Source organism: Variovorax sp. HW608 (assembly GCF_900090195.1).
In the GTDB taxonomy this organism is placed as follows: domain Bacteria; phylum Pseudomonadota; class Gammaproteobacteria; order Burkholderiales; family Burkholderiaceae_C; genus Variovorax.
In genome coordinates this window covers 4,064,086-4,119,263 of the sequence record NZ_LT607803.1, presented here as the reverse complement: position 1 = coordinate 4,119,263, position 55,178 = coordinate 4,064,086, and the positions used below count along the sequence as shown (strand labels likewise).

Genomic DNA, 55,178 nt, shown 5'->3' with positions numbered 1-55,178 from the left:
CCGTTCTGCTCGGCATTTTGTATGGCCTGGCTGCGGATCTCGTCCTCGTTGACCAGCTTGGCCGCTTCCTCCTCGATCAGGAGGCGCATCGCCTCGGAGATCTTGAGCTTGCGCGTCTTGCGCTTGCCGCCGCCGAGCTGGCCGAACATGCCGCGAAGCTGCTCGGTCATTTCCTCCATGCCGGCCGGGCCCATGATCTCGAGCGGCATCTTGGTGTCGGCCAGCTCGATCTCGATTTCCTTGTCGTCCAGCTCGTGCTGGCGCAGCTTCTTGCGAAAGGCCTGGCGCGTGGCGTTGCCGGTGTCGGAGGTGCTGCTGCCGTCCGCCAGGCGTGCCGGCGGCAGCAGCACGTCGAGGATGCGCTCTTCCGCGCCGTCTTCCGCGCGCATGCGGACCTTGGCGCTCTCGGTCTCGCGCGTCTGCTTGACCGCGATCTCGGCCAGGTCGCGAACGATCGAGTCGACGTCCTTGCCGACGTAGCCCACCTCGGTGAACTTGGTCGCCTCGACCTTGATGAAGGGCGCATCGGCCAGCCGCGCGAGGCGGCGCGCGATCTCGGTCTTGCCGACGCCCGTCGGGCCGATCATGAGGATGTTCTTGGGCGTGATCTCGGCACGCAGCTTCTCCTCGACCTGTTGCCGGCGCCAGCGGTTGCGCAGGGCGATCGCCACGGCGCGCTTGGCCTCGGGCTGCCCGACGATGTGGTTGTCGAGCTCGGAGACGATTTCCTGGGGAGTCATGGACATGGGAGGTCTCACAGGCTCTCGATGGTGTGGTGCATGTTGGTGTAGATGCAGAGCTCGCCCGCGATCTCGAGCGACTTGCGGACGATCTGCTCGGCGGTCAGATCGGTGCTGTCGACCAGCGCCTTGGCCGCGGCCTGCGCGTACGCGCCGCCGGAGCCGATCGCGATGATGCCGTTCTCGGGCTCCAGCACGTCACCGTTGCCGGTGATGATCAAAGAGGTGGTCGCGTCGGCCACCGCCAGCATCGCCTCCAGCCGGCGCAGCACGCGGTCGGTGCGCCAGTCCTTGGTGAGCTCGATGGCGGCGCGCGCCAGATGGCCCTGGTGTTTCTCTAGCTTGGCCTCGAAACGCTCGAACAGGGTGAATGCGTCGGCGGTCGCGCCGGCGAATCCGGCCAGTACCTTGCCGTGGTAGAGGCGCCGGACCTTGCGCGCGCTGCCCTTGATGACGATGTTGCCGAGGGTGACCTGGCCGTCACCGCCGATGGCCACCTGGTCGCCACCAGCGGTCTTGCGGCGGACGCTGATGATCGTGGTTCCGTGAAATTGTTCCATGCGACATTATCTTTGGTCGCCCCCACGCCCGCCGCGCCGCGAGTGGACGCCCACCCCCGCCAGCGGTCAATCCCGGGTCTTGACAGTCGCGTGGTCGGCGATGCCGATCACGGCGAAGAACGCCGCGACGAGGCGATGCGCCTCGGTGAACTGGACGCTCTGCCCGCGCACGTGCCGCGCCGTCACCCAGTTGAGCAGCGTCCCCGCGGCCGTGAAGTCCATGCGGACGAGGGCCGCGCAGGAAATGGCCGGCGTTGCCGTTTCGCCGAGTTCGCCGTCGAGCCGCTGCCAGGTGGAAAGGGACTCGCCGGCCAGATCGCCGCAGAGCGCCGCACTGCCCCCCTCCGGCGTGCCGTCGGCAGCGGCAGGGAAGCCGCCGGGCCGGGTGGCTCTCGGGACATCGAAGGGCAGGTAGGCGCCCTTGGGATCCTCCCAGGGCGGCGGCGACACCTCGTAGGTGATGCAGTAGTTGAGCGCGAGGAGTTCGAATTCGTCGGCCCGGTGCATCACGCGCAGTGCCGCCATGTGGAGCTGCCACCAGACCGCGTCGACGTTGCGTTCGTTGGCCGGCGTCGCCTCGGCCAGCACCAGCAGCAACTGGTCCGCCCCCGCAAAGCGCAGTTGGACCGCCGAATCCGACCAGTGATTGAACAAGGCGCGCAAGGGCGCGGCGGCGTCGACCTCGATGGTGTCGAGCGCGGTCCAGTCGAGCTTCCAGGAAGGTCCGGCGGCGCCGAGGGCGCGCGTGAGGCCGATCAGCGCCTCGCGCGTGAGGCGCGGCGGGCTCGACCAATCCGCACCGCCCGCCTGGGGAGTATCCGGCGGCAACAGCGCCACCGCTGCCGCACGCGCGGAATTCGCGAGCGCGCGCAGCGAAATCCAGTCGGGCGGCGTGCGCTTCATGCGCTGTGCATAGCGGGTGCCCGTGGCAACGAATTTCTCGGCGTCACCGGTGGCGCGATAGAAGTCGAGGAGCGTGCGCCAGGTGTCGTCGTGCTCCCCCGAGGGGCTGTCGGGCGCCAGCGCCTGCAGAAGGATCGCCTCGGCACCGTCATCGTCGCCGTGGGCGAAGCGGATGGCTGCCTCTTCGATGCTGCCGTCGTGCGTGGGGACATCGGCAGGCGCCTGCTGCGCGCCGGCGCCGCCCTGCGGCACGCCGGGCACGGTATCGGCGTAGGCGCGCGAATGCTGCACGGCCATCGGCCCGGCGGGCGCCCCCTCGGCCTTTTCCTCGGCGCGGGCGTTGCGGGCCTTCCACCACTGCTGCGACATCTGCTCTTCGATCTCGTCGATCTTCTTGAGCGTGAGCGCCCTGCCGTCGGACTTGCCCGAGGTGCTGCTGACATTGAAGGAGGACGGCGTCGCCGCCGCATCGCGGCCGCCGGCGGCCTCGCGCTGCCGCAGCTTGCGCAGCATGTCGAACTCGCGGCGGCGCACGAAATCGTTGCGCTGCCGCCGCTCGATCATCTCCTTGAGCATTTCACGGCTGTAGCTGTTCTCGAGCGACGCCGAATCGTCGGCGTCGAGCTCCGACCAGTCCTTCAGCGGATTGCGAACGAACTTCGCGACCTTCGACAGCAGGCGGCCGGTTTCTTCCTTGCCCATGCGCTTCGTCTCCGTCCGGCTCCCGCGCGGTCAGTCCCCGAACATCTTCTGCTTGAGCTCGCGGCGCTGCTGCGCCTCGAGGGACAGCGTCGCGGTCGGGCGGGCCAGCAGGCGGCCGACGCCGATGGGCTCGCCGGTCTCGTCGCAGTAGCCGTAGTCGCCGGCGTCGATGCGCTGGATCGACTGCTCGATCTTCTTGAGCAGCTTGCGCTCGCGGTCGCGGGTGCGCAGTTCGAGCGCGTGCTCTTCCTCGATGGTCGCGCGATCGGCCGGGTCGGGCACGACCACGGTGTCCTCACGCAGGTGCTCGGTCGTCTCGCCGGCGTTCTCGAGGATGCCGCGCTTGAGTTCCTGCAGCTTCAGGCGGAAGAACGCCATCTGCTTCTCGTTCATGTATTCGGAATCCGGCATCGCAATGACTTCGGCGTCGGTCAGCTCCTCGGCGGACTTGGCCTTCCAGTTGTTCGCGAGCTTGGGGTCCTTCTTGATCGCGACCGGCGGCGGCGGGACCAGCGCGTTGGACGAGGTCTGCACGAAGCTGGATTTGGCGGCGGTCGACGCGACCGCCTGCGGCATGGAGGGCACGGTCACCTGCGACAGCCGGGACGACGGGCGCGCACTGCGGGCGGGCACGGAGGCGGCGGTTCCGGCGGGAGTCACCGTGGCGGTAGAGGATTCGGAGGCAGCAGCCGTTTTTTTCATGGGAGTCGGTGGTGCAGATGGCGCGGGGTGGGAACCGGCCGGTTTGGAGGACGAGGCGCCGGCAGTCGCCGCCTTGACCTTGCTCGTGGCGGAGGCCGTGGAGGCGGCGGCGGGCTGGGCGGGCTTTGCAGCTGAAACCTTCTTCGCCGCGGACACAGCCTGCCTGGCAACCGCCGTCTTCTTGACGGCCGGCTTCGAGGCTGGCTTGGCTTTGGCGACAGGCTTCTTCACAGTGACTGGCTCCTTCGACGAACTCGAAACGCACATTCAATGGATGTCTCCCCCGTGGATTTCACGGGTGCTCGCCAACGGCGAACCCAAGGGTTATACCCCTGAAAACGACCCAAGAACGCACGCAGTCTTATGCCGGAAGTCACACACCGCCCTAAAAGAAGGGCGGGGTGGCTCCCGGAACAGGCGCGCGATTGTATAGAGAAGTCGAAGCGGCCGGTGGGATCACCCCCGACGCTCCTGCACTGTGTGTTCTCGCTACCCCCAAGCGGGGGCGCAGGCCGGCCTGGGGCGGCCCGGCGCCGGCCTCAGACCAGACACTGATCCAGGCCTTGCTCCAGGATCTCGCGCGGCAGGTCGATGCCGATGAAGACCATCCGGCTGTCGCGCTTTTCGCCCTGCCCCCAGGCGGGGCCGAGATCGCTGCCCATGAGCTGGTGCACGCCCTGGAAGATCACCTTGCGCTCGGTGCCCTGCATGTGGAGCACGCCCTTGTAGCGCAGCATGCGCGGGCCGTAGATATTGACCACCGCGCCGAGGAAGTCCTCCAGCCGCGCCGGGTCGAACGGCCGGTCGGCACGGTAGACGAAGCTCTTCACGTCGTCGTCGTGGTGATGGTGGTGGCCCTGCCCGTCGTGCTGGTGCGAGGGGTGGTCGCAGTGCTCGCCGTGCACATGGTCGTGGTCGTGCTCGTCCTCCTCCTTGAGGAAGTCCGGATCGATATCCAGCTTGGCATTGAGGTTGAAGCCGCGCAGGTCGAACACATCCTTGAGCGGCACCTCGCCGAAGTGCACCTTCTGCTGCGGCGCGCGCGGGTTCATGTGCTTGAGCCGATGGATCAGCGCATCGGTTTCCTCGGCGGCGACGAGGTCGGTCTTGCTGATGAAGATCTGGTCGGCAAAGCCCACCTGCCGGCGCGCCTCCTGGCGGTCGTCGAGCTGCTGGGGCGCGTGCTTGGCGTCCACCAGCGTCAGGATCGAGTCCAGCAGATAGCTCTCGGCGATCTCGTCGTCCATGAAGAAGGTCTGTGCGACCGGGCCCGGGTCGGCCAGGCCGGTGGTCTCGATCACCACGCGGTCGAAGTCGAGCAGGCCCTTGCGCTTCTTGGCGGCCAGCAACTGCAGAGCTTCCCGCAGGTCCTCGCGGATCGTGCAACAGATGCAACCGTTGCTCATCTGCACGATCTGCTCCTTGGACTCGGTCACCAGGATGTCGTTGTCGATGTTCTCCTCGCCGAATTCGTTCTCGATGACGGCGATCTTCTGGCCGTGCGCCTCGGTCAGGACGCGCTTGAGCAGCGTGGTCTTGCCGGAGCCGAGAAAGCCGGTGAGGATGGTCGCGGGGATGAGGGCCATAAGTATGAAATCTCCCCCAGCCTCGCCCACTTCGTGTGGCTCTGCACCCCCTCTCCGGGGGCGCACCCGGCGGCCCGGCAAAGCCGGTTCCGCGGGTGCCCTGGCCCGGGTCGGGCCAGTTTCAGAAGTTGTGGCGAAGCTGGTGGTTGTGAAAAACGGAAAGTTTAGCGACGGCCGCCCGGCCCCGCTGCGCCAGGGTCAAACGCCATTTGCTATTTGCGCACCACCACCAGGCCTTTCAAGTATTCGCCTTCCGGGAACTCGATGGTCATGGGGTGGTCGGGCGCGGCGCCGAGGCGCTCGGTGATGTAGCCGTCCACCCCGGCATCGATGCCCGCCGAGGCCACGATCTTGTGGAACAGATCGGCACCGATGCCGCCGGAGCACGAGAAAGTCAGCAGGTGCCCGCCCGGCGCGAGCAGCTTGAAGGCCTGCCGGTTGAGGTCCTTGTAGGCGCGCGCGGCCCGCTCGGCATGGGCGACGGTCGGCGCGAACTTGGGCGGGTCGAGCACGATGGCATCGAAGGTCCGGCCCTCGTCCACGAAGCGGCGCAGCGAGGCATTGACGTCGGCGTCCTGGAATTCGGCCCGGGCAGCGTCGAAACCGTTGAGCGCCAGGTGCGCCCGCGCCCGTTCGAGCGCCGGCAGCGACGAATCGATGGAAATGAGCTCGGCCCCTTCGACCGCCCCGGCCGCCTTCAGCCCCGCCAGCGCGGCGACCGTGAACCCGCCCGTGTAGCAGAAGCAGTTGAGCACGCGCCTGAACCGGCGCCGCGCCGCCAGTTCTGCAAAGCGCTTGCGGCTGTCGCGCTGGTCCAGGTAGAAGCCGGTCTTGTGGCCGGTTGCGATGTCGAGGCTAAGGCGCCATTCGTGCTCGCGGATCGTGAGCTCGGTCTCGCCGCTGCCGCGCAGCCAGCCGGTGACCGGCGGCAGCCCTTCGCGCTCGCGGCCGCTGGCGTCGGAGCGCTCGTAGAGCTTCGCCAAGCCGGTGGCCGCGAGCAAGGCATCCGCCAGGATGCTCTTCCAGCGCTCCACGCCGGCCGAGAGAAACTGCGCCACCAGCGTGTCGCCGTAGCGGTCGACGATCAGCCCCGGCAACCCGTCGGCCTCGCCATGGACGAGGCGCACGCCGTCGCTTGGCAGATCGAAGAGGCTCCGGGCCCGGGCCGCGCTCGCGACCCGCGCGGCAAGGAACGCGGCATCGATGCGCTGCCTTTCATCGAAGCTCCAGGCCCGCGCGCGGATCTTGGAGTTCGGACTGAACGCCGCCCAGGCGAGGAACTTGCCCTCGGCCGATTCGATGCGCACGGTCTCGCCCGCGTCGCCACCGCCCTTGGCGATGGCGGATTCGAAGACCCAGGGATGGCGCCGCTGCAGCGAGCGCTCCTTGCCGGGCCGAAGACGGAGGACTTTCATGGTTTGCTGCTCTTGATCTTTCTTTCGTCCGCGGGCTTCTGCTCATCGCGGGCGCGCGCCCTGGGATGGGCGGCGTCATAGGCCCGCGCGAGATGCTGGAAATCCAGCCGCGTGTAGACCTGCGTGGTCGAGATGTTCGCGTGCCCGAGCAGTTCCTGCACCGCGCGCAGGTCGCTGCTCGACTGCAGCACGTGGCTTGCGAAGGAATGCCGCAGCATGTGGGGGTGCACCGGCACCGCGAGGCCGGCTTTCAGGCTGCGCTGGCGCAGTTGCTTCCAGACCGACTGCGCCGAGAAGCGCAGGCCGTTGCGGCCGATGAAGAGGGCGGCCGCGCTTTCGGGATTGCAGAGCCGCGCCGCTTCGATGGCCGGACAGTCGTCCCGCACCGCGAGCCATGCGCGCAGGGCTTCGGCGGCCTTGCTGCCGACCGGCACGAGGCGGCGCTTGCCGCCCTTGCCGAGCACGTTGGCTTCGGCCGATTCGAGATCGACCCAGCCGCGCGCCGCGGGACTCGGCCGCGCGTCCAGGCCGGTCAGCTCGCCGACCCGCAGGCCGCAGCCGTAGAGAAGCTCGACGATGGCGCGGTCGCGCGCCTCGGCCCAAGGGTCGGCTTCCGCGTCGTGGAGTTCCGCGAGCCGGACGGCGTCGTCGACCGCGAGCGCCTTCGGCAGCGGCCGCTCCGCCTTCGGCGCGTGGACGTCCTGCACCGGATTCGAACCCACCAGCCCCTCATTGCCGAGCCAGCGATAGAAGCTGCGCCAGCACGACAGCACCAGCGCAATGCCGCGCGACTCGCGCCCGGCGCTGTGGAGCTGGGCCATCCAGCGCCGCACGTGCGCGGTCTGCACCGTGTCGAGCGCAAGCCCGGCCGCCTCCGCCTTCTCGGCGAGCGCCTTCAGATGGATGGCGTAGAGATCCACCGTACGCGCGGCGAGGCGGCGCTCGACGCGCACGTATTCGAGGTACTTTTCAATCAGCACGCAGATCTCCGCGCTAGAAATGCACGGAATTCTTGACGATCGCGAAGGGCTCGCGCAACGCACCCTTGAACACCATGCCCCAGCGCTGCCAGCAGGAAGTCCGCGCGGCGGCATATTGCACGTCGAAGATCCGGTCGAAGCCGGATCCTCTGACCAGGCGCTCGGCACGCCACAGGTGATAGGGCTCGGTGACGATGATCACGCTCTGCACCCCCGCCGCCTGCATCAGCGGGCCGGACATCGACAGGTTTTCGAGCGTGGTCTGCGAGCGCGGCTCCAGCAAGAGCGGACCGGCGTAGCCGGCCGAGCGCGCATGCCGCTCCATGACTTCGGCTTCGATGCGCCCGTCTTCACTGTCCATGCCGCCACTGAGGACCAGCTTCTGCACGAGCCCCGCCTTCGCGAGCGCAATGCCGGCATCGACGCGGCCGGTCAGGCAGGGATTGGGTTTGCCGTCGCGATAGGCCCGGTTGCCGAGCACCAGCGCCGCATCGGCCGCGCGCTGCGGCGGATGCGCGAGCACCTCGCGCGCATGCCGCCAGACCATGACCGAGATCGAGAGATAGCCGACGAGGAAGACCAGCAGCGCGCCCCACAGGCCGCGCCGAAGCGCAGGACTCAAGACCGCAGCCGCGACAGCGCGCTCGAGGCGAGCTCGGCGATGCGCTCCAGGAAGTCGGTGCCCATCTCGGCGTTGTAGCGCTGCGCATCCGGCGAGGCGAGCACCAGCAGGCCGAAAGCCGGCGACTCGGGCGCGTCGCGCAGCGGGATCAGCGCGATCGACACCGCGGCCTGCGGCTCGGCCAGCCAGTTGGCCGCCTCGAAGCCGGAGTTCAGGCCGCAATACGGCGCAGTCAGCGAAGTCACGAGCGTCTTCACGTCGTCGCTCACCGATTGCGTGTAGGCCTCGTTGAAGTAGGCGCTGTCGCAATCCCAGACCTTGATGGCGGCTTGCGGCACCAGGAAGAGACTCTGCAGTTGCGAGGCGATCTCCACGGGAAGGTGGCGCGGATCGCGCGTGGTCAGCAGCGCGCGCGTCCAGCGCTGGAGCCGGTCGGCCGTCACGCCGTTCTCGGTGCCGTGGCGCACCATGTCCATGATGCGGTGCTCCAGCGCCTTGATCTTCTCGCGCAGCATCTCGGCCTGCCGCTCCTGCAGGCTGACCGCGCGATTGCCGTGCGGGCTGGTGAGCTGCACCTGGCCCAGCAGCTGCGCGTGGCGCTCGAAGAAGTCCGGGGTGTTCGACAGGTAGTTGGCGATGTCGTCTTCGGTGATCGGGTTCATGACGTCTTGGTTGAAATTCTTCATGGCAGGTCCGGGACTTCGATGTCGCCTTCGAACACGGTGATCGCGGGGCCGGTCATCAGCACCGGCGCGCCGTCGCCGGCCCATTCGATGGTCAGCAGGCCGCCGCGCGTCTCGACATCCACGCGCGATTCGAGCAGGCCGAGCCGGATGCCGGCCACCACCGCCGCGCAGGCGCCGGTGCCGCAGGCCAGCGTTTCGCCCGCGCCGCGCTCGAAGACGCGCAGCCGCACCTGCGAGCGGTCGACCACCTGCATGAAGCCGGCATTGACCCGCTGCGGAAAGCGCGGATGGTGCTCGATCAGCGGCCCCTGCTTGGCCACCGGCGCGGTGTCGACGTTGTCGACCAGCTGCACCGCATGCGGATTGCCCATCGACAGCACCGCGACCGAGACGATCGCGCTGTCGGCATGCGTGCCGAGCGCCAGATGCCACTTGTGCCAGCCGTTTTCGTGCAGCGGGGTGAGCCCGGCGGTGTCGAAGGGAACGCGCGCGGGCTCGAAGATCGGCGCGCCCATGTCCACGGTCACGCGGCCGTCGGCGCCCATGCGCGGCTCGATGACGCCGGAAAGCGTCTGCACGCGCACCGTCTGCTTGGGCGTGAGGCCGTGCTCGTGCACGAAGCGCATGAAGCAGCGCGCACCGTTGCCGCACTGCTCGACCTCGCCGCCGTCGGCGTTGTGGATCACGTACTGGAAGTCGACGCCTTCGCCCGGCGACGGCCGTACCGACAGGATCTGGTCGGCGCCGACGCCGAAATGGCGGTCGGCCAGGAAGCGGTATTGCGCCGGCCCCAGGCCGAGCGGACCGCGGGTCTCGTCCAGCACGACGAAGTCGTTGCCGGCGCCCTGCATCTTGGTGAAGCGGATTCGCATCGGGGAATTATCTGCTGGCGCCTGCGACTATGCGCCGCGCGGGGCGCGGAGCCGGTCGAGCGCGCGATCGAGGAACACCAGCCGGTCCTGCCCCCAGAAGCGCTCGCCGCCCAGGATGTAGATCGGCGCGCCGAAAACGCCCCGGTCCGCCGCCTCGGCGGTGTACGCGCGGTAGGCGGCCTGGGTCTGCGCCGTCCGTTCCTGCGCCTGCAGTGCCGTGCCGTCATAGCCGTTCTCGTCGGCGACCGCGATGCGGACCGCGGCGTCCGAGGTGTCGCGCTCTTCCGCCCACAAGGCGCGCAGCAGCGCATGGGACAAGGGCTGGGCATCGAGGCCCTGGAGCTGGGCGGCGATCACCATCCAGCCGGCGTACTTGTTCCAGTCGGGATCGGCCGGCGCGCCCTTCGGATAGTGCGCCGGTTCGAGCGTGAGCGGCATGCCCAGGTGCTCGCGCCAGCGCGCGAGCTCGAGCGCGTGATAGCTCCGGCGCGCTTCGGGTCGGGTCTTGAGCGGAATGCCGCCGGTCTGCGGCACCACCGCCTGGAAGTCGTAGGGCTTGAGCGTGAGCTTCACATGGTGGCGACGCACGATGTCCTGGAGCTGGGGGCCGCCGAGGTAGGCCCAGGGAGAGGACAAGCTGTAGTAGCAGTCGAGCGCGATCATGATCTGGATTATCTTCACGCGATGGCTTCCCAAGACCCCGCTTTCATCCCGAACGCCGAAGCGCTGCCCGCGGTCCCGCTGCAATTCGCCGCCAGCCCGCGCCACACCGAGGCGCTCGACCGCCTGGCCGCGCAGGCGCGCGCCGATCTCGAGCGCATCAACGTGCCGCCGCCCGCCTGGGTCCTGCCGGCCGAATCGGCCACGGCGCAGTCGCCGGTGCTCGACGTGCTGGTGGCCGGCGCCGGCATGTGCGGACAGACCGCCGCCTACGCGCTGCGCCGCGAAGGCGTCACGAACATCCGCGTGATCGACCGCGCCGCGCGCGGCGAGGAAGGCCCGTGGGGCACCTACGCGCGCATGCTCACGCTGCGCAGCCCCAAGCACATCGGCGGGCCCGAGCTGGGCCTGCCGTCGCTCAGCTTTCGCGCCTGGTACGAGGCACAGCACGGCGAAGGCGCGGCGACCTCCGGACTGGGGGCACCCGGCTGGCAGGCGCTGCACAAGATCGGCCGCGTCGACTGGCGCGACTATCTGCTGTGGGTGCGCGACACGGTCGGGCTTCCGGTCGAGAACGGCGTGTCGCTGAATTCGGTCTCGCATTCGGACGACGGCCGGCTGCTCCACATCGAACTGGAACATGCCGATGGCCGGCGCGAAACGGTCCGCACGCGCCAACTCGTGCTGGCGCTGGGGCGCGACGGCAGCGGCGCGCCGCGCTGGCCCGACTTTCCCTCGCTCAGGCCGGGCGATCCGCTGGCGGCCGGGCGCGTCTTCCATTCCGCCGATGCGATCGACTTCGCGAGCTGGGAAGGCTGCCGCATCGGCGTGCTCGGCGCCGGCGCCTCGGCCTTCGACAACGCGGCCTGCGCGCTCGAAGCGGGCGCCGCCAACGTCACGCTGTTCGCGCGCCGCGCGCACCTGCCGCAGGTCAACAAGAGCAAGGCCGCATCGACGCACGGCTTCCTGCGCGGCTTCGAGGGGCTCGACGATCCGCGCAAGTGGCGGGTCTACACCTACATCTTCGACGAGCAGGTTCCGCCGCCCTGGGAAACCGTGCGGCGCTGCGACGCGCACGACGCCTTCCTGCTGCGGCTCGGCACGCCGTGGGTCGACGTCGCGCCGGACGAGGACGGCGTGACCGTCACCCTGCCCAACGGCGGCATGGAGCGCTTCGACGCGGTGATCTTCGGCACCGGCTTCGACGTCGACCTGATCGATCGGCCGGAGATCGCGGCCTACATGGCGCAGATCGACACCTGGGCCAACCACATCTCGGCCGACGAGGCCGAGCGCCACCCCGAGCCCGCGCGCTTTCCGTACCTGGGCGCGGGCTTCGAACTGCGCGGCGCCGATCCGGCGCATCCGCAGGCCTCGGCGCTGGCGCGCATGCGCCTCTTCAACTGGGGCGCGACCATGAGCCACGGCGCGCTGGCCGGCGACATCCCGGGCCTCGCGATCGGCGCCACGCGGCTCGCGCAAGGGATCGCGCGCGATCTCTTCGTCGAGGACGCGGACCGCCACTGGGACCGCCTGCAGGCGCACGACGAGCCCGAACTCATCGCCACGCGCTGGTACGTGCCGCCGTCCTCCGAGGAATGAAGCCGCCGGCGCTCAGGCGGGCCTCGCCTGGCGCGCCTCGATCAGCTTGACGAGCGCGAACAGCGTGCGGTTGACCGGCGTCGCCACGCCGAGTGATTCGCCCCTGCGCATCACGTAGCCGTTGAGATGGTCGATCTCGGTGCGCTTGCCGCGCGCGAGGTCCTGCGCGGTGGACGAGTACTGCGTCGGCATCGTCTGCACGAGGCCGGCGACCGCCTGCCATGCATCGCCGGGCAGCCTGACGCCGCCGGCCTGCGCGACCGCGAGGCATTCCTGCACCACGTCGCGCATCACGCCTTCCACGCCCTCGCCGGGCACCACGCGGCCGTAGGGCAGCTGCGAGATCGCCGACAGCGCGTTGTAGGCGCAGTTCAGGATCAGCTTCATCCACAGCGCGCCGATCACGTTGTCGGACACCTGCGTCGGAATGCCCGCCTCTGCGAAGGTCTTCGCGATGTCATCGCTCTGAGCGGTCGGCGCGATGACCAGCTCGCCGCGCCCGTGGTGCCTGAGGTGGCCCGGGCCGGCCATCTCGGTGGCCACGTACACCACGGTGGGCGCGACCACCTGCGACAGACGCGCCTGCAAGCGCTCGGCGTTGTCGACGCCGTTCTGCAGCGTGAGCACCACCGCGCCGGGCTCCAGGTGCGGCTTCATCTCATCGGCGGCGATTTCGGTGTCGGTGGACTTGACGCAGAAGAGGACCAGATCCGCCCCCTGCACCGCGCCGACCTCGGTGCTGGCGTCGAGCCGGACACGCTCCTTGAAGCCGAGCGTATCGAGCAGAAGCCCGTCGCGGCGGATCGCCTCGACATGCTGCGGCCTGCCGATCAGCGTCACCGGATGGCCGGCGCGCGCCAGCATGCCGCCGTAGTAGCAGCCGACCGCGCCGGCGCCCATCACTGCAATCTTCATTGAGTTTCCCTTGTCGGTTCGCGAATCTTCTCACCACGAGGTGTAGAGTTCGCAACCGCTGAGATCCACGGCCTTCAGACTGCGGCAGCACGCATCGCGGATCTCCTCCTCCATGAACCCGGATTGAGGAGACATCTTGAAGGCCGGGCGTCGCGTCCGGGCGTTGTTGCGAAAAAGCCTTCGGCAGGCGTTAATCCGATGCATCACAACAACAGTTGCACTGCATGAACGCCGCCCCGATCAGCGTCGCCGTCTCCGCCGCCTTCCTGCTCTACGCATTCTGGCGCACGCTTCCCGCGCGCACCGGTGAGCGCACGCCGCGAGCCGCCCAGCCGGCGCCGATGCGCGCCGCCCGCCGCCCACAGCATCACGCCGACATCCGCCAACTGCTGGGCCAGATGTCGGAATCGCTGCGGGCCCGACTCCAGTCCGCCGGCATGGCGCTGGAGATGATGCTCCCGAGCGACCCGCTGCCCGTGCTGCTCGACCACTCGGGCATGCAGGAGGTCTTCGCGCACATCGTCGATCTCGCGTGCCGCGCCATGCAGGCCGGCAGCACCTTGCGCGTGCTTGGCCGCGTCGAAGGCACGCATGCGGTCGTCAACTTCATGGACGCCGCGCCCGGCGCCGGCGAGCCGCGTCTGGCGCGCTGCTTCGACGCCGCGGCCAGCGCGACCGCAGCGCGGAATGACGACGGCGATGCGGCGGCGAGCGTCGCCCTGTGCACGCAGATCGTGTCCGAGCACCGGGGCCGCATCTACTCGGCGCCGTCGCCGCTGGGCAGCCTGGGCATCACCCTGCGGCTTCCGCTGCAGGACGCGATCGGGAGTGTCCATTGACCTCCGCTTTTTCTCCCACTTCGCCGTGCACAGTCGCCGTTTCGCCTCTTGCGCTCCCCGTCGCCACGAACATGGTCCCCTCGTCGATCCGCAGCCCTGGCCTGGGCCATGCCCTCGGTGCGATCGGCGCGCTCGGCCTGTTCGTCGCCACCGGCTTCGCCTGCGGCAGCGGCGCGAGCCTGACCCCTCCTTCGACCTTGGCGCCGATCATGGCCACCGGCCCTGCGAACGCCTCGACCAGCACGGCCAGCACCGAAAAGACCTGCCCCGCCAAATGACGCCTCGTGGCTGCGGGCGCGCCGTTGCGGGCCGGCTCCTCGCGGCCTGAGCTCGATCCGCCCGCCGCGCATGCCGCACAATGCGGCGCCCCCCGCATCCGCCGCCATGCCCCGCCTGACCCTCTTTAGGAAGATCTTTCTCGCTCTGGTGCTGCTGCTCGCGGCGCTGCTGGCGATCTTCACCGCCTTCTCGTGGCTCGGCCTGCAGCGCGGGCTCGGCGCCTATGTGGCGGAGATCGAGATCCGGCGCATGGACTGGTTCGCCGAACTGCTGCGCAAGCACCACGCCACGAACGGCAACTGGGACGACCTGCGCAGCAACGAGGCCGCTTGGCTGCGGCTGCCGATGAACGCTTTCGGGGTGGAGGAGCGCGATTCCGCCATCGCCGGCCCGCCCGGCGCGCCGCCAGGCCGCATCCCGCCGTGGCCGCCGCACGATTTCCGCCCGCCGTCGTGGGAGATCGGCCCGTCGGGCGGCGATCCGCCTCCGCCCCCAGGCGGGCCACCCGAACTCCTGCCGCCCCGACCCTCGTGGCCCCCGCCGCGGCACGGCATGCTGGGCGAGCTGCTGCGCAATCCCGATTCGGTCTACCGGCGGCTGGGCCTGCTCGACGCGAACGACGTCTGGGTGGTCGGCGCGAAGGTCGATCCATCGACCGCCGCGCGCCTGCCGCTGCGCGAGGGCGACCGCCTGATCGGCACGCTGGTGCTCGCGCCGCTGGAGGGGATGGAAACCGACGCCGACCGCGCCTTCGTCGCGCGCCAGTCCGGCTTCGTCATCTGGACCGGCGTGGCGGGCCTCGCGATGGCGCTGCTGCTCGCATGGCTGCTCGCGCGCCGCTGGTTCGCGCCGATCGACGCGCTGACGCAGGGCGCGCAGCGCATTGCCCAGGGCCGGCTGGACACGCGCGTGCCCGTGCGCGGGAGCGACGAGCTCGCACTGCTGGGCCGCACCTTCAACGACATGGCCGAGCGGCTCGACCACATCGAAGCATCGCGCCGCGAATGGCTGGCCGACGTCGCGCACGAGCTGCGCACGCCGCTGGCCGCGATGCGCGCCGAGATCGAGGCGCTGCAGGACGGCGTCCGCAGCTTCGACCAGAAGACCGCGCTGCGGCTGCACCGGCAGGTCATGCGGCTCGGGCAGCTGGTGGACGACCTGCGCAGCAGCATGCGCGAGCAGAGCGAGAGCTCGCCGCTCTTCGTCACGGTCTATCCGCTCTCGATCCTGAAGGAGGCGCTCGCGCTGACCCGCGAACGTTTCGCCCAGCGCATGATCTCGCTGGACGCCGCCGCGCTCGACGCGCTTGCCGGCCGGCATCCGCCGTCCGCGCGCGGCGACGCGCGCCGGCTGCACCAGGCGTTCATGAACCTGCTCGAGAACACGCTGGCCTACACCGACACCGGCGGCCGCATGCGCATCGATGCGCAAGTCGAGAGCGACGAAGGCAGGGACCGTCTCGTGCTTCGCTTCGACGACAGCCCGCCCGGCGTGCCGCCCGAGGAAATGCCGCGCCTGTTCGAGCGGCTGTTCCGCGGCGAGGCCTCGCGCAGCCGCGCGCTCGGCGGCTCGGGGCTCGGGCTCGCGATCTGCCGCGCCACCGTCGAGGCGCACGGCGGATCGATCGAAGCCGCGCCCTCGCCGCTCGGCGGATTGCGCCTCACGGTCATCCTGCCGCTGGAGAATGCGGCATGACGCGCATCCTCGTGGTCGAAGATGAAGACGACATCGCCTCGGTGCTGGTGGACTACCTGCGCCACGCAGGCTACGAGCCGGAGCGCGTCGCCGACGGCGAGGCCGCGCTCGAACGCATGGTGGCCGACCCACCCGCGCTCACGCTGCTCGACGTGATGCTGCCGCGCCTGGACGGCATGGCGGTGCTGCGCGAGGTGCGCCGGCACAACGCCAATCCGGTCATCATGCTCACCGCCCGCATCGAGGAGGTCGACCGCCTGGTCGGCCTCGAACTCGGCGCGGACGACTACGTGTGCAAGCCCTTCTCTCCGCGCGAGGTCGTGGCGCGGGTGCGCGCCGTGCTTCGCCGCAGCGCGGCGCAGGATGCGCCGGCCGCTCCCGCGGTGCGCCGCCTGGAGCTCGACGACTCGCTGTGGCGCGCCTCGCTGGATGGCGTGCCGCTCACCCTGACGCGCCTCGAGTTCCGGCTGCTGCAGGCACTCTCGCGTCAGCCGGGGCGGATCTTCTCGCGCTCCCAGTTGCTGGACCTCGCCTATGACGACGCCGCCGAAGTGACCGAGCGCGCCGTCGACAGCCACGTCAAGAACCTCAGGCGCAAGCTGGCCGCGACCGGGTCCGGGCACGACTGGATCCGCTCGGTCTACGGCGTCGGCTTCGCCTTCGAAGAACCTGCCGACTGAGCGGCGCGCGCTCGCCACTCCCAGATTCCTCCGAAGTTGCGGGCGAGCATCGGCGCCGCAACAAGAAGGAAGACCCCGTGACTCGTACCTATGGATGGAGCCTGCTCGGCCTCGCCGCCGTGCTGCAAGGATGCGTGATGCCGCCCCCGCCGCCTCCGCCACCCCCACCGCCCCATCATCACGAACACCGCCCGCCGCCGCCCGAATTCGTGCGCGCCTGCGAAGGCCAGCAGGAAGGCGCTGCGGTCCAGCTCACCGGGCGCAACGGCGAGCCGCTCACGGGCACCTGCCAGCGCGCACCGGACGGGCGGCTGGTCTTCATGCCGCCGCCACCGCCGCAACGCTGAGCGCGGCGCGCCGGCTCAGACCCAGCCGGCGCGCCTGAAGCGGTAGTAGAGAAAGCCGCAGAGCGAGACGATGAGCAGCAGCGCGACGACATAGCCGTAGCGCCATTCCAGCTCCGGCATGTTCTTGAAGTTCATGCCCCAGATGCCCGCGAACGAGGAGCACACCGCGAAGATCGCGGCCCAGGCGGCGAAGCGCTTCGCGACCTCGTTGTCCTCGATGGTCACCATCGAGAGATTCACACTGATCGCGGTGCCGATGGTGTCGCGGATCGTGTCGGTGGACGCATTGATGCGCCCGAGGTGGTCCACCACGTCACGGAAGTAGGCCTGCGAGCCCATGCAGATCTGCGGCACGCGGCCGCCGTAGAGCTTGCCCGCGCCCTCCAGCAGCGGCGCGACCGCATGCTTGAGCACGGTGAGCCGCTGCTTCAGCTCGTAGAGCCGCTTGACGTTCTCGCGCGCCTCGCCCTTGGCGAAGATGCGCTGCTCGATCGTCTCCAGCTCGACCTCGAACGCATCAATGATCGGGAAGTAGCGGTCGACCACCGCGTCCATCAGCGCATAGAAGACGAAGCCCGGGCCGTTCTTCAGCAGTTCCGGCTCGCGCTCGCAGCGTTCGCGGACCTCGGTGAAGCCATGCTCGCTGCGGTTGCGCACCGACACCACGTAGTTCTTGCCGACGAAGACGTCGATCTCGCCGATGCCGAGTGTGGGTTGCCCATCGCCTTCGGGCTCCAGCAGGTGCATCACCACGAACAGCGAATCGCCGTATGCCTCCACCTTCGGCCGCTGGTGGCCGTGCCGCGCGTCCTCGACCGCGAGCGCGTGCAGCCCGAACTCCTGCTGCACCTCGGCCAGCTCCCCGGGCGTCGCATCGTGCAGCGCCACCCACACGAAGCAGCCCGGGAGCCTGAGGTATTGACCGATGCTCGAGACCGGAATGTCGGCGAGCTTGTTGCCGTTTTCATAGACCGCGCAGTTGACGAGCATGCGATTCACCCTCGGTGGGACAAGGACGACCCATCTTGCCACGGGCCGCCTTCGGCGGCGGGCGCTCAGAGCTGGCTCATGCCGCCGTCCACGATGATTTCGCTGCCGACGATGAAGGCCGACTCCGGCGCCGCGAGGTGCAGCACGGTCGATGCGAGCTCTTCCGGCGTGCCGAAGCGGCCGAGCGGGACCTGCGCCTGGATCTGCGCGGCGGTGGCTTCCAGCGCGCCCGCGTCCAGCCCCAGCTTGCCGTAGAGCGGCGTGCGGATCGGCCCGGGGCTCACGACGTTGACCCGCGCGCCGCGTGGCAGCAACTCGGCCGACAGCGTCTTCGCCAGCGAGACGACCGCCGCCTTGCTCGCCGCATAGACCGCGCTGCTCGGCATGCCGATGTGGGCGTTGATCGAGCCGTTGATCACGATCGACGCGCCCTGCGCCAGCAGCGGCGCGAGGGCCTGGATCTGGAAGAACACGCCCTTGACGTTGATGTCGAAGGTGTCGTCCCAGAGGGCCTCGGTCACGTCCGACAGGCCCGCGAACTTCGCGATGCCGGCATTGAGGAATGCCGCGTCGAGCACGAGGCCGCGGCTCGAAATCGCGGCGGCGAGCTCCTTCGCGGCGCCGGCCGCGGCGGCATCGTTGCGCACTGCGATGGCGCGCGGGCCGAGTTCGGCTTGCGCCTTGTCGAGCGCCGCGGCGTCGCGTCCGGTGACGACGACGCGCGCGCCTTCCGCGATGAAGGCCTTGGCCGCCGCGAGCCCGATGCCGCTCGTGCCGCCGGTGACCAGGACGGTCTTGTCTTGAAAGCGTTCCATGATGTTTCTCCGTTTGGGTTGCGGTGCAATCACCGTGGAATGAATGGTCGGCTTCCGGGCGGCTTTTGACGTACCGGCTTGGCGACGGACATGTTCGAAAACATCGAACGTTCCGGCCGGACATGCCATCATCCGGCCGAACTGGCCCGAGGGACCCGAACATGCTGTCCAACGACGAACTGGCGCTGCTGGAGGCGATCCGCGAAAGCGGGAGCCTGTCGCGCGCGGCCGCCCGGCTGGGCAAGGCGCCGTCGACGGTGTCGCACGCAGCCCGCCAGCTCGAGGAGAAGTTCGATGCGCTCTTGTTCGACCGCCGGCGCTACCGTCTGCAGCTCACGCCCGCGGGACAGCTTCTCGCGCAGGAGGCCGCCCGGCTGGCGCTCGACGTCTCGCGGCTGTCGCAGCGCGTGCGGCAGGTCGCCAGCGGCTGGGAAGACCGGCTCTGGATCGTGACCGACGAGGTCATCGAATTCGAGACGCTGCTGCCGGTCATCGCCGCCTTCGATGCGCTCGACTCCGGCGTGCCGCTGCGCGTGACGCACGAAGTGCTGCGCGGCACCTGGGAAGCCCTGCGCGACGGCCGCGCCGACATGGTGGTCGGCGCCACCAACGAGCCACCGTCGCACCAGGGGCTGCGCTGGTTCGAGCTCGGCGTCATGGAATGGGTCTTCGCGGTATCGCCGCGTCATCCGCTCGCCGAGGCGAAGGAGCCGCTTCGCCGCGACACGATCGCGAGCCATCGCGCGGTCGTCGTCGCCGACACCTCGCGCGGCACCGCCGGCAGCGCGTACGGCGTCCAGGGCGGGCAGGCCACGCTGGCGGTACCGACGATGCACGCGAAGATGCTGGCCCAGCGCGAGGGGCTCGGCGTCGGCTGGCTGCCGCGGCAACGCGCCGCTTCGCTGATCGCGCGCGGCGAGCTGGTGGAGAAGAAGACCGCCAATCCGCGCGAGCCGAACACGCTCTACGTGGCGTGGCGCGGCGAGCAGGAAGGCCAGGAAGGCCGCGCGCTCCAGTGGTGGCTCGACCAGCTCAGGCAGCCCCGGCTCGCGAAGCGGCTGGTGCAGGGGCTGGACCTGTTCGCCCGCTGACGCGCGCCCTCAGGGCTTCGATGCGTCCTGCTTGCGCTGCATGGTCTGCAGCCAGGGGCCGATGACGTCCACCGGCAGCGGGAACACGATGGTCGAGTTCTTGTCGGCCGCGATCACGGTGAGCGTCTCGAGATAGCGCAGCTGCAGCGCCTGCGGATGCCGCCCCAGGATCTCGGCCGCCTCCGCGAGCTTGACGGAGGCCTGCAACTCGCCTTCGGCATGGATCACCTTGGCGCGCCGCTCGCGCTCGGCTTCCGCCTGCCGCGCGATCGCGCGCACCATGGTCTCGTTGAGGTCCACGTGCTTGATCTCGACGTTGGTGACCTTGATGCCCCACTGGAAGGTCTGGGCTTCCAATGTCTTCTGGATGTCGAGGTTGAGCCGCTCGCGCTCCGCCAGCAGGCCGTCGAGGTCGTGCTTGCCGAGCACCGCACGCAGCGTGGTCTGCGCGAGCTGGCTGGTGGCCTCGAAGTACTTCTCGACCTGGATGATCGCCTTCTCGGGATCGACCACGCGGAAGTACAGCACCGCGTTCACCTTCACCGAGACGTTGTCGCGCGTGATGAGGTCCTGGCTCGGGATGTCGAGCACCATCACGCGCAGCCCCACGCGCACCATCTGCTGGATGCCGGGGATGAGGATCACGAGCCCCGGCCCCTTGACCTTCCAGAAGCGGCCGAGCTGGAACACCACCCCGCGCTCGTACTCGCGCAGGATGCGCAGCGCTGCGGCGGCGATCATCGCCAGCAGCACCACGAGGAAGGCGATGAGCACGAGGCTGAAGTTGATGAACATGATGAGCCTCGTTTCAGGCCCCGGCGGGGCTTTGCTGGCCTTCCTCGTCGGTCACCTGGAGCGCGAGGCCCTGGACCTGGGTGACGCGGATGCGCCGTCCGGGGCGCAGGGCTTCGGAGCCGCGCACCTTCCAGTAGTCGCCCTGGATCTGCGCCCAGCCTTCGCCATTGGCGAACTCGACCAGCTCGCCGGTCGCGCCGACCAGCGTCGAGACACCGACCGCCAGCGGCCGTCGTCGCGACTTCGCCGCGATGCCGCCGACGACGAGGATGAAAGCGGCCGAGCCCAGCGCCAGCAGCCCGATCAGCCACAGCGGCACGCCGAAGCCCGGCGCCTCGTTGTCGATCAAGAGCACCGCCCCGATGCAGAAGGCCACGACGCCGCCGACGCCGAGAACGCCGAAGGTCGGCAGGAAGGCCTCGGCGATCAGGAATGCCACGCCGAGGAAGATCAGCCCCAGCCCCGCGTAGTTGACCGGCAGCATCTGCAGCCCGAAGAGCGCCAGCATGAGGCTGATCGCACCCGCCACGCCGGGCAGCACGAAGCCGGGGTTGGAGAATTCGAACAAGAGGCCGTAGACGCCGATCATGAGCAGGATCAGCGCCAGGCTGGGCTCGGTGATCACCGACAGCAGCCGGGTGCGCCAGTCCGCATCGACGACCAGCAGCTCGGCACGCTGCGTGGCGAGCTTCACCTTGCCGTTGATGGTGCGCACCTCGCGTCCGTCGGCCTGCTGGAGCAGGTCGGACACATCGCGCGCGACGAAGTCGACGACGTTCTTCTCCTTGGCTTCCTGCGCCGACAGGCTCACCGATTCGCGCACCGCCTTTTCCCCCCACTCCGCATTGCGTTCGCGCAGCTGCGCCAGGCTGCGGATGTAGGCCGAGGCATCGGCGAGGCGCTTGGCCGTCATCGCGTCGCCTTCGGGCTCGCCCTTGGATGGAGACTCCGGCTTGGCGGTGGGCGCGGCCGGATTCGGCATGCCGATCGCCACCGGCGTCGCCGCACCGAGATTGGAGGCCGGCGCCATGGCCGCGATGTGGCTCGCGTAGAGGATGTAGGTGCCGGCACTCGCGGCGCGCGCGCCGTTGGGTGCGACGAAGCTCGCCACCGGCACCGGCGAGGCGAGGATGTCCTTGATGATGCTGCGCATGGAGGCGTCGAGCCCGCCCGGGGTGTCGATCTGGATCACCACGAGGCGCGCGTTTTCCTTTGCCGCCTGCTTGAGTCCGCGCCGGATGTAGTCGACCGACGCGGGGCCGATGGCGCCTTCGAGCTCCATCAGCACCACGGTTCCGGGCTTCGCGGCGGCGGGCGTCGCGGCAGGCGGCGGCTCGGGCGTGGCGGCGGGCGGCGCGTCGGGCACGGCTTGGGCATGGGCCGCTCCTGCCGCACAGGCGGAGAGGACCAGTCCTGTCAACCATGCTCTGGCGGACCTCATCGTTTCATTCTAGGGAGCGGCAGGCGCGCTGTCACATCGCGGCGCAGCAGAGCCTGCCGCCGGTAGGGGGTGCCCGAGCCACACGCAGTGGGCGAGGCTGGGGGCGAGCTCAGTCCATGCTGATGTTGGCGGTCCTGGCGACCTCGGCCCATTTCACGCGGTTGGCGTGGACCGTGTGCTTGAACTGGGCCGGCGACTCGATGCGGATCGTGTTGCCCTGGCTCTCGAACTTCTCGCGGATCTCCGGCTCCTCGAGCACGGACTGGATCGCCGCGTTGAGCTTGTCGACGATGCGCGCATCGGTGCCCTTGGGCGCGAACACGCCGAACCAGATCGAGCTGTCGAAGCCCTGGGTGCCCGGCAGGCCGCTCGACGCGATGGTCGGCACTTCCCTGACCGCCGCCACCGGCTTGGCGGTCGTCACGCCCAGCAGGCGCACCTTGCCCGCCTTGTACTGCGGCAGCACGGTCTGGACCTGGTTCATGATGCAGCAGGTCTCGCCGCGCACGACCGAGGTGATCGCCTCCGGGCCGCCCTTGTAGGGCACATGCACCATGTCGAGCCCGAGCCGCGAGTTGAACTCGGCGAAGGCCATGTGCGTGCCGGCACCGTTGCCGGTCGAGGCGTAGTTGTACTTGCCGGGGTTCGCCTTGACCACGTCGACGAATTCCCTGAGCGTCTTCACGTTGATCACGTCGGGGTTGATCGTGAGCACGTTCGAGACGTCGAGCACCGGCGCGACCGGCACGAAGTCGGCTTCGACGTCGAAGGGCAGCTTCTTGTAGAGCGCCGCATTGCTGCCGTGCGTGGCCGCGGTGCCGAAGGCGAAGGTGTAGCCGTCGGGCCTGGCGCGCGCGACATACTCGCTCGCGATGTTGCCGGCCGCGCCGGAGCGGTAGTCGATCACCACCGGCTGGCCGAGCTTGCGCTGCAGCGGCTCCTGGATCGTGCGCGCCACCACGTCGACGCCCGAGCCCGCCGGGAAGCCCATGATCAGCATGATCGGCTGGTGCGGCCAGTCGGGCTGGGCGAAGGCGGCGGGCGCCGCCGAGGAAAGCGCCAGCGCGGCGATCGCGAGGAAGCGGCGGGTGCGGCCGCAAGAGGTATCGGTCATGGACGGTCTTTCGATCGGGCGGTGGATCGGGCGGATGAACAGCCAGCGGGAGATTGTGGCGCCTCGCTCATCACCGGCCGGGCAGAAGCTTATGCCCCGAAACCCGCCCCGGGGCGCGGCGGCAGGCTTCTCCCGATAATCCTCGGGAATCATGGTCCGTCCCACCCAACTGCTCCATCCCCAGCGCGAACCGGCACGCCCGCATCCCGCTGCCACCGTGCTCCTGCTGCGCGACACGCCCGAGGGCGTCGAGGTGCTCATGACCCGCCGATCGGCGAGCGCCAGCTTCGCGCCCGGCGCCTACGTCTTCCCGGGCGGGCGCATCGACGAGGGTGACGCCACCGCGCGCCCGATCGCCACCCGACGCGACACGCAGAGTGACGCGCAGCTCACGCAGGCGATCGCCGCGATCCGCGAGAGCTTCGAGGAACTGGGCGTGCTGCTGGCCCGCCACCCGGACGGCCGGCCGGTCGGCGCCGACGAATTCGCCACCATGGACCGCAGCACCGCCGCCACCACCGTCGCGTTCGCGAAGCAGTGCGCGCAGCGCGGCCTGCTGCTTTGCACCGACCAGGTCTACACCCTCGCGCACTGGACCACCGACCGCGATCTTCCCAAGCGCTTCGACGTGCCCTTCCTCGTGGCGCGCATGCCCGAAGGGCAGACGCCGAGCGCCGACGAGGCCGAGCAGTTCGAGCCCTGCTGGGTGCGCCCCGCCGACGCGCTGGCGCGGCACAAGGCCGGCAGCTTCTTCATGATCTTCCCGACCCTGCGCACGCTGGAGCGGCTCGCCGCCTACGAGACGGTGGATGCGGTGCTCGATGCCTGCGCGACCCGCGAAAGCGGCGAGGGACCGCTGTGGACCAGTTGCCCGCGCGCCGGCCTGCTGCGCGGCGAGGAGGCGCGCTACATGGAGCACGAATCGGCCTTCGGCGAACTCGCACTGGTCAGCCCCGACGGCCAGCTCGTGCACACGCTCGACTGGCAAAGCGAGAAGCCGGTGCCGCTGCTGAAGAACGTGCAGCGCCTCACCGCGTCCAATCCCGGCCCGATGACCGGCCCCGGCACCAACAGCTACATCGTGGGCGATGCCTCCACCGGCTACCTCGTGATCGACCCGGGCCCGGACGACGCCGCGCACATCGAGCGCCTGTGGCGCGCGACGGGCGGCGACATCCGCGTGATCGTCTGCACCCATTCGCATGCCGATCATTCGCCGGCTGCCGCGCCGCTGCAGCAGCTGTGCAAGACGCCGCCGCCGATCCTCGGATTGGCATCCGCGTCCACCGCGCGATCGTCCGCGCGCTTCACGCCCGATCGCGAACTGGCGGACGGCGAGCGCATCGTGCTCGGCGCCGGCGCGCACACGCACACCCTGCGCGCGGTCCACACGCCGGGCCACGCGGCCAACCATCTGTGCCTCGTGCTGGAGGAAGACGGCCTGCTTTTCTCCGGCGACCATGTGCTCAACGGCAGCACCACCGTCATCGATCCGCCGGACGGCAACATGAACGCCTATCTCGGCTCGCTCGACAAGCTCGACGCAACTTGCGAGCAGGGCGGCGTCGACTTCATCCTGCCCGCGCACGGCTACGTGCTCGGCAATGCGCGCGCGGCGCTCGCCCACCTGAAGGCACACCGCCTGAAGCGCGAAGCCAAGATCGCCGCCGCGATGCGCAAGCTGCCTCAAGGGACACCGGAAGACTGGCTGCCGCTCGCCTACGACGACGTGCCGCAGCGCATGTGGCCGGTGGCCGCCCGCTCGCTGGCGGCGCATGTCGAGCGCATCCGGCAGAGCTCGAGAGGCATGAGGTCCACACAGTGACCGATGCGCAAGAAGGCATCCGCCTCGCCAAGCGCGTGGCCGCGCTCGCCGGCTGCTCGCGGCGAGAGGCCGAGCTCTTGATCGAGAACGGCGCGGTCCGGATCGACGGCGAGCCTGCCCTGCTGCCGCAGACGCGCGTGCTGCCGGAGCAGCGTGTCGAGATCGAACCCGGTGCGCGCCCCGAGCCGGTGGTGCCGGTCAGCCTGCTGCTGCACAAGCCGGCCGGCACGCCGACCGACAACGCACACCGGCTGCTGGTGCCCGCCAACCATCACGCCCCCGAGCGCGCCGGCCTGCGCTTCCTGCCGCGCCATGTCGCCGGGCAGCGCTGCATGACCGCGCTGGAAACCGGCGCCAGCGGCCTGGTCGTCTTCACGCAGGAATGGCGCGTCGAGCGCCGGCTGCACGAGGATGCCGCGATCCTCGAGCACGAATTCATGGTGGACGTGGAAGGCGCCGTCGGTCCCGAAACCCTGCTGCGCTTCGACCGCACGCCGGCGCGCGTGAGCGTCAGCCAGCGCGGCGAAGGCCACACCGGCCTGCGCTTCGCGATCAAGGGCCCGCAGCCCGGGCAGATCGCCAACCTGTGCACCCAGGCCGGCCTGCGCATCCAGTCGATGAAGCGCATCCGCATCGGCCGCATCCCGCTGGCGGGCCTGCTGGCGGGCCAGTGGCGCTACCTGCTGCCGAGCGAGAAATTCTGAGAGGCCGCAAGGCCACCTGACAGGATTGTCATTTTCCTGTCAGGCTGGCGTGCCGCAGCGCGGCCTAGAGTGGCCGCATGCGAATCCTCTGTCTGGCCCTGGCCGCATCACTGACGGCTTGCGCTGTCGGACCCGATTACCGGCGCCCCTCGTTGCCGGAGGGCGTCTCGGCGCCCGCATTCAAGGAAGGCGATGACTACTGGAAGGCGGCAGCGCCCGGCAGCGTCGATGCCGGCCAGCCGTGGTGGACGGCCTTCGGCGACAGCCGCCTCAATGACCTGGTGGATGAGGCCAATCGCGCCAACCAGGACGTCCGGGCGGCCGAGGCGCAGTATCGGGAAGCACAAGCGCTGGTGCAGAACGCACGCTCGGCGCTGTTCCCGACACTGCAGGCCAATGCCACGGTGAGTCGGGGGCAGAGCCAGACGGTGCTCGGCCCGAAGCTCGGCGACTCGCATGCGTGGTCGCTGCAGGCCGCCTGGGAGGCCGACCTCTGGGGTCGCGCGCGGCGCGGGATCGAAGGCGCGAGCGACAGCGCCCAGGCGAGCGAGGCCGATCTGGCCGCCGCGCGACTGGCGATCCAGGCGGAAGTCGTCAGCGACTACATCCTGCTGCGCGTGGCCGATACCCAGCAGCAGCTCTATGCGCGCACCGTCGAGGCCTACCAGAAGTCGCTGCAGATCACGCAGAGCCAGTACCGCGTCGGCGTCGCCACGCGCGCCGATGTGGAGCTCGCCAACACGACACTGCAATCGACGCAGGCGCAAGCGATCGATATCGAGATCGCGCGCCGGCAGGCCGAGCATGCGATCGCCGTGCTGATGGGGCGGACGCCGGCCGGCTTCTCGATTGCGCCGGACCGCTTCGCGCTCACGCTGCCGCAGGTGCCAGCCATGGTGCCGTCGGAGCTGCTGGAGCGCCGGCCCGACATTTCCGCGGCCGAGCGCCGTGTCGCCTCGGCCAATGCGGGCATCGGCGTTGCGCAGGCCGCGCGCTATCCGACGCTCGCGCTCACGGCGGCGGGCGGCTACGGCGGCTCGGGCTTCGGGCCCTGGTTCTCGACGCCCGACCGGGTCTGGGCGCTCGGCGCCGCGCTCGCGGCCACGATCTTCGACGGCGGCCTGCGCGCCTCGCAGGTCGAGCAGGCGCGCGCCGTCTTCGATGCCTCCGCCGCGACGTACCGCAAGACCGTGCTCGCCGGCTTCCAGGAAGTCGAGGACAACCTCGCCGCGCTGAGCCTGCTCGCGCAGGAGCGCGGCGTGCAGGAAGGCGCGGTGCGCTCCGCGCGCAATGCCGAGCGCGTCACGCTGAGCCAGTACCGCGCCGGCACCGCGCCCTATCTTGCGGTCATCACCGCGCAGGCGCTCGCGTTGAACAACGAACGCACGGCGCTCCAGTTGCAGGGCCGCCAATACGCCGCCAGCGTGGCGCTCACCAAGGCCGTCGGCGGCGGCTGGGACGCGAGCCAGCTCCAGGCCCGCTCCGGCGCGAGCCCGATGGCCACATCCGCCGCCGCTTCCGGACCGGTGGCTTCGACCAACGAATGAACGACATGGATACCCCCACACCCCAAGCTCACCCGCGCCGACGCTGGTGGATCGCCGGCGCGATCGCGCTGCTGGCCGTGCTGATCATCGCCACGGGCGCATGGCGCAAGTCGGCGCATACCGCGCCGACGGCGGGACCGCCGCCGGTGCCCGCGAGCACGGCCCGGGTCGCGAGCGAAACCGTGCCGATCGCGCGCACCGGCGTGGGTACGGTGATGACGGTCGCTTCGGTCACCGTGCGCACGCGCATCGACGGCCAGCTCGACGGCGTGGAATTCAAGGAAGGGCAGGACGTGAAGGCCGGCCAGGTGCTCGCGCGCATCGATCCGCGCAGCTTCCAGGCGCAGCTCGAGCAGAGCCTGGCGCAGAAGTCCAAGGACGAAGCCCAGCTCGCCAACGCCCGCGCCGACCTGCAGCGCTACGGCGAGCTGATCAAGGAAGACGCGACCACGCAGCAGACGCTGGACACGCAGCGCGCGCTGGTCAACCAGCTGCAGGCGGCGGTCAAGAGCGACGACGCGCAGATCCATCTGGCGCAGGTGCAGCTCGGCTACACCACCATCACCGCGCCGCTCAGCGGCCGCGTGGGCGCGCGGCTGGTCGATCCGGGCAACATCGTGCACGCGGCCGATGCCAACGGGCTCCTGGTCATCAACCAGATCGATCCGATCGCGGTGCAGTTCACCCTGCCCGAAAGCAGCTTCCAGGCCGTGAACCGTGCGCTCAACACCCAGCACGCGCCGCTGCCCGTCGAGGCCATCGACCGCGAAACGCACGAGGTGCTCGCGACCGGCAAGCTGGTGCTCTTGAACAACCAGATCGACACCGCGACCGGCACCATCTCGATGAAGGCGCAGTTCGCGAACGCCGAGCACAAGCTCTGGCCCGGCCAGTCGATCGATGCACGGCTGGTGCTGGGCGAGCGCGCCGATGCGCTCACCGTGCCTTCGGCCGTGGTGCAGCGCAGCCAGGACGGCTTCTTCGCCTACGTGGTCGGCCCCGACGACAAGGTGCGCGTGCAGCCGATCGAGGTGGCCGACACGGTCGGCGGGAAGTCGGTGATCGCCAAGGGTCTCGCCGTGGGTGACCGCGTCGTGACCGACGGCCAGTACCGCCTGACGCCGGGCGCACGCATCGTCGAACGGCAGCAGGGCGGCAGCATCGGCGGCGGGGCCGAGGTGGCCGAGGCCGGGGAAGTGAAGCGATGAGCATCTCCGCCGCCTTCATCAAGCGACCGATCGGCACTTCGCTGCTCGCGGCAGCGCTGCTGCTGATCGGCCTCGTCGCCTGGCCGCTGCTGCCGGTGGCGCCGCTGCCGCAGGTCGATTTCCCGACGATCCAGGTCACGGGCCGCTTGCCGGGCGCGAGTCCGGAGACCATGGCCGCCAGCGTCGCGCAACCGCTGGAGCGCCAGTTCTCGCTGATCCAGGGGCTTTCGCAGATGACCTCGACCAGCTCGCTCGGGCTCTCGCAGATCACCCTGCAGTTCGACCTCGACCGCAGCATCGACGCCGCCGCGCTCGACGTGCAGAGCGCCATCAACGCGGCCGGCGGCCAGCTGCCGCAGAACCTGCCGAGCCCGCCGAGCTTCCGCAAGATCAACCCGGCCGACACCTCGGTGCTGGTGCTCGGCGTGCAGTCCAGGGTGCTGCCGCTGATCCAGGTCAACGACTATGCGGACAACGTGCTGGCGCAGCAGATCTCGCGCATCCAGGGCGTGGGGCTGGTCAACATCTTCGGCGTGCAGAAGCCGGCGGTGCGCATCCAGATCGATCCGGCCAAGCTCAAGGCGGTCGGCCTGAGCCTGGAGGAGGTGCGCGGCGTGATCGCCAGCACCACCGTGAGCCAGCCGACCGGCACCATCGACGGCGAGCGGCAGGCGTTCAACGTCTACACCAACGATCAGCTGCTGAAGGCCGCGCCGTGGAACGACATGGTGCTGGCCTGGCGCAACGGCGCGCCGATCCGCGTGCGCGACGTCGGCGTGGCGGTGGACGGCCCCGAGAACGCCAAGGTCGCCGCCTGGGGCTACGCCGGCAAGGCGGCGAGCGAGGGCAGCGACATCGCCGACGGCCGCGCGATCATGCTCGCGATCACCAAGCAGCCCGGCGCCAACGTGATCGAGACGGTGGATCGCATCCAGGCCGCGCTGCCCAAGCTCAAGGCGGCGATCCCGCCGAGCGTGACGGTCAACACGCTGATCGACCGCACGCAGACCATCCGCGCCTCGGTCAAGGACGTGGAGTTCACGCTGCTGCTGTCGATCGCACTCGTGGTGGCGGTGATCTTCGTCTTCCTGCGCAACCTCACCGTGACGATCATCCCGAGCGTGACGGTGCCGCTCGCGCTGCTGGGCACGGCGGCCGTGATGTACGTGGTGGGCTACAGCCTCGACAACCTCTCGCTGATGGCGCTCACGATCGCGGTCGGCTTCGTGGTGGACGACGCGATCGTGATGCTGGAGAACATCTACCGCCACGTCGAGGCGGGCATGCCGCCGATGGAGGCGGCGCTCAAGGGCGCGGGCGAGATCGGCTTCACCATCGTCTCGATCTCGGTGTCGCTGGTGGCGGTGTTCATTCCGCTGCTGCTGATGGGCGGCATCGTCGGGCGGCTGTTCCGCGAGTTCGCGGTGACGGTGACGCTGACGATCGTGGTGTCGGTGCTGATCTCGCTCACGCTCACGCCGATGCTGTGCGCGCGCTTTCTCAAGCCGCACACGGCGAACGAGAAGCATGGGCGGCTCTACCAGTGGTTCGAGAACGGCTTCGACGCGATGCTCGCCGGCTACAAGCGCGGCCTCACGGTGGTGCTCAGGCATCCGTTCATCACGCTGATGAGCTTCATCGCCACGGTGGCGGCGACGGTCGCGCTCTTCATCGTGATCCCCAAGGGCTTCTTCCCGCAGCAGGACACGGGCTTCATCTTCGGCTCGGCCGACGCCGCGCAGGATTCTTCCTCGCAGGCGATGCATGACCGCATGCTCAAGCTCGCCGACATCATCCGCGAGGATCCGGACATCGCCAGCTTCGGCCTGCAGGCCGGCGCGAGCACCTTCAACTCGGGCAACTTCTTCATCGGCCTTCGGCCCAAGGACGAAGGCCGCACCGCCAGCGCCGACGAGATCATCGCGCGGCTGCGGCCCAAGCTGGCGCCGGTGCAGGGCATCACGCTCTACATGCAGGCGGGGCAGGACATCAACGTCGGCGGCCGGCTCTCGCGCACGCAGTACCAGTACACGCTGACCGACTCGAACCTGGGCGAGCTCAACCAGTGGGCGCCGAAGCTGCTGGCGCGGCTGCGGGAGTTGCCGCAGCTCACCGACGTGACCTCCGACCAGCAGAACGCCGCGCCGACCGCGATGGTGACCATCGACCGCCAGCGCGCCTCCAGCTACGGCATCACGCCGGCGATGGTCGACGCCACGATCTACGACGCGGTCGGCCAGCGCCAGGTGGCGCAGTACTTCACGCAGCTCAACAGCTACAACGTGGTGCTGGAGGTCACGCCCGAACTGCAGCGCGACCCGTCGCTGTTCGATCACCTCTACCTGACCTCGCCGATCAACGGCCAGCAGGTGCCGCTGTCGACCTTCGTCAAGCTCGACACCAGCAGGACCGGCTACCTCTCGATCAGCCACCAGGGCCAGTTCCCGGCGGTGACGATCTCGTTCAACCTCAGGCCCGGCGTCTCGCTCGGGCAGGCGGTCGACGCGATCAACGCCGCGCAGGCGCGGATGGGCGTGCCGGCCACGCTGAGCGGCACCTTCCAGGGCACCGCGCAGGCCTTCGGCGATTCGCTGCGCACGCAGCCCTACCTGATCCTGGCGGCGCTGGTGTCGGTGTACATCGTGCTGGGGCTGCTGTACGAGAGCTACATCCATCCGCTGACGATCCTGTCGACCCTGCCGTCGGCCGGCGTGGGCGCATTGCTGATCCTGATGGCCGGCGGGTACGATCTGAGCGTGATTGCGCTGATCGGGATCATCCTTTTGATCGGCATCGTGAAGAAGAACGGCATCATGATGGTCGACTTCGCCCTGCACGCCGAGCGCGACAAGGGCATGTCGCCCCGTGATGCCATCTTCGAGGCCTGCCTGCTGCGCTTCCGGCCGATCATGATGACCACCATGTGCGCGCTCCTGAGCGGCCTGCCGCTGATGCTCGGCCACGGATCGGGCTCGGAGCTGCGCCGGCCGCTGGGCTACGCGATGGTGGGCGGGCTGATCCTGTCGCAGATGCTGACGCTGTTCACCACGCCGGTCATCTACCTGTACCTCGACCGCGCGCATCACTGGTACGTGCGCCGCAAGGCGGCCCGCCGGCAGCGCGGGCGGCCCGAGGCGACCGCGGGAGCCATCGCCGAATGAAAGTGCTGATCGTCGAGGACGAGCGCAAGACGGCCGACTACCTCTGCCAGGGATTGACCGAGCAGGGCTGCACCGTCGATGTCGCCTTCGACGGCATCGACGGCCAGCACATGGCGCTGCACTACGACTTCGACGTCATCGTGCTCGACGTGATGCTGCCCGGGCTCGACGGCTTCTCGATCCTGAAGTCGCTGCGGAGCGTGAAGAACACGCCGGTCATCATGCTCACTGCGCGGGACGGCGTCGCCGACCGGGTGCGCGGCCTGCAGGACGGCGCCGACGACTACCTGGTCAAGCCCTTCTCGTTCCTCGAACTGCTCGCGCGGCTGCAGGCGCTCACGCGGCGCGGGCGCAGCCACGAATCCACCCTGCTGCGGGTGGGCGACCTGCGCGTGGACCTCATCAGCCGCAAGGCCTGGCGGCAGGACCAGCGCATCGACCTCACGGCCAAGGAATTCGCGCTGCTCGCGGTGCTCGCGCGGCGGCAGGGCGAGATCCTCTCCAAGACCGTGATCGCCGAACTGGTCTGGGACATGAATTTCGACAGCAACACCAACGTGGTCGAAGTCGCGATCAAGCGCCTGCGCGCCAAGATCGATGCATCCTTCGACCGCAGCCTGCTGCACACCATCCGGGGCATGGGCTACGTCCTGGAGGACCGCAGCGGCTCGGAGCCGGAATGAGGAACTCGATCGCCACCCGGCTGGCCCTGATGTTCGCCGCCGCCGCGCTGGCGGGCTTCGCGCTGCTCGGTTTCGCGCTGCACCAGGTGCTGGCCGGCGAGCTCGCGCGGCACCAGCAGGCGCAGATCGATGCGCGGCTGGAGGACATCTCGTACATGCTCCAGCACGGCCGCGCGCCGAACCTCGGCGAACGCATCCGCGACAAGCTCGACACCCTCGGCGCCGCCGACCCGCGCACCCGCACCTGGATGTGGAGCGAGGACCCGGCCTACCGTTTCGGCGAAGAGGCGGCCGACATGGTCGCGGCCATCGATGCCGGCCGCGACACCGTGGAGGTGCGCAGGCCGGGCTCCGCGCAGGCCCGCCGCATGCGCGTGCGCGGCCAGACATTGCCAGCTACCCAGGCGCGGCCACCGGTGCACTTCGTGGCCGGCGTCGATGCGCAGCCGTTCCGCGACACCTTGCACAGGTTCGAGGCGGCGCTGCTGGTGTTGACGCTGGCCGGTACGGCGGCCGCCGCGGCGCTGGGGTACTGGATCGCGCGCATCGGCCTCGGGCCGGTGGGGCGCCTGTCGGAAGACGCGCAGCGCATCGGCCCCGACAACCGCGCGCAGCGCCTGCAACTGCCCGCGCTGCCGCGCGAGCTGGCGCGACTCGGCGTCTCGTTCAATGCCGCCTTGGACCGGCTCGATGCCGCCTACGCGCAGCTCGCCACCTTCAGCGACGACGTGGCGCACGAACTGCGGACCCCGCTCGCGAACCTGATCGGCCAGACGCAGGTGGCGCTCGCGCGCGATCGCAACGCGGCCGAACTGCGCGAGGTGCTGCAATCCAACCTCGAGGAACTGGAGCGGCTGCGCGCGATCGTCGCCGACATGCTGTTCCTCGCGCGTGCCGAGCAGGGCGTGCGCGCGCGGGGACTGGTCGCCTCGTCGATCGCGCAGGAGGTCGGCAAGACGGTCGAGTTCCTCGACCTGCTGCTCGACGAGGCCGGCATGACGGTGCAGGTCGAGGGCGATGCGGTGGCGCCGATCGAGACCTCGCTGTTCCGCCGCGCTCTGACCAACCTGCTGCAGAACGCGATCCAGCACTCGCGGCCCGGCGCGCAGGTGCAGGTGCGGATCGGCAGCCACGGACGCTCGGCCGAGGTGAGCTTCTCGAACCCGAGCGCGCCGATCGCGCCCGATCAGCTCGCGCGGCTCTTCGACCGCTTCTACCGCGTCGACACCTCGCGCCGCAACAGCGGCGAGAACCACGGGCTGGGCCTGTCGATCGTCAAGGCGGTGGCGGTGATGCACCACGGCACGGTGTTCGCGCGCTCCGGCGACGGGATCACGACCGTTGGCTTCAGCGTCGCGCTGGAAGGCCGGAACCCGTCGCACGGGGCGGCGATGTGAAAAGTGTGAAGCCCGCCTGTAAGCCGGATTCTGTGCATCGGCGCTCTTGCGAGACGCCGACGTGACCGCCATTACTCTGGGCCGTTCGTCGCCGAACGGCTCGGTGCCACCTACCCGCCAGCTCTGCGGATCCACATCAACGCTGGCCTACTTGGTGTTGCTGCGCGCAGAGATTGCCCGTTTCACCCGGCCGGGGTTGCCCCCGGCCGACTCGTCTCTGTTGCTCTGATCCTCACCTCGCGGTGGAGAGCCGTTAGCTCCTGCGCTGTCCTGTGCAGTCCGGACGTTCCTCCAGTGCGCTCTTTCGAGACATGCACCAGCGGCGGTCCGGCGTGCTTCACGCGGGGATTATCGCCACAATGGCGCTCCCGTTCATTCATCAGGCCATCCCGGCACGCGAGCAAGGACCCATGAAAGCAGAGAACATCCTCCAAACCATCGGCAACACGCCGCACATCCGCATCCAGCGCCTGTTCGGCCATGCGACCCAAGAGGTCTGGATCAAATCCGAGCGCGCCAATCCGGGCGGATCGATCAAGGACCGCATCGCGCTGTCGATGGTCGAGGATGCCGAGCGCTCCGGCAAGCTACGGCCCGGCGGCACGATCGTCGAGCCGACCTCGGGCAACACCGGCATCGGCCTGGCGATGGTCGCGGCGGTCAAGGGCTACAAGCTGATCCTCGTGATGCCCGACAGCATGTCGCTCGAACGCCGCCGGCTCATGCTGGCCTACGGCGCGACCTTCGATCTCACGCCGCGCGAGAAAGGCATGAAGGGCTCCATCGCCCGCGCCGAGGAAATCGTCGCCGGCACGCCCGGCGCCTGGATGCCGCAGCAGTTCGACAACCCGGCCAACGTGGCGGTGCACGAGCGCACCACGGCCGAGGAGATCGCGGCCGATTTTCCCCAGGGCGTCGACGTGCTGATCACCGGCGTGGGCACCGGCGGCCACATCACCGGCTGCGCACGGATCCTCAAGAAGAAGTGGCCCAAGCTCAAGGTCTTCGCGGTCGAGCCGGTGGCCTCGCCCGTGATCTCCGGCGGCCAGCCGTCGCCGCATCCGATCCAGGGCATCGGCGCGGGCTTCATCCCGAAGAACCTCGACACCTCGCTGCTCGACGGCGTGATCCAGGTCGATGCCGAGCCGGCGCGCGAGATGGCGCGGCGCTGCGCGCGCGAGGAAGGCATCCTCGTGGGTATTTCATCCGGCGCCACGCTGACCGCCATCGGCCAGAAGCTGCCCTCGCTGCCGCGCGATGCGGTGGTGCTCGGCTTCAACTACGACACCGGCGAGCGCTACCTGTCCGTCGACGGATTCCTGCCGACGTAGAAGGCGGGCCCTTATGATTCGCGCCTTGCCTGATAACTACAGGCCTCCAGCGACGCATGAAACTGGCGCAACCCAGGCCAGGGCACCCGCGCACCCGGCTTTGCCGGGCCGCCGGGTGCGCCCCCGGAGAGGGGGTGTCAGAGCCACACGAAGTGGGCGAGGCTGGGGGTGAGTTCATATGCTGCGAATCTCCGAAATCAAACTGCCGCTCGACCATGACCAGGCGGCCCTCCCCCACGCCGTCGACACCCTGCTGGGCACACCGCCCGGCGCGGTGACCGCGATCAAGGTCTACAAGCGCAGCTTCGATGCGCGCAAGGTGCAACTGCTGCAGGCCTACATCCTCGATGTGAGCCTCGCGGACCCGGCGCTCGAAGCGCAGCTCCTCGCCCGGTTCGCCGAGAACCCGCGCGTCTCGGCCACACCCGACATGGCCTGGCACGCGCCCGCCAGGGCACCTGCGAACCTCCCGTTGCGACCGGTGGTGGTCGGCTTCGGCCCCTGCGGCATCTTCGCCGCGCTCGCGCTCGCGCAGATGGGCTTCAAGCCCATCGTGCTGGAGCGCGGCAAGACGGTGCGCGAGCGCACCAAGGACACCTGGGGCCTGTGGCGCAAGAGCGTGCTGAACCCGGAGTCGAACGTGCAGTTCGGCGAAGGCGGCGCCGGCACTTTTTCCGACGGCAAGCTCTACAGCCAGATCAAGGACCCGCGCTTCCTCGGCCGCAAGGTGATGGAGGAGTTCGTCAAGGCCGGCGCGCCGGAGGAGATCCTCTACGTCGCGCATCCGCACATCGGCACCTTCAAGCTGGTGAAGGTGGTCGAGGGCATCCGCGAGGAGATCATCGCCCTCGGCGGCGAGATCCGCTTCGAGCAGCGCGTGACCGACGTGCTGATCGAGGACGGCCCGGACGGCCGGCACCTGCGCGGCCTGAGGGTGCTCGACCAGCGCAGCGGCGAGACCAGCGAGCTGCGCGCCGACCATGTCGTGATGGCGCTCGGCCACAGCTCGCGCGACACCTTCGCGATGCTGCACGAGCGCGGCGTGCAGATCGAGGCCAAGCCCTTCTCGATCGGCTTTCGCGTGGAGCATCCGCAGGGCCTGATCGACCGCGCCCGCTGGGGCCGGCACGCCGGACATCCGCTGCTCGGCGCGGCGGACTACAAGCTGGTGCATCACGCGAGCAACGGGCGCTCGGTGTACAGCTTCTGCATGTGCCCGGGCGGCACCGTCGTCGCGGCAACCAGCGAGCCGGGCCGCGTCGTGACCAACGGCATGAGCCAGTACTCGCGCAACGAACGCAACGCCAACGCCGGCATCGTGGTAGGCATCGAGCCCAGCGACTACCCGGGTTGGGAAGAAGGCCGGACCGGCTCGCCGCTCGCGGGCATCGCGCTGCAGCGCTCGCTCGAATCCAACGCCTACGTGCTCGGCGGCGGCGACTACCGCGCGCCGGGGCAGCTGGTGGGCGACTTCGTCGCCGGCAAGCCGTCGACCGCGCTCGGCAGCGTCGAGCCGTCGTACAAGCCCGGCGTGACGCTCGGCGACCTGCATGCGGCACTGCCCGCGTACGCGATCGAGGCGATGCGCGAAGCCTTTCCGGCCTTCGGCCGCAAGATCAAGGACTTCGACCTGCACGACGCCGTGCTGACCGGCGTCGAGACGCGCACCTCGTCGCCGATCCGGATCGGGCGCGGCGAGGATTTCCAGAGCCTCAACGTGCGCGGGCTCTATCCGGCCGGCGAAGGCGCAGGCTACGCGGGCGGGATTCTGTCGGCGGGCGTGGATGGGTTGAAGGTGGCGGAAGCGCTGGCGCGCACCATTGCCACGCAGGCCGCCTGAACGAAAAAAAGCCGCCCGAAGGCGGCTTTTCTTTTGCACGAGATCGGCGATCAGCCTTGTGCGCTCTGAAGCGCAGCGATGCGCTCCTCGATCGGCGGGTGCGTGGCGAACAGGCTGCCCAGCTTGCCGGTGATGCCCATGGCCTCGACCGATTTCGGCAGTTCGCCCGCAGGCAGGCCGCCCAGGCGCGCCAGTGCGTTCACCATCGGCTGCCTGCGGCCCATGAGCTGAGCCGAGCCGGCGTCGGCGCGAAACTCGCGCTGGCGCGAGAACCAGGCCACCACGATGGCGGCGGCAAAGCCGAGCACGATGTCGAGCACGAGCGTCGTCACCATGTAGCCGATGCCGGGGCCGGAGGAGCGTTCGTCGCCGCGGCGCAGGAAGCTGTCGACCGCATAGCCGATCACGCGCGAGAGGAACACGACGAAGGTGTTCATCACGCCCTGGATCAGCGTCATCGTGACCATGTCGCCGTTGGCGACGTGTGCGATTTCGTGGCCGATCACGGCCTCGACCTCTTCGCGCGTCATGTTCTGCAGCAGGCCGGTCGAGACCGCGACCAAGGCCGAGTTCCTGAACGCGCCGGTGGCGAAGGCATTGGGCTCGCCTTCGAAGATGCCGACCTCGGGCATGCCGATGCCGGCCTTGTCGGCAAACTTCCTGACCGTCTGGACGATCCAGGCTTCATCGGGCGACTGCGGGTCGTTGATGATGTGAACGCCCGCCGACCACTTGGCCATCGGCTTGCTGATCAAGAGCGAAATGATCGCGCCGCCGAAGCCCATCACCAGCGCGAAGCCGAGCAGCGCGCCCAGGTTCAGTCCATTGGCCGTGAGGAAGCGGTTGACGCCGAGCAGGCTCGCGACGACGCCCAGCACCGCCACGACCAGGACGTTGGTCAGCACGAACAGAAGGATGCGTTTCAAGTGGTTTCTCCGTGAGGCAAACGTAGCGCAGATGGGGGCCGGACCGGTCCGCTTCAAGCTGCGCCGACGTGGCAGGGACTAGGGGGTTGGACTTGGTTCTGCGCCCCTGCGTGGACGAAAGACTTCCGAGTCATCATAGAAGGAAAAGTTCTCGTTTTGAATGCACCACCCCGGCACACCGAGCACCGGCAGCGGGGTGAATGGCTTGGTCGCCAGGTGCGCGGGATGGAGCAAGGCCGCAATGGTCGCATCGTCCCGTGCGCTCGAATTCAAATCCCCCGCAGCGATGAGGACATGGGCGGTCGTGGCCTTGCGCGGGACGGTCAGTTTTTCGAGCAGTGCATGGCCGAACACGAGCAGTCGCGCCTCGCGCCACAGAGGTCGATGCGTGACGAAAAGGCCCTGCCAGTCGCGGGCGAGCAGCGCCTGCCACAGCGGCCTCGGCGCATCGAGCACCGCGCCGTTCTCGTCGAACAGCGTGAGCGCATCGCGCAGCGGCCCGCGCGTGGCGCCGATGCCGTCGCGCGCGATCTGGTCCGCCTGCAATTCGTTCAGGCGCCGCTTGGTTTCGGGGTAGTGCAGCCACACGAGGCCATTGAAGAAGTCGTGCAGGTTGTCGCGCGTCGGAACGCATGCGCTTCGATGGATGAAGGCTTCGTAGGCTTCGCCCGGCGGTGCGCTATTGCCGGGCACGAACTGCAGCGGGCCCGAAGCCAGCGCGATGGATGCCGGTTCATCCGAGAGCGCTTCACTGACGCTGGCGCCCTCGACAATCTTCGCCGTGAGACGCGACGCCCGCGCGGCGTAAGGCGCCATCCAGGGCGTGGCCGTATCGAAGCCCCAGGAGGCGCCGCCGGATGCGCTCACGACCGCATGGGGCCGACGTACTGCACCTTGTTGGGCGTCTTCTCGGGTGTCAGCAGGAACAGCTCGGGATGCTTCTTGAACAGCTTGGGCGAGCTCGCGCTCTTGCCGAGCAGCTTGGCGGCGCGCAGGCGCTCGGCCGCGAGGTTGAGCTCGACCTTGTTGCCGGTCGCCAGTTCGACGACTGCGTCGAGGATGCGGTGCACGTCATCCGGCAGATCCGGTACCGCTGGTGCCGGCGGCGGAGCGGCCTTGGCGCGCCGGGTGCGCTTGGCCGGCGAGGCCTTCGGCGGCTGGTGATGCAACAGATCGACGAAGCTGTCGTAGATGGCCACCGTCTCATCGCCCGTCTTGCCCTGCTGGCCGATGCCGCAGACGCGGCAGCCCTTCTCGCGCAGGCGGATCACCAGGGGTGCGAAGTCCGAATCCGACGACACCAGCACGACCACGTCCGGCCGTTCGGCAACCACGAGGTCGATCGCATCGACCGCCATCGCGATGTCGGTGCTGTTCTTGCCGGCGGAGAGGTTGACCATCGGCCGCACCGAGAGGCGCTTGAAGAGCGCCTGCTGCTTGAGCGCCGTCTCCGCGTTGCAGTACGCGCGCCGCACGTGGATGTTGCCGTACTCGGTCATCGTGCGCTGCACGGCCTGCTCGATCACGTCGGCAGAGACGTTGTCGGCGTCGATCAGCAGGGTCACGCGCGGCGAAGCGTTCACACCATCCTCCAGCCGACGGTTTCGCCGCCGCGCAGCGGCTTCAGCGTGGCGTCGCCGTAGGGCACGGTCTCGGGCACCGTCCAACTTTCGCGGCGTAGGGTGACGGTGCCCTTGTTGCGCGGCAGGCCATAGAAGTCGGCGCCGTGGAAGCTCGCGAAGCCTTCGAGCTTGCCGAGCGCGCCGGCCTTGTCGAAGGCTTCGGCATAGAGCTCCAGCGCGGTCAGGGCGGTGTAGCAGCCTGCGCAGCCGAGCGCATGCTCCTTGAGGTGCGCGGGATGCGGCGCGCTGTCGGTGCCGAGGAAGAAGCGGTCGCTGCCGCTGGTCGCCGCTTCGACCAGCGCCACGCGATGCGTCTCGCGCTTGAGCACCGGCAGGCAGTAGAAGTGCGGCCGGATGCCGCCGGTGAAGATCGCGTTGCGGTTGTAGAGCAGATGGTGCGCGGTGATCGTGGCAGCCGTGAAGCGGCTCGCGTCACGCACGTAGTGGGCGCCTTCCTGGGTCGTCAGGTGCTCGAACACCACCTTGAGCTCGGGGAAGTCGCGGCGCAGCGGAATCATCACCCGGTCGATGAACACCGCTTCGCGGTCGAACAGGTCGACCGCCGGATCGGTGACCTCGCCGTGCACCAGCAGCAGCAGGCCGTGCTTCTGCATCGCCGCGAGCGTCGCGTAGGTCTTGCGGATGTCGGTCACGCCGGCATCGCTGTTGGTGGTCGCGCCGGCGGGGTAGAGCTTGAGGGCGCGCACGCCGGCATCGGCGGCGCGCTGGATCTCTTCGGGCGGCAGGTTGTCGGTGAGGTAGAGCGACATGACCGGCTCGAAATCCGTGCCGGCGGGCACCGCGGCGCGGATGCGATCGCGGTACGCCACGGCCTGCTCTGCGGTGGTCACCGGGGGACGCAGGTTCGGCATGATCAGCGCGCGGCCGAACTGGCGGGCGGAATGCGGAACCACGGCTGCGAGCGCGGCACCGTCGCGCACATGCAGGTGCCAGTCGTCGGGGCGGGTGATGGTGAGTGTGTCGGCGGGGCTGTTCATGGGCCGGATTGTCCCATCCGGCCGCCCGCTCAGCCCGGCGGCGTGCCCAGCTGGTCGCCCACGCGCCCGCGCAAGTGCTCGCGCACGCTGGAGGCGATCGCCGTGGTTTCCTCTTCGCCGAGCTCCAGCGCCATCTGGTTGCGCGCCGAGAAATGCATGATGAGCAGCGAGCGCAGCTTTTCGAACGCGGCGGGATTGGCGTGGCCACAGACCAGTGCGTCGCGTTTCAGCACACGCTCCACCACGCCCTCTTCGAGCAGCGGCACGCGGCAGATGATCGCCTCCTGCGCGATCGAGAGATCGATGCTCTCCAGCAGCATGGACCAATGCGCCTCTGTGAAGCGCTCTTCGTGATGGAGGGGTTGGGTTTCGCTCATGTCGACCTCGTCGGTGCTCGTCACCGGCTCGTCTTCTTCGCGGCTCGCGCGGTCTTTGAGGCCGGCCTTGCGCGGCGCTTCGGCGCGGCAAGGGCGGCAGGGGCAGCAGAAGCGGCAGGCGCCGAAGCTTCGGGCGTCACGCCGGGCACCGGGCCTGCCGTGCCCTGCGCCTCGGCCGTCGCGACGGTCTGGGCCAGCGACAACGCAAGTGCGGCGGCCCGCGAGGTGTCGATGTCCAGCAGCGCATGCACGTTGCGCGAGACCGGCGATTGCGGATCCGCCAGTTCAGGCTCCGACATCAAAACGGCGGCGGCCAACGCGACGGCACGCTCGCGTTCGGCCTGCGTGGGCAGCATCTTCGGCAGCTGCGCCATCGCCTCTTCGGGCGCGAAGGCGACGATCAGCGCCTGGCCATCGAGCAGCTTCTGCCAGTCTTCGATGTGGCCGCTGGCGACCGGCAGGGCAAAGTGCCGCGCCATCGCCTGATGCGAGGTCGCGAGCAGGCGGCCGATGTGCATGCCGCGCCGTTCCAGCGCGCCGCGCTTCGCGAGTCCCGCCAGCACGATGCGGCAGACCGCCTCGGCGTAGCCGCCCTGCCCGACATGCCGCAACGCCAGGCGGCGCGCATGCGCCTCGTCGGTCCTGGCGCGGGCCTCGGCGGCGAGCTCGTCCGCAGCCTCGGGCGGCAGCAGCGCGCCGAGTCCGCGCGGGCCGTAAGCCAGGTTGACCCACCGCTCGGTGGCGCCGTCGCGCAGGCCGCCGACGCGATTGAGCGCCTCGGTGATCCACTGCGAACCCAGGCGCTCCCAGGCCAGCCATGGGTTGTTCCCGGCCACCGGCTGGCGGCTCTCGCGCACCTGCTCCGCCGCACGCGCCAGCCAGCGCGCGCCCGGGCTCAGGTCCGACAGCGCCAGATGCTGCATCCGCAGCGGATGCGTCCAGCGCATGGCCTCGCCGAGCGCCCTGCTGCCGACGCTGCGCACCCACGGCTGCAGCCATGTGCGGTAGATCTTCATGTTGATCTCGGACATCTGCGCCACGGTGCTGAACAGCGCTTCGTCCTGCCGGCCGTCGGGGTCGAGGGCGCGGATGTCGTCCACGGTGCGGGTCTCGAAGCGCACGCTGAAGCTGCCGGCCTCGAGTTCGGCGAAGGAAGCCTTCGGATCCTTGGGCTCGATCTTCATCTCGAACAGGCCGGGCGGCAGCGCCTCGATCATGTCGAGGGTGTTGATGACCTGGTCGTGTTCCTTCCGGGCTACCGCGCCGCCCACGAAGATGCCCAGGTGGCCGATGGTCGGATGCAGCATGTAGACGATGGTGCGGCCCGTCGCGACCAGCGCCTTCTCGCTGCCCCACACGTCGAGGATCCAGTTCAGCGCCTGCTGCGGCGGCGTGATGTTGTCGCCCCATGAAGCGAAGATGACGACCGGCGAGGTGATGTTGCGCAGGTCGATCGGCACGCCGTCCGGTGTCTTCACCTCGCCGCGCGCGAGGCGGTTGCCGACGAAGAGGTTCTCGACGATGGCCTCGATCTCCTCGCCCGTCATGCGGAAGTAGCCGCCCCACCAGCGCTCGAATTCGAGAAAGCGCTCGCGCTCCGCGTCGACGTTGGCGTAGAGGTTGTAGTACTTGCCCCAGTAGGTGTTGCCGAGGTTGAGGTTCTCGAAGTTCTCGACCAGGTAGGCGCCGTCGAAGCGGTCGCCCGCCAGGTCCGACGACAGCGCGGACAGCCACGCGCCGCCGAGCATGCCGCCCGCGTAGCGCATCGGGTTCTGCTTGGCGCTGCCCGCCCAATAGGACAGCGGCGCGCCGTTGAGCACGATGGGCCCCATGATGTCGTTGCGCACCGACGCGAGGCAGGCCACCGCCCAGCCGGCCTGGCAATTGCCGATCACGGCGGGCTTGACCTCGCACTCGGGGTGGCGGCGCACGACTTCCTCGATGAAGGCCGCCTCCGCGCGTGCGACGTCGAGCAGCGTCTGCCCCTCGACCGGCTCCGGCGCGAAGGTCACGAAGTACACCGGATGGCCCGCCCGCAAGGCCACGCCCACTTCCGAGTCGGGCTTGAAGCCGCCAATGCCCGGACCGTGCCCGGCGCGCGGGTCGATGACGACGATGGGCCGCTTCGCCGCATCGACGCGCACGCCGGCCGGCGGCACGATGCGCAGCAGCGAGTAGTTGCAGGGCTCTGGAAGATCGCGGCCGTCGACCAGCAACTCGTGCTCGAAGTCGAGCAGCGGCGGCTTGCCCTCGCTCAGATGCTCCAGATAAATGTTGCCGCGCTCACGCAGCACGTCGAGGTACAGCAGGCCGCGCTGCCATGCATCGGACACATAGCTCGCCGCTTCCTGCTGCAGGCGTCGCATCGGGTTGCCGCCGGCTTCGGACATCGCGTTCGCACGGATCATCAGGGACTCCAGGCTTCATATGTTGCAGTGCAACATGCATTATCCATAGCCCCTATGACGCGGCAATGTGGCCGGCAGAGACCCCATGCAGCCCTCAACCGCGCGTCTCCCCATCCGCACAACGACCGCCTGATCGAAGCCGGCGGCCCTGAAGCCGCCCGGACACAAATGTTCAGCCGTTCGACGCGAAGACGCGGCTCAGCACCGACCGGCGCCGCGGCGCGGCCGGCGCCTTGACCTGCGCCGCCTTGAACTGCGCGTAGGCCGCGCGCTCCGCCTGCAGCACGGCCTCGAGCGCCTCGAGGCTGGCGCGGTCGTAGGCCCACATGCCGCTCACCGTGAAGTGCGCCTCCTTGCCGCGCAGGGGCTTCGGCGCCACCTGCACGTTGCGCACCCCGATGCTCTGCAGCAGGTCCGCGCGCGCTTGCGCCAGATAGGCCTGCCGGCCTTCGAAGCCGTCGATGTCGCGGCCCAGCACGATCTCGATGGCGCTGATCGCCTCGTAGCTCGTCGCCACGAAATTGACCACTTCTGCGATGACCAGCTTCGCGATGCGCTTCGCGAGGTATTCCGCCTGGTTGGCGGCCTCGAAGTCACCCAGCAGGATCTCGTTGCCTGTTGGAGCAAGAACGACCGTTCGCACGATTCCCACGCTCGCGCCATCATCCAGCACCTCGATCGGCGTGCCCAGCACGTAGCGGTCCGACCCAGGACTCCTCATCGTCAGGTTTTCGAAGCTCATGCCTGCGATGCTACTGGAGAGGGGCCTCGGGCCCGGGCCAGGATGAAATCGATGAAGGTGCGCGTGGCGCGCGTGTGCTGCCGGTTGGGCATGTAGAGCATGTACATCTGCGTGCCGAAGATGCTGAGCCGCCAGTCGTCGAGCGTGGTCAGCACTTCGCCGCGCCGCACGTCGTCGTTCATGAGGTAGTCGGGCACGAGCCCGATGCCGAGCCCCGCGAGGATGGCCTGCCGCAGGAAGAGGAAGTTCTCCGAGATCAGCGTCGGCTCCAGCACCACTTCGCGCCGTTCCTCGCCCTGGTAGGCGGCGACGCGCAGCTGCCGCCCGATCACCGCCGCGGTGACCACCGGCGCGGACTGCAGTTCGTCGAGCTGCGTCGGCAGGCCATGCTGCGCGGCGTACTCGCGCGACGCGCAGGCGACGTAGCGCACCGGACCGAGGTCGCGCGCGACGAGGTTCTGCGGCGGCTCCGGGATCACGCGGATCGCGATGTCGACTTCGTCGCGCAGCAGGTCCTCGATGCGGTTCTCGAACAGCACGTCGAGCACGATGCCCGGGTACTGGCGCTTGAAGTCGATCAGCCACTCGGACATCACGATCTGCCCGTAGCCGCTCGGCACGCTCAGGCGCACCCGGCCGAGCAGGCTCTGGCCCAGCGTGGTGACCGACTCGCGCGCCGCCGCGAGCTCGCTCTGGATCGCCAGGCCGTGCTGGTAGAGGCGCAGCCCGATCTCGGTCGGCTCCGCGCGCCGCGTGGTGCGGCGCACGAGCTGTGCGCCGACCGAGCGCTCGAGCTGGTTCAGGTGGTAGCTCACGTTCGCGCGGGTCATCTTGAGCCGGCGCGCAGCCTCGCTGAGGTTGCCGGCGTCCAGGATTTCGACGAGGAGGGTGAGCGATTGCAGATCCATGCAAGCCCGATTTTGTCAAAAATGCCTTGACAGTCTGTCAATCGCCAATGCAATTGTCAAAGGCGGTCGCGAGGCCAAGAATTCGAGGTTCACCCTCAAGGAACCCTCAGGGTTCGCGCCTTCGGAGACACACTGCATGGCTTCCCCTGCCTCTTCCACGCCCTCCACGCCTTCTCCCGTCACCTTCCGCCGCGATGGCGACTTGTTCGTCGTCACCGTCGACAACCCGCCGGTCAACGCGCTCGGCGTCGACGTCCGCCGCGGCCTCGTTGCCGCGATCGAAGCCGCCGAGGCCGACGGCAACGCGGCCGCGGTGCTGATCGTGGGCGCGGGCCGCAACTTCATCGCCGGCGCCGACATCCGCGAATTCGGCAAGACGCCGCAGCCGCCGTCGCTGCCCGAGGTCTGCAAGCGCATCGAGGACTGCAGCAAGCCGGTGCTGGCCGCGATCCACGGCGCGGCGCTCGGCGGCGGACTGGAGATCGCGCTCTCGGCCCACTACCGCCTCGCGGTGCCCTCGGCCAAGCTGGGACTGCCCGAAGTGCAGCTCGGCCTGATCCCCGGCTCCGGCGGCACGCAGCGCGCGCCGCGCCTCGTCGGCGTCAAGCCCGCGATCGAGCTGATGCTGAGCGGCCGCCATGCGGGCGCGAAGGAAGCGCTGTCGCTCGGCCTCGTCGACCGGCTGGGCGAGGGCGCCGACGCGCTGGCCGAAGGCATGGCCTATGCGAAGGAACTGATCGCCGCCAAGGCACCGGTGCGCCGCACCCGTGACGCACACGCCTTGGCAGACAAGGAGGCCAGCCGCGCCGCGCTCGACGCCGCGCGCGCCGACACCGCGAAGAAGAGCCGCGGCCTGTTCTCGCCGATGAAGATCGTCGAAGCGGTCGAGGCCGCGCTGACGCTGCCCTTCGACGAGGGCATGGCGCTCGAACGCAAGCTGTTCCTGCAATGCATCGAGAGCCCGCAGCGCGCGGGCCTGATCCACGCCTTCTTCGCCGAGCGCGAAGTGCTGAAGGCGCCCGAGACCAAGGCCGCCAAGCCGCGCCCGCTCGATTCGGCCGGCATCGTCGGCGGCGGCACCATGGGCGCGGGCATCGCGGTGTCGATGCTCGACGCGGGCATCCCGGTCACCATGATCGAGCGCGACGACACCCAGCTCGCGCGCGGCCGCGCCAATGTCGAGAAGGTCTACGACGGGCTGATCCAGAAGGGCCGCATGACACAAGAGGCCAAGGCCGCCGTGCTGGCGCGCTTCAACGGCTCGACCTCGTACGACGCACTGGCCAAGGTCGACATCGTGGTCGAGGCGGTGTTCGAGGAGATGGGCGTCAAGAAGGCGGTCTTCGCCGAGCTCGACCGCGTCTGCAAGCCCGGCGCGGTGATCGCCACCAACACCTCGTACCTCGACATCAACGAGATCGCAGCGAGCATCTCGCGCCCGCAGGACGTGGTGGGCCTGCACTTCTTCTCGCCGGCCAACATCATGAAGCTGCTCGAGATCGTGGTGCCCGCCAAGGTCAGCGCCGACGTGGTCGCGACCGGCTTCGAGCTCGCGAAGAAGCTCAGGAAGGTGCCGGTGCGCGCGGGCGTGTGCGACGGCTTCATCGGCAACCGCATCCTCGCGGTCTACCGGCAGGCGGCCGACCACATGATGGAAGACGGCGCCTCGCCCTACCAGATCGACCAGGCGGTGCGCGACTTCGGCTACCCGATGGGGCCGTTCCAGGTCTCCGACCTCGCGGGCGGCGACATCGGCTGGGCCACGCGCAAGCGCAAGGCTGCCACGCGCGACCCGAAGGCGCGCTACGTGCAGGTGGCCGACCGCATCTGCGAACGCGGCTGGTTCGGCCAGAAGACGCAGCGCGGCTACTACCTCTACCCCGAAGGCGCGCGCACCGGCCAGCCCGATCCCGAGGTGCTCGCGATCATCGACGCCGAGCGCCAGCGCGCCGGCATCACGCCGCGCCCCTTCACCGACGAGGAAATCATCCGCCGCTACATGGCCGCGATGATCAACGAAGGCGCGAACGTGGTGCACCAGCGCATCGCGCTGCGTCCGCTCGATGTGGACGTGACCTTCCTCTATGGCTACGGCTTCCCGCGCCATCGCGGCGGCCCGATGAAGTACGCCGACACCGTGGGCCTCGCCAAGGTGCTGGCCGACATCCGCGAATTCGAAAAGCAGGACCCGGTGTTCTGGAAGCCCTCGCCGCTCCTCATCGAGCTGGTCGAACGCGGCGCCGACTTCGCAAGCCTCAACCAATCCGAGTAGTCCCAGCATCCCAGGAGACATTGCCATGCGCGAAGCCGTCATCGTTTCGACCGCCCGTACGCCGCTCACCAAGTCGCATCGCGGCGAATTCAACATCACGCCCGGCGCCACGCTGGCCGCCTTCGCGGTGAAGGCCGCGGTGGAGCGCGCGGGCATCGACCCGGCGCTGATCGAGGACGCGATCCTCGGCTGCGGCTACCCGGAAGGCACCACCGGCCGCAACATCGCGCGCCAGTCGGTCATCCGCGCCGGCCTGCCGATCTCGATCGCCGGCACCACGGTGAACCGCTTCTGCGCCTCGGGCCTGCAGGCGATCGCGATGGCGGCGGGCCGCATCGTGGTCGAAGGCGCGCCTGCCATGATCGCGGGCGGCGTCGAGAGCATCTCGCAGATCCGCACCCGCAGCGCCACCGACAGCGGCGACAGCGGCATGGACCCGTGGATCGTGGAGCACAAGCCCGCGCTCTACATGGCGATGATCGAGACCGCCGACATCGTCGCGGCGCGCTACGGCATCAGCCGCGAGGCGCAGGACCGCTTCTCCGCCGAGAGCCAGCGCAGGACCGAGGAGGCGCAGCTCGCCGGGCGCTACAAGGACGAGATCGTCCCGTGCACGACGACGATGGCAGTGACCGACAAGGAGACCAAGGAAGTCACGTACCGCGAAGTCACGGCCACGGAGGACAACTGCAACCGCCGCGGCACCACCTACGACGCGCTCGCCAAACTGAAGCCGGTCATGGGCGAGGACAAGTTCATCACCGCCGGCAACGCCTCGCAGTTGTCCGACGGCGCATCGGCCTGCGTGCTGATGGAAGCCAAGGACGCCGAGCGCGCCAACCTCAAGCCGCTGGGCGCCTTCCGCGGCCTCGCGGTGGCCGGCTGCGAGCCCGACGAGATGGGCATCGGCCCGGTGTTCGCGGTGCCGAAGCTGCTCGCGCGCCACGGCCTGAAGGTCGACGACATCGACCTGTGGGAACTCAACGAGGCCTTCGCTTCGCAGTCGATCTACTGCCAGCAGAAGCTGGGCATTCCGTCGGAACGGCTCAACGTCGACGGCGGCGCGATCTCCATCGGCCATCCCTTCGGCATGACCGGCGCGCGCCTCGCGGGCCATGTGCTGATCGAAGGCAAGCGGCGCGGCGCGAAGTATGCCGTGGTCACGATGTGCATCGCCGGCGGCATGGGCGCCGCAGGACTTTTCGAAATCTACTGAGGAGTCCTTCATGGACCTGAACTTCACGCCCGCGGAAGAGGCCTTCCGCGACGAGGTGCGCGCCTTCCTGGCCGCAAAGCTGCCAGAGCGCCTGTCCGACAAGGTCGCGACCGGCAAGCACCTGACCAAGGCCGACATGCAGGAGTGGCACGCCATCCTCAACGAGCGCGGCTGGCTCGCCAACCACTGGCCCCGGCAGTACGGCGGGCCGGGATGGACTGCGGTCGAGAAGTTCATCTTCGAGAACGAATGCGCCCTCGCCCATGCGCCGCGCATCGTGCCCTTCGGCGTGAACATGCTCGGCCCGGTGCTCATCAAGTACGGCAACGAGGCGCAGAAGCAATACTGGCTGCCGCGCATCCTCGACGGCAGCGACTGGTGGTGCCAGGGCTATTCGGAGCCGGGCTCGGGTTCCGACCTCGCCTCGGTCAAGACTTCCGCCGTGCGCGGACGCGATGCCAAGGGCGACCACTACATCGTCAACGGCCAGAAGACCTGGACCACGCTGGGCCAGCACGCCGACATGATCTTCTGCCTGGTGCGCACCAACCGCGAGGCCAAGAAGCAGGAGGGCATCAGCTTCCTCCTGATCGACATGAAGTCGCCCGGCGTCGAGGTGCGGCCGATCATCACGCTCGACGGCGAGCACGAAGTCAACGAGGTGTTCTTCTCCGACGTGCGCGTGCCGGCCGAGAACCTCGTCGGCGAGGAAGACAAGGGCTGGACCTGCGCCAAGTACCTCTTGACCTACGAGCGCACCAACATCGCGGGCGTGGGCTTCTCGGTGGCGGCGATGGAGCAGCTCAAGGTCATTGCCGCCACGCAGAAGAAGAACGGCCGCCCGCTCGCCGAGGACCCGGCCTTCGCGGCGCGCATGGCGAAGGTCGAGATCGACCTCGAGAACATGAAGACCACCAACCTGCGCGTGATCGCGGCAGTGGCCGGCGGCGGCGTGCCGGGCGCGGAAAGCTCGATGCTCAAGATCCGCGGCACCGAGATCCGGCAGGAGATCTCGTCGCTCACGCGGCGCGCGATGGGTGCGCAGGCGCGGCCCTTCGTCGCCGAGGCGCTGGAGGAAGGCTATGCGGGCGAAACCTTCAGCCCCGCACCCGCCGCCACAGTGCGCTACTTCAATAACCGCAAGCTGTCGATCTTCGGCGGCTCGAATGAAATCCAGAAGAACATCATCTCCAAGATGATCTTGGGCCTCTGACAGGAACGGTCATGAACTTCGAACACACCGAAGACCGGCGCATGCTCGCCGACAGCCTGAACCGCTTCATCGCGGAGCAGTACGGCTTCGAGGCGCGCAATCGCATCGCGCAATCGAAGGAAGGTTTCAGCCGGGCGATCTGGCAGCAGTTCGCGGAACTGGGCGTGATCGGCGCGCTGTTCAGCGAATCCGACGGCGGTTTCGGCGGCGCGGGCTTCGATGTCGCCGTGGTCTTCGAGGAACTGGGACGCGGGCTCGTGGTCGAGCCGCTGCTCGGCGCGGCGATGGCCGGCGAGGCGATCTCGGCCTGCGGCAACGAGGCGCAGAAGGCGAAGCTGGCCGGGATCATCGGCGGCACCACGGTCGCCGCATTCGCTCACGACGAACCCGAATCGCACTACGAGCTGTCGCGCGTTCGGACGCGCGCCGAACGCAGCGGCGACGGCTGGGTGCTCGACGGCGTGAAGGCCGTGGTGCAGCAGGGCGAACAGGCGAGCCTCTTCGTGGTCTCGGCACGCACTTCGGGCGGCATGGACGACGAAGCCGGCATCTCGCTCTTCCTCGTGCCCGCGAACACGCCGGGCCTCGAGGTGCGCGGCTGCCCCGCGATCGACGGCGGCCGTGTGGCGGAACTGACGTTCGACAACGCGAAGATCGGCGCCGATGCCTTGCTCGGCGCCGAAGGAAAGGGCTTCGACGCGCTCGAACGGGCCATCGGACGCGGCGTGCTCGCCCTGTGCGCCGAAGCGCTCGGCGCGATGGAGTCGGCCAAGACCGCCACGCTGGAGTACCTGCGCACGCGCAAGCAGTTCGGCGTCTTCATCGGCAGCTTCCAGGCGCTGCAGCATCGCATGGCCGACCTGCTGCTGGAGATCGAGCAGGCGCGCTCGGCCGTGATCAACGCCGCGGCCGCGATGGAGGCGGACCGCGTCACGCGCGAACGCGCGCTGTCGGCCGCGAAGTTCAGCATCGGCCGCATCGGCACGCTGGTGGCGCAGGAAAGCATCCAGATGCACGGCGGCATCGGCATGACCTGGGAGCTGCCGCTCGCGCACTTCGCCAAGCGGCTGGTGATGATCGACCACCAGCTCGGCGACGAGGACCACCACCTGCAGCGCTACATCGCGCTCGGCCGCGCCTGAGGGATTCGGCATGAGCACGAATCCTCCGCCCATCGCCGCGCCCTTCAGCGCGTCGTTTCCGATCCGCAGCGAAGGCGACATCCGCAGGCTGGAAGAGACACCGCTCGCCGAAGCGCTCACGGTGCGCAGCACCTACGAGATCTTCCGCAACTCGGCCGCGGCCTTCGGCGACAAGACCGCGCTGACCTTCCTGCGCACCGGCAATCCGGACGACGCGCCGATCCGCTGGTCGTATGCGCAACTGATGGCCGGCATCCACCAGACCGCGAACCTGCTCAACCGGCTCGGCGTCGGGCCCGACGATGCGGTCGCGATCCTGCTGCCGGGCTGCCTCGAATACCACCTCGCGCTCTGGGGCGGTGCGGCGGCCGGCATCGCGCAGCCGCTCAACCCATTGCTCACCGACGAGAAGCTGGTCTCGCTGATGAAGGCCGGCCGCGCGAAGGTGCTGATCGCCTACGGCAGCGATGCCGAATCGGGCATGTGGTCGAAGGCGATGCGCCTGCGCGGCGAGCTGCCCTCGCTCACGACCGTGCTGCGCGTCGCGCCGCACGACGAAGCGCCGGGCAGTGCCGGCCCCTTGCCCGATGGCGTGCTGGACTTTCTGGCGGAACGCATGAAGGAGCCCGGCGACCATCTGGTGAGCGGCCGCGACATCCAGGCCGGCGACATCGCCGCCTACTTCCACACCGGCGGCACCACCGGCGCCCCCAAGCTCGCGCGGCACAGCCACGGCGCGCAGGTGTTCACCGCCTGGGCCAGCATCCAACTCACGGGCCAGAGCGCGAAGGACACCTCGATCAACGGCTACCCGCTGTTCCATGTCGCGGGCGTGCTGCCGGCCTCGCTCGCGCTGCTGTCGGCGGGCGTGGAAATGATCATTCCGACGCCATCGCTGCTGCGCAACAAGGAGGTGGTGGCCAACTACTGGCGGCTGGTCGAGAAGTACCGGGCGACTTCGCTCTCGGCGGTGCCGACGGTGCTCGCCGCGCTGGCCAACGTGCCGCTGGCCGGCGCGGACATCTCGTCGATCCACTACTGCCGCACCGGCGCGGCGGTACTGCCGCCCGAACTGGCGGCGCGTTTCGAGCGGCTCTTCGGCCTGCATGTGCACGAGAGCCTCGGCATGACCGAGATGGCGGGCATCTCGACGATCACGCCGCCGGGCGTGAACGGGCCGGCCGGCTGCGTCGGCTTCCGGCTGCCCTACGCGCAGATGCGCATCGTCGCGCTCGATTCGAACGGCAACGCGAGCGACCGCGACCTGCCGGCCGGCGAGCAGGGCATGGTGCTGTTCAAGTCGCCCAACGTGTTCTCGGGCTTCGTCGATCCGGCCGACACCGCGAAGGCGTTCACCGCCGACGGCTGGCTCGCGACCGGCGACCTGGGCTGGCTGGATGCCGAAGGGCGGCTCAACCTCTCGGGCCGCTCCAAGGACCTGATTATCCGCAGCGGCCACAACATCGATCCCAAGGTCATCGAGGATGCGCTCGGCGCGCACCCTGCGGTGCAGCTCTGCGCCGCGGTGGGCGCGCCCGATGCCTATGCGGGCGAACTGCCGGTGGTCTTCGCCACGCTCGCGCCCGGCGCATCGGCGACCGAAGCCGAGCTGCTCGCCTTCACCGGCGAACGGGTCGACGAGGCGCCCGCCAGGCCGAAGTCGGTGATCGTGATCGAGCACATGCCGATGACCAACGTCGGCAAGATCTACAAGCCGCAGCTGCGCGCGCTGGCCGCGCGCAAGGTGGCGGAGGCCATCGTCGACGAAGCCTGCGCGGCACTGGGTCTTGCGGGTCTTGGCGAAGCGGCGCGGCCGCGCGTCGAGGCGGATGGCGAGAGCGCGCTCAAGGTGATCGTCGATGCGGCCGCCGCGGGTGCCAAGGCCCCGCAACTGCATGCGCAGCTCGCGCAGTCGCTGGGCCGGCTGCCGTTCAGGACGCAGGTGGTCCTGCAGTAGTTTTTCCGAACCAACCAACCCGAGAGACATCCATGAATGCATTTCTGCCGAGTCGCAGGACGTGGCTGCGCGCGGCGGCATCCGCTGCCGCGCTGTGCGGCCTTGCCGCTGTCCATGCCGAGACCTATCCGAGCAAGCCGATCCGGCTGGTGGTGCCCTTCGCCGCCGGTGGCGCGACCGACGTGCTCGCGCGCGTGATCGGCGAGAAGATGGCGGCCAGCATGGGCCAGCCGGTGATCGTCGACAACAAGCCCGGTGCGGCCGGCATCATCGGCACCGACATGGTCGCCAAGGCCGCGCCGGACGGCTACACGATCGTGCTGTCGCTGAGCAATTCGCTCCTGACCAACCAGTTCCTCTATCAGAAGCTGCCCTACGACACCGAGCGCGACCTCGCGCTGGTCTACCAGATCGCGGCCGCGCCGCTGGTCCTGGTGGTGCACCCGGGCGTGCCGGTGAAGACCGGGCCCGAGCTCTTGAAGTACGTCAGCGCCAACAAGGGCAAGATGGCTTACGGTTCATATGGCATCGGCGCCTATCCGCATCTGGCGGGTGCGCACATGAGCCTCACGCAGCAGGCCGACATGAACCATGCGGCCTACAAGGGCGAGGCACCGATGATCCAGGACCTGATCAGCGGCCAGATCCAGATGGCCTTCGCGAGCGCGCTGGTCGCCAAGCCGCACATCGAGTCGGGCAAGCTCAAGGCGATCGGCGTGACCGGCGAGCGCCGCATGAGCACGCTGCCGAACGTACCCACGCTGGCCGAACAGGGCATGAAGGACGAGGCCTATCGCGTCACCGGGCGGCTCGCGGTCGCCGCGCCCGCCAAGACGCCGAAGCCGATCGTGCAGCGCATCGCCGAGGAGGTCCGCAAGGCGACGCAGCAGCCCGACGTGCAGGCGCGCATCGCGGCCATGGGCTTCGAGATCAAGGACAGCTCGCCCGAGGCCTTCGCCGCCGCCTACAAGCAGGAGCGCCCGGTGTGGGAACGCCTCATCAAGCAATCGGGCGCGAAGCTCGAGTGAACGAATTTCAAATCGAAGGAGTGAACCCATGAAGATCCTGGTCCCCGTCAAGCGGGTCGTCGACTACAACGTCAAGGTGCGCGTGAAGAGCGACGGCACCGGTGTGGACATTGCCAACGTCAAGATGAGCATGAACCCCTTCGACGAGATTGCCGTCGAAGAGGCGGTTCGCCTGAAGGAAAAGGGCGTGGCCACCGAAGTCATCGCCGTCTCCTGCGGCGATGCGAAGTGCCAGGAAACGCTGCGCACCGCGATGGCCATCGGCGCGGATCGCGGCATCCTCGTGGAAACGACTGAAGAGCTGCAGCCTCTCGCGGTTGCCAAGCTGCTCAAGGCACTGGTGGACAAGGAGCAACCGGCCCTGGTGATCCTCGGCAAGCAGGCCATCGACGACGACAACAACCAGACCGGCCAGATGCTCGCCGCCCTGGCGGACCTGCCCCAGGGCACCTTCGCATCGAAGGTCGAAGTGGCCGGCGACAAGCTCAGCGTCACGCGCGAAGTCGATGGCGGCCTGGAAACCCTGTCGCTGTCTCTTCCCGCGGTCATCACCACCGACCTGCGCCTGAACGAGCCGCGCTACGTGACCTTGCCCAACATCATGAAGGCCAAGAAGAAGCAGCTCGATACCTTCAAGCCCGAAGACCTGGGCGTGGACGTCAAGCCGCGCCTGAAGACCCTGAAGGTCGCCGAGCCGCCCAAGCGCGGCGCCGGCATCAAGGTGCCCGACGTCGCCACCCTCGTGGACAAGCTGAAGAACGAAGCCAAGGTGATCTGAGGAAGACAGACATGACCGTACTTGTTATTGCCGAACACGACCACGCCACCCTCAAGCCGGCGACCCTGAACACCGTGACCGCGGCCAAGGCCTGCGGCGGTGACGTCCACGTCCTGGTGGCCGGCGCCAATGCCGCCGAAGCCGGCAAGGCCGCTGCCCAGGCGGCAGGCGTTGCCAAGGTGATCGTCGCCGACAGCCCGAGCCTGGCCGAGAACCTCGCCGAGAACGTGGCCGCCCAGGTGCTGGCCATCGCCAGGAACTACACCCACATCCTGTTCCCGGCTACCGCCAACGGCAAGAACGTCGCGCCGCGCGTGGCGGCCAAGCTGGATGTGGCCCAGATCAGCGACATCACGAAGGTCGATAGCGCCGACACCTTCGAGCGCCCGATCTACGCGGGCAACGCCATTGCCACCGTGCAGAGCAGCGACGCGATCAAGGTCATCACGGTGCGCACGACGGGCTTCGACGCCGCAGCCGCCACCGGTGGCAGCGCCCAAGTCGAAAACGCCGACGGCGTGGCCGACAGCGGCAAGAGCAGCTTCGTGGGCCGTGAAGTCACCAAGAGCGACCGCCCCGAACTCACCGCCGCCAAGATCATCGTCTCGGGTGGCCGGGCGCTGGGCAGCGCCGAGAAGTTCAATGAAGTGATGACGCCGCTGGCGGACAAGCTCGGTGCCGCCCTCGGCGCCAGCCGCGCCGCGGTGGACGCGGGCTATGCCCCGAACGACTGGCAAGTGGGCCAGACCGGCAAGATCGTCGCCCCGCAGCTGTACGTCGCCTGCGGCATCTCCGGCGCGATCCAGCACCTGGCGGGCATGAAGGACTCCAAGGTGATCGTGGCGATCAACAAGGACGAAGAAG

Annotated in this window: 51 protein-coding genes, 1 tRNA gene and 1 other RNA gene (2 of these 53 only partly in view); 26 read left to right on the top strand and 27 right to left on the bottom strand. The window is 69.0% G+C overall.

Going from position 1 to position 55,178, the window contains the following annotated elements:
* The 4 genes from hslU to dksA all read right to left on the bottom strand — a co-directional run.
* Window positions 1-746 carry the 5' portion of an ATP-dependent protease ATPase subunit HslU gene (gene hslU / locus VAR608DRAFT_RS19425; RefSeq protein WP_088955533.1) on the bottom strand. 580 nt of this gene lie to the left of the window's left edge, so 746 of the gene's 1,326 nt are visible here — the first part of the coding sequence; the start codon lies at window positions 744-746; its stop codon lies off the left edge, out of view.
* A gap of 8 nt (window positions 747-754) precedes the next feature.
* The gene (gene hslV / locus VAR608DRAFT_RS19420; RefSeq protein ID WP_088955532.1) at window positions 755-1,300 is read right to left on the bottom strand and encodes an ATP-dependent protease subunit HslV; all 546 of its coding nucleotides are present in this window, start codon (window positions 1,298-1,300) and stop codon (window positions 755-757) included.
* 66 nt (window positions 1,301-1,366) lie between these two features.
* Entirely contained in the window at window positions 1,367-2,905 is a 1,539-nt protein-coding gene (locus VAR608DRAFT_RS19415; protein WP_088955531.1) for an STAS domain-containing protein, read from the bottom strand.
* 30 nt (window positions 2,906-2,935) lie between these two features.
* Window positions 2,936-3,607 (bottom strand): RNA polymerase-binding protein DksA, encoded by a 672-nt coding sequence (gene dksA / locus VAR608DRAFT_RS19410; RefSeq protein WP_331713000.1) that lies wholly within the window; start codon window positions 3,605-3,607, stop codon window positions 2,936-2,938.
* Between dksA and VAR608DRAFT_RS38400 the strand changes: the two genes are divergently transcribed.
* Window positions 3,567-4,040: a hypothetical protein gene (locus VAR608DRAFT_RS38400; RefSeq protein ID WP_088955529.1), complete on the top strand. Its 474-nt coding sequence runs from the start codon at window positions 3,567-3,569 to the stop codon at window positions 4,038-4,040. The two genes, dksA and VAR608DRAFT_RS38400, sit on opposite strands and share 41 nt — an antisense overlap.
* Window positions 4,041-4,146: 106 nt before the next feature.
* Here the strand turns inward: VAR608DRAFT_RS38400 and VAR608DRAFT_RS19400 are convergent, their stop codons facing one another.
* The 7 genes from VAR608DRAFT_RS19400 to VAR608DRAFT_RS19370 form a co-directional block, all read right to left on the bottom strand.
* Window positions 4,147-5,193: a CobW family GTP-binding protein gene (locus tag VAR608DRAFT_RS19400; RefSeq protein WP_088955528.1), complete on the bottom strand. Its 1,047-nt coding sequence runs from the start codon at window positions 5,191-5,193 to the stop codon at window positions 4,147-4,149.
* 212 nt (window positions 5,194-5,405) lie between these two features.
* Window positions 5,406-6,608 (bottom strand): class I SAM-dependent rRNA methyltransferase, encoded by a 1,203-nt coding sequence (locus tag VAR608DRAFT_RS19395; RefSeq protein ID WP_088955527.1) that lies wholly within the window; start codon window positions 6,606-6,608, stop codon window positions 5,406-5,408.
* Window positions 6,605-7,588: a tyrosine recombinase XerC gene (locus VAR608DRAFT_RS19390; RefSeq protein ID WP_231972896.1), complete on the bottom strand. Its 984-nt coding sequence runs from the start codon at window positions 7,586-7,588 to the stop codon at window positions 6,605-6,607. The genes VAR608DRAFT_RS19395 and VAR608DRAFT_RS19390 overlap by 4 nt, the downstream gene beginning before the upstream one ends.
* Before the next feature lie 13 nt (window positions 7,589-7,601).
* Window positions 7,602-8,210, bottom strand: a complete 609-nt coding sequence (locus VAR608DRAFT_RS19385; RefSeq protein WP_231972895.1) for a YdcF family protein — start codon at window positions 8,208-8,210, stop codon at window positions 7,602-7,604.
* Complete coding sequence (locus VAR608DRAFT_RS19380) at window positions 8,207-8,896, bottom strand: DUF484 family protein (RefSeq protein WP_088955525.1); 690 nt, start codon at window positions 8,894-8,896, stop codon at window positions 8,207-8,209. The genes VAR608DRAFT_RS19385 and VAR608DRAFT_RS19380 overlap by 4 nt, the downstream gene beginning before the upstream one ends.
* A complete protein-coding gene (gene dapF, locus VAR608DRAFT_RS19375) occupies window positions 8,893-9,768 on the bottom strand; it encodes a diaminopimelate epimerase (RefSeq protein ID WP_088955524.1) in 876 nt (291 codons plus the stop codon). Before dapF ends, VAR608DRAFT_RS19380 begins: the two co-directional genes overlap by 4 nt.
* 27 nt (window positions 9,769-9,795) lie before the next feature.
* The gene (locus VAR608DRAFT_RS19370) at window positions 9,796-10,449 is read right to left on the bottom strand and encodes a 2-hydroxychromene-2-carboxylate isomerase (protein WP_231972894.1); all 654 of its coding nucleotides are present in this window, start codon (window positions 10,447-10,449) and stop codon (window positions 9,796-9,798) included.
* A 3-nt stretch (window positions 10,450-10,452) separates the two neighbouring features.
* Here VAR608DRAFT_RS19370 and VAR608DRAFT_RS19365 point away from each other — a divergent pair, with 3 nt between their 5' ends.
* A complete protein-coding gene (locus tag VAR608DRAFT_RS19365; RefSeq protein WP_088955523.1) occupies window positions 10,453-12,030 on the top strand; it encodes a SidA/IucD/PvdA family monooxygenase in 1,578 nt (525 codons plus the stop codon).
* 12 nt (window positions 12,031-12,042) lie between these two features.
* Here the strand turns inward: VAR608DRAFT_RS19365 and VAR608DRAFT_RS19360 are convergent, their stop codons facing one another.
* Window positions 12,043-12,945 (bottom strand): ketopantoate reductase family protein, encoded by a 903-nt coding sequence (locus VAR608DRAFT_RS19360; protein ID WP_088955522.1) that lies wholly within the window; start codon window positions 12,943-12,945, stop codon window positions 12,043-12,045.
* Between the two features lie 224 nt (window positions 12,946-13,169).
* On the opposite strand from VAR608DRAFT_RS19360, the gene VAR608DRAFT_RS19355 reads away from it, so the two are divergent.
* The 5 genes from VAR608DRAFT_RS19355 (at window position 13,170) to VAR608DRAFT_RS19335 (ending at window position 16,785) form a co-directional block, all read left to right on the top strand.
* Entirely contained in the window at window positions 13,170-13,784 is a 615-nt protein-coding gene (locus VAR608DRAFT_RS19355) for a hypothetical protein (protein WP_088955521.1), read from the top strand.
* A gap of 71 nt (window positions 13,785-13,855) precedes the next feature.
* A complete protein-coding gene (locus tag VAR608DRAFT_RS19350) occupies window positions 13,856-14,062 on the top strand; it encodes a hypothetical protein (protein ID WP_088955520.1) in 207 nt (68 codons plus the stop codon).
* Window positions 14,063-14,168: 106 nt separating this feature from the next.
* Entirely contained in the window at window positions 14,169-15,758 is a 1,590-nt protein-coding gene (locus tag VAR608DRAFT_RS19345) for an ATP-binding protein (protein ID WP_088958868.1), read from the top strand.
* The gene (locus VAR608DRAFT_RS19340) at window positions 15,755-16,438 is read left to right on the top strand and encodes a response regulator (RefSeq protein WP_088955519.1); all 684 of its coding nucleotides are present in this window, start codon (window positions 15,755-15,757) and stop codon (window positions 16,436-16,438) included. The genes VAR608DRAFT_RS19345 and VAR608DRAFT_RS19340 overlap by 4 nt, the downstream gene beginning before the upstream one ends.
* Before the next feature lie 77 nt (window positions 16,439-16,515).
* Window positions 16,516-16,785, top strand: coding sequence for a hypothetical protein (locus tag VAR608DRAFT_RS19335; RefSeq protein ID WP_088955518.1), 270 nt, complete (start codon window positions 16,516-16,518; stop codon window positions 16,783-16,785).
* Window positions 16,786-16,800: 15 nt separating this feature from the next.
* Here VAR608DRAFT_RS19335 and corA read toward each other — a convergent pair whose 3' ends face one another.
* On the bottom strand, window positions 16,801-17,775 hold the full coding sequence (corA, locus tag VAR608DRAFT_RS19330; protein WP_088955517.1) for a magnesium/cobalt transporter CorA: 975 nt from the start codon (window positions 17,773-17,775) through the stop codon (window positions 16,801-16,803).
* A 65-nt stretch (window positions 17,776-17,840) separates the two neighbouring features.
* Complete coding sequence (locus tag VAR608DRAFT_RS19325) at window positions 17,841-18,590, bottom strand: SDR family oxidoreductase (RefSeq protein WP_088955516.1); 750 nt, start codon at window positions 18,588-18,590, stop codon at window positions 17,841-17,843.
* A 161-nt stretch (window positions 18,591-18,751) separates the two neighbouring features.
* Between VAR608DRAFT_RS19325 and VAR608DRAFT_RS19320 the strand changes: the two genes are divergently transcribed.
* Window positions 18,752-19,681: a LysR family transcriptional regulator gene (locus VAR608DRAFT_RS19320; protein ID WP_088955515.1), complete on the top strand. Its 930-nt coding sequence runs from the start codon at window positions 18,752-18,754 to the stop codon at window positions 19,679-19,681.
* 9 nt (window positions 19,682-19,690) lie between these two features.
* Here the strand turns inward: VAR608DRAFT_RS19320 and VAR608DRAFT_RS19315 are convergent, their stop codons facing one another.
* The 3 genes from VAR608DRAFT_RS19315 to VAR608DRAFT_RS37145 form a co-directional block, all read right to left on the bottom strand.
* Window positions 19,691-20,422, bottom strand: a complete 732-nt coding sequence (locus VAR608DRAFT_RS19315) for a slipin family protein (RefSeq protein WP_443082958.1) — start codon at window positions 20,420-20,422, stop codon at window positions 19,691-19,693.
* Between the two features lie 67 nt (window positions 20,423-20,489).
* Entirely contained in the window at window positions 20,490-21,458 is a 969-nt protein-coding gene (locus tag VAR608DRAFT_RS19310; protein ID WP_157731052.1) for an NfeD family protein, read from the bottom strand.
* Window positions 21,437-21,525: transfer RNA gene (locus VAR608DRAFT_RS37145), tRNA-Trp, on the bottom strand. Before VAR608DRAFT_RS37145 ends, VAR608DRAFT_RS19310 begins: the two co-directional genes overlap by 22 nt.
* Before the next feature lie 12 nt (window positions 21,526-21,537).
* Here VAR608DRAFT_RS37145 and VAR608DRAFT_RS37140 point away from each other — a divergent pair.
* Window positions 21,538-21,720 (top strand): hypothetical protein, encoded by a 183-nt coding sequence (locus VAR608DRAFT_RS37140; RefSeq protein ID WP_157731051.1) that lies wholly within the window; start codon window positions 21,538-21,540, stop codon window positions 21,718-21,720.
* A 306-nt stretch (window positions 21,721-22,026) separates the two neighbouring features.
* Here the strand turns inward: VAR608DRAFT_RS37140 and VAR608DRAFT_RS19305 are convergent, their stop codons facing one another.
* Window positions 22,027-23,031 carry a Bug family tripartite tricarboxylate transporter substrate binding protein gene (locus VAR608DRAFT_RS19305; RefSeq protein ID WP_088955512.1) on the bottom strand — a complete coding sequence of 335 codons (1,005 nt, stop codon included), beginning with the start codon at window positions 23,029-23,031 and terminating at the stop codon, window positions 22,027-22,029.
* A 151-nt stretch (window positions 23,032-23,182) separates the two neighbouring features.
* Between VAR608DRAFT_RS19305 and VAR608DRAFT_RS19300 the strand changes: the two genes are divergently transcribed.
* From VAR608DRAFT_RS19300 to VAR608DRAFT_RS19270, 7 genes are all read left to right on the top strand, one after another.
* Complete coding sequence (locus VAR608DRAFT_RS19300) at window positions 23,183-24,856, top strand: MBL fold metallo-hydrolase (RefSeq protein WP_088955511.1); 1,674 nt, start codon at window positions 23,183-23,185, stop codon at window positions 24,854-24,856.
* Window positions 24,853-25,560 carry an RNA pseudouridine synthase gene (locus VAR608DRAFT_RS19295; RefSeq protein ID WP_088955510.1) on the top strand — a complete coding sequence of 236 codons (708 nt, stop codon included), beginning with the start codon at window positions 24,853-24,855 and terminating at the stop codon, window positions 25,558-25,560. Before VAR608DRAFT_RS19300 ends, VAR608DRAFT_RS19295 begins: the two co-directional genes overlap by 4 nt.
* A 77-nt stretch (window positions 25,561-25,637) precedes the next feature.
* Window positions 25,638-27,107 (top strand): efflux transporter outer membrane subunit, encoded by a 1,470-nt coding sequence (locus tag VAR608DRAFT_RS19290; protein ID WP_157731050.1) that lies wholly within the window; start codon window positions 25,638-25,640, stop codon window positions 27,105-27,107.
* Window positions 27,108-27,112: 5 nt separating this feature from the next.
* Entirely contained in the window at window positions 27,113-28,315 is a 1,203-nt protein-coding gene (locus VAR608DRAFT_RS19285; RefSeq protein ID WP_088955509.1) for an efflux RND transporter periplasmic adaptor subunit, read from the top strand.
* Complete coding sequence (locus tag VAR608DRAFT_RS19280) at window positions 28,312-31,476, top strand: efflux RND transporter permease subunit (protein ID WP_088955508.1); 3,165 nt, start codon at window positions 28,312-28,314, stop codon at window positions 31,474-31,476. Before VAR608DRAFT_RS19285 ends, VAR608DRAFT_RS19280 begins: the two co-directional genes overlap by 4 nt.
* Window positions 31,473-32,159, top strand: a complete 687-nt coding sequence (locus VAR608DRAFT_RS19275; protein ID WP_088955507.1) for a heavy metal response regulator transcription factor — start codon at window positions 31,473-31,475, stop codon at window positions 32,157-32,159. Before VAR608DRAFT_RS19280 ends, VAR608DRAFT_RS19275 begins: the two co-directional genes overlap by 4 nt.
* Window positions 32,156-33,556, top strand: coding sequence for a heavy metal sensor histidine kinase (locus VAR608DRAFT_RS19270; protein WP_088955506.1), 1,401 nt, complete (start codon window positions 32,156-32,158; stop codon window positions 33,554-33,556). Before VAR608DRAFT_RS19275 ends, VAR608DRAFT_RS19270 begins: the two co-directional genes overlap by 4 nt.
* A gap of 3 nt (window positions 33,557-33,559) precedes the next feature.
* Here VAR608DRAFT_RS19270 and rnpB read toward each other — a convergent pair.
* Window positions 33,560-33,895: RNase P RNA component class A (gene rnpB, locus VAR608DRAFT_RS19265), an RNA gene on the bottom strand.
* Between the two features lie 71 nt (window positions 33,896-33,966).
* On the opposite strand from rnpB, the gene cysK reads away from it, so the two are divergent.
* Together cysK and VAR608DRAFT_RS19255 are read left to right on the top strand one after the other, a co-directional pair.
* Window positions 33,967-34,887, top strand: coding sequence for a cysteine synthase A (gene cysK, locus VAR608DRAFT_RS19260; RefSeq protein WP_088958866.1), 921 nt, complete (start codon window positions 33,967-33,969; stop codon window positions 34,885-34,887).
* A gap of 178 nt (window positions 34,888-35,065) precedes the next feature.
* Entirely contained in the window at window positions 35,066-36,727 is a 1,662-nt protein-coding gene (locus VAR608DRAFT_RS19255) for an NAD(P)/FAD-dependent oxidoreductase (RefSeq protein ID WP_088955505.1), read from the top strand.
* 50 nt (window positions 36,728-36,777) lie between these two features.
* On the opposite strand, the gene htpX is transcribed toward VAR608DRAFT_RS19255, so the two are convergent.
* The 8 genes from htpX to VAR608DRAFT_RS19215 form a co-directional block, all read right to left on the bottom strand.
* Window positions 36,778-37,653 (bottom strand): protease HtpX, encoded by an 876-nt coding sequence (htpX, locus tag VAR608DRAFT_RS19250; protein ID WP_088955504.1) that lies wholly within the window; start codon window positions 37,651-37,653, stop codon window positions 36,778-36,780.
* A 78-nt stretch (window positions 37,654-37,731) separates the two neighbouring features.
* The gene (locus tag VAR608DRAFT_RS19245) at window positions 37,732-38,469 is read right to left on the bottom strand and encodes a DUF3025 domain-containing protein (RefSeq protein ID WP_088958865.1); all 738 of its coding nucleotides are present in this window, start codon (window positions 38,467-38,469) and stop codon (window positions 37,732-37,734) included.
* A 47-nt stretch (window positions 38,470-38,516) separates the two neighbouring features.
* Complete coding sequence (locus VAR608DRAFT_RS19240) at window positions 38,517-39,236, bottom strand: NYN domain-containing protein (protein ID WP_088955503.1); 720 nt, start codon at window positions 39,234-39,236, stop codon at window positions 38,517-38,519.
* On the bottom strand, window positions 39,233-40,273 hold the full coding sequence (pyrC, locus tag VAR608DRAFT_RS19235; protein WP_088955502.1) for a dihydroorotase: 1,041 nt from the start codon (window positions 40,271-40,273) through the stop codon (window positions 39,233-39,235). Before pyrC ends, VAR608DRAFT_RS19240 begins: the two co-directional genes overlap by 4 nt.
* 29 nt (window positions 40,274-40,302) lie before the next feature.
* Window positions 40,303-40,674, bottom strand: coding sequence for a hypothetical protein (locus tag VAR608DRAFT_RS19230; RefSeq protein ID WP_088955501.1), 372 nt, complete (start codon window positions 40,672-40,674; stop codon window positions 40,303-40,305).
* On the bottom strand, window positions 40,671-43,058 hold the full coding sequence (locus VAR608DRAFT_RS19225) for a DUF3141 domain-containing protein (protein ID WP_231972892.1): 2,388 nt from the start codon (window positions 43,056-43,058) through the stop codon (window positions 40,671-40,673). The genes VAR608DRAFT_RS19230 and VAR608DRAFT_RS19225 overlap by 4 nt, the downstream gene beginning before the upstream one ends.
* A 172-nt stretch (window positions 43,059-43,230) precedes the next feature.
* Entirely contained in the window at window positions 43,231-43,800 is a 570-nt protein-coding gene (locus tag VAR608DRAFT_RS19220; RefSeq protein WP_088955500.1) for a hypothetical protein, read from the bottom strand.
* Window positions 43,797-44,708 carry a LysR family transcriptional regulator gene (locus VAR608DRAFT_RS19215; RefSeq protein ID WP_088955499.1) on the bottom strand — a complete coding sequence of 304 codons (912 nt, stop codon included), beginning with the start codon at window positions 44,706-44,708 and terminating at the stop codon, window positions 43,797-43,799. Before VAR608DRAFT_RS19215 ends, VAR608DRAFT_RS19220 begins: the two co-directional genes overlap by 4 nt.
* A 136-nt stretch (window positions 44,709-44,844) precedes the next feature.
* Here VAR608DRAFT_RS19215 and VAR608DRAFT_RS19210 point away from each other — a divergent pair, with 136 nt between their 5' ends.
* The 8 genes in view from VAR608DRAFT_RS19210 to VAR608DRAFT_RS19175 are tightly spaced (at most 32 nt apart) and all read left to right on the top strand, a layout consistent with a single transcriptional unit that may run on beyond the window.
* Window positions 44,845-46,980 (top strand): 3-hydroxyacyl-CoA dehydrogenase NAD-binding domain-containing protein, encoded by a 2,136-nt coding sequence (locus tag VAR608DRAFT_RS19210; protein ID WP_088955498.1) that lies wholly within the window; start codon window positions 44,845-44,847, stop codon window positions 46,978-46,980.
* A 25-nt stretch (window positions 46,981-47,005) separates the two neighbouring features.
* On the top strand, window positions 47,006-48,196 hold the full coding sequence (locus VAR608DRAFT_RS19205) for an acetyl-CoA C-acyltransferase (protein ID WP_088955497.1): 1,191 nt from the start codon (window positions 47,006-47,008) through the stop codon (window positions 48,194-48,196).
* 10 nt (window positions 48,197-48,206) lie between these two features.
* Window positions 48,207-49,409 carry an acyl-CoA dehydrogenase family protein gene (locus VAR608DRAFT_RS19200; RefSeq protein WP_088955496.1) on the top strand — a complete coding sequence of 401 codons (1,203 nt, stop codon included), beginning with the start codon at window positions 48,207-48,209 and terminating at the stop codon, window positions 49,407-49,409.
* Window positions 49,410-49,420: 11 nt separating this feature from the next.
* A complete protein-coding gene (locus VAR608DRAFT_RS19195; protein WP_088955495.1) occupies window positions 49,421-50,551 on the top strand; it encodes an acyl-CoA dehydrogenase family protein in 1,131 nt (376 codons plus the stop codon).
* Window positions 50,552-50,561: 10 nt separating this feature from the next.
* Window positions 50,562-52,508: an acyl-CoA synthetase gene (locus tag VAR608DRAFT_RS19190; protein ID WP_088955494.1), complete on the top strand. Its 1,947-nt coding sequence runs from the start codon at window positions 50,562-50,564 to the stop codon at window positions 52,506-52,508.
* 32 nt (window positions 52,509-52,540) lie between these two features.
* Entirely contained in the window at window positions 52,541-53,536 is a 996-nt protein-coding gene (locus tag VAR608DRAFT_RS19185) for a Bug family tripartite tricarboxylate transporter substrate binding protein (protein WP_088955493.1), read from the top strand.
* A 28-nt stretch (window positions 53,537-53,564) separates the two neighbouring features.
* Window positions 53,565-54,314: an electron transfer flavoprotein subunit beta/FixA family protein gene (locus tag VAR608DRAFT_RS19180; protein ID WP_088955492.1), complete on the top strand. Its 750-nt coding sequence runs from the start codon at window positions 53,565-53,567 to the stop codon at window positions 54,312-54,314.
* Window positions 54,315-54,325: 11 nt separating this feature from the next.
* Window positions 54,326-55,178, top strand: the 5' portion of a protein-coding gene (locus VAR608DRAFT_RS19175; protein WP_088955491.1) for an electron transfer flavoprotein subunit alpha/FixB family protein. It continues 80 nt past the right edge of the window; the window shows 853 of its 933 coding nt (coding positions 1-853); it begins with the start codon at window positions 54,326-54,328; the stop codon falls past the right edge of the window.

What these genes read in the sequence shown, in the direction of transcription:
- cysK (WP_088958866.1), top strand. Translation starts at nt 33,967, where the DNA reads ATGAAAGCAGAGAACATCCTCCAAACCATCGGCAACACGCCGCACATC.
- VAR608DRAFT_RS19200 (WP_088955496.1), top strand. Translation starts at nt 48,207, where the DNA reads ATGGACCTGAACTTCACGCCCGCGGAAGAGGCCTTCCGCGACGAGGTG.
- VAR608DRAFT_RS19215 (WP_088955499.1), bottom strand. Translation starts at nt 44,708, where the DNA reads ATGGATCTGCAATCGCTCACCCTCCTCGTCGAAATCCTGGACGCCGGC.
- VAR608DRAFT_RS19280 (WP_088955508.1), top strand. Translation starts at nt 28,312, where the DNA reads ATGAGCATCTCCGCCGCCTTCATCAAGCGACCGATCGGCACTTCGCTG.
- VAR608DRAFT_RS19180 (WP_088955492.1), top strand. Translation starts at nt 53,565, where the DNA reads ATGAAGATCCTGGTCCCCGTCAAGCGGGTCGTCGACTACAACGTCAAG.
- VAR608DRAFT_RS19270 (WP_088955506.1), top strand. Translation starts at nt 32,156, where the DNA reads ATGAGGAACTCGATCGCCACCCGGCTGGCCCTGATGTTCGCCGCCGCC.
- VAR608DRAFT_RS19255 (WP_088955505.1), top strand. Translation starts at nt 35,066, where the DNA reads ATGCTGCGAATCTCCGAAATCAAACTGCCGCTCGACCATGACCAGGCG.
- dapF (WP_088955524.1), bottom strand. Translation starts at nt 9,768, where the DNA reads ATGCGAATCCGCTTCACCAAGATGCAGGGCGCCGGCAACGACTTCGTC.
- VAR608DRAFT_RS19355 (WP_088955521.1), top strand. Translation starts at nt 13,170, where the DNA reads ATGAACGCCGCCCCGATCAGCGTCGCCGTCTCCGCCGCCTTCCTGCTC.
- VAR608DRAFT_RS19340 (WP_088955519.1), top strand. Translation starts at nt 15,755, where the DNA reads ATGACGCGCATCCTCGTGGTCGAAGATGAAGACGACATCGCCTCGGTG.
- pyrC (WP_088955502.1), bottom strand. Translation starts at nt 40,273, where the DNA reads ATGAACAGCCCCGCCGACACACTCACCATCACCCGCCCCGACGACTGG.
- VAR608DRAFT_RS19310 (WP_157731052.1), bottom strand. Translation starts at nt 21,458, where the DNA reads ATGCCGAATCCGGCCGCGCCCACCGCCAAGCCGGAGTCTCCATCCAAG.
- VAR608DRAFT_RS19315 (WP_443082958.1), bottom strand. Translation starts at nt 20,422, where the DNA reads ATGATCGCCGCCGCAGCGCTGCGCATCCTGCGCGAGTACGAGCGCGGG.
- VAR608DRAFT_RS19320 (WP_088955515.1), top strand. Translation starts at nt 18,752, where the DNA reads ATGCTGTCCAACGACGAACTGGCGCTGCTGGAGGCGATCCGCGAAAGC.
- VAR608DRAFT_RS19305 (WP_088955512.1), bottom strand. Translation starts at nt 23,031, where the DNA reads ATGACCGATACCTCTTGCGGCCGCACCCGCCGCTTCCTCGCGATCGCC.
- VAR608DRAFT_RS19400 (WP_088955528.1), bottom strand. Translation starts at nt 5,193, where the DNA reads ATGGCCCTCATCCCCGCGACCATCCTCACCGGCTTTCTCGGCTCCGGC.
- VAR608DRAFT_RS19190 (WP_088955494.1), top strand. Translation starts at nt 50,562, where the DNA reads ATGAGCACGAATCCTCCGCCCATCGCCGCGCCCTTCAGCGCGTCGTTT.
- VAR608DRAFT_RS19205 (WP_088955497.1), top strand. Translation starts at nt 47,006, where the DNA reads ATGCGCGAAGCCGTCATCGTTTCGACCGCCCGTACGCCGCTCACCAAG.
- VAR608DRAFT_RS19350 (WP_088955520.1), top strand. Translation starts at nt 13,856, where the DNA reads ATGGTCCCCTCGTCGATCCGCAGCCCTGGCCTGGGCCATGCCCTCGGT.
- VAR608DRAFT_RS19360 (WP_088955522.1), bottom strand. Translation starts at nt 12,945, where the DNA reads ATGAAGATTGCAGTGATGGGCGCCGGCGCGGTCGGCTGCTACTACGGC.
- hslV (WP_088955532.1), bottom strand. Translation starts at nt 1,300, where the DNA reads ATGGAACAATTTCACGGAACCACGATCATCAGCGTCCGCCGCAAGACC.
- VAR608DRAFT_RS19220 (WP_088955500.1), bottom strand. Translation starts at nt 43,800, where the DNA reads ATGAGCTTCGAAAACCTGACGATGAGGAGTCCTGGGTCGGACCGCTAC.
- VAR608DRAFT_RS19195 (WP_088955495.1), top strand. Translation starts at nt 49,421, where the DNA reads ATGAACTTCGAACACACCGAAGACCGGCGCATGCTCGCCGACAGCCTG.
- dksA (WP_331713000.1), bottom strand. Translation starts at nt 3,607, where the DNA reads ATGAAAAAAACGGCTGCTGCCTCCGAATCCTCTACCGCCACGGTGACT.
- VAR608DRAFT_RS19225 (WP_231972892.1), bottom strand. Translation starts at nt 43,058, where the DNA reads ATGATCCGTGCGAACGCGATGTCCGAAGCCGGCGGCAACCCGATGCGA.
- VAR608DRAFT_RS19395 (WP_088955527.1), bottom strand. Translation starts at nt 6,608, where the DNA reads ATGAAAGTCCTCCGTCTTCGGCCCGGCAAGGAGCGCTCGCTGCAGCGG.
- VAR608DRAFT_RS19290 (WP_157731050.1), top strand. Translation starts at nt 25,638, where the DNA reads ATGCGAATCCTCTGTCTGGCCCTGGCCGCATCACTGACGGCTTGCGCT.
- VAR608DRAFT_RS19210 (WP_088955498.1), top strand. Translation starts at nt 44,845, where the DNA reads ATGGCTTCCCCTGCCTCTTCCACGCCCTCCACGCCTTCTCCCGTCACC.
- corA (WP_088955517.1), bottom strand. Translation starts at nt 17,775, where the DNA reads ATGCTCGTCAACTGCGCGGTCTATGAAAACGGCAACAAGCTCGCCGAC.
- VAR608DRAFT_RS19365 (WP_088955523.1), top strand. Translation starts at nt 10,453, where the DNA reads ATGGCTTCCCAAGACCCCGCTTTCATCCCGAACGCCGAAGCGCTGCCC.
- VAR608DRAFT_RS19380 (WP_088955525.1), bottom strand. Translation starts at nt 8,896, where the DNA reads ATGAAGAATTTCAACCAAGACGTCATGAACCCGATCACCGAAGACGAC.
- VAR608DRAFT_RS19285 (WP_088955509.1), top strand. Translation starts at nt 27,113, where the DNA reads ATGGATACCCCCACACCCCAAGCTCACCCGCGCCGACGCTGGTGGATC.
- VAR608DRAFT_RS19415 (WP_088955531.1), bottom strand. Translation starts at nt 2,905, where the DNA reads ATGGGCAAGGAAGAAACCGGCCGCCTGCTGTCGAAGGTCGCGAAGTTC.
- VAR608DRAFT_RS19245 (WP_088958865.1), bottom strand. Translation starts at nt 38,469, where the DNA reads ATGGCGCCTTACGCCGCGCGGGCGTCGCGTCTCACGGCGAAGATTGTC.
- VAR608DRAFT_RS19300 (WP_088955511.1), top strand. Translation starts at nt 23,183, where the DNA reads ATGGTCCGTCCCACCCAACTGCTCCATCCCCAGCGCGAACCGGCACGC.
- VAR608DRAFT_RS19345 (WP_088958868.1), top strand. Translation starts at nt 14,169, where the DNA reads ATGCCCCGCCTGACCCTCTTTAGGAAGATCTTTCTCGCTCTGGTGCTG.
- VAR608DRAFT_RS19275 (WP_088955507.1), top strand. Translation starts at nt 31,473, where the DNA reads ATGAAAGTGCTGATCGTCGAGGACGAGCGCAAGACGGCCGACTACCTC.
- VAR608DRAFT_RS19325 (WP_088955516.1), bottom strand. Translation starts at nt 18,590, where the DNA reads ATGGAACGCTTTCAAGACAAGACCGTCCTGGTCACCGGCGGCACGAGC.
- VAR608DRAFT_RS19185 (WP_088955493.1), top strand. Translation starts at nt 52,541, where the DNA reads ATGAATGCATTTCTGCCGAGTCGCAGGACGTGGCTGCGCGCGGCGGCA.